The sequence below is a fragment of the Bacillus sp. NMTD17 genome, assembly GCF_002998735.1.
Classification (GTDB): domain Bacteria; phylum Bacillota; class Bacilli; order Bacillales; family Bacillaceae; genus Bacillus.
The window spans coordinates 57,672-115,342 of the sequence record NZ_PVRH01000004.1; the positions used below are offsets into that span (position 1 = coordinate 57,672).

At 42.7% G+C, this 57,671-nt stretch carries 54 protein-coding genes and 1 riboswitch (2 of these 55 cut by a window edge); of the genes, 34 read left to right on the forward strand and 20 right to left on the reverse strand.

Going from position 1 to position 57,671, the window contains the following annotated elements; all coding sequences use genetic code 11:
• On the reverse strand, positions 1 to 1,300 hold the 5' portion of the coding sequence (proS, locus tag C6347_RS12760) for a proline--tRNA ligase (protein ID WP_106071719.1). It extends 134 nt beyond the left edge of the window; only the first 1,300 of its 1,434 coding nucleotides appear in the window; the start codon lies at positions 1,298 to 1,300; its stop codon lies off the left edge, out of view.
• Positions 1,301 to 1,696: 396 nt separating this feature from the next.
• Positions 1,697 to 1,796, forward strand: a riboswitch (purine riboswitch).
• Between the two features lie 77 nt (positions 1,797 to 1,873).
• Between proS and C6347_RS12765 the strand changes: the two genes are divergently transcribed.
• From C6347_RS12765 to C6347_RS12790, 6 genes are all read left to right on the forward strand, one after another.
• On the forward strand, positions 1,874 to 3,046 hold the full coding sequence (locus C6347_RS12765; RefSeq protein ID WP_060595432.1) for an MFS transporter: 1,173 nt from the start codon (positions 1,874 to 1,876) through the stop codon (positions 3,044 to 3,046).
• Between the two features lie 249 nt (positions 3,047 to 3,295).
• Positions 3,296 to 3,754: a MarR family transcriptional regulator gene (locus C6347_RS12770; protein WP_034664352.1), complete on the forward strand. Its 459-nt coding sequence runs from the start codon at positions 3,296 to 3,298 to the stop codon at positions 3,752 to 3,754.
• A 126-nt stretch (positions 3,755 to 3,880) separates the two neighbouring features.
• On the forward strand, positions 3,881 to 4,111 hold the full coding sequence (locus C6347_RS12775; RefSeq protein WP_223250469.1) for a hypothetical protein: 231 nt from the start codon (positions 3,881 to 3,883) through the stop codon (positions 4,109 to 4,111).
• A complete protein-coding gene (locus C6347_RS12780; RefSeq protein WP_060595434.1) occupies positions 4,108 to 4,569 on the forward strand; it encodes a 2-thiouracil desulfurase family protein in 462 nt (153 codons plus the stop codon). The genes C6347_RS12775 and C6347_RS12780 overlap by 4 nt, the downstream gene beginning before the upstream one ends.
• 29 nt (positions 4,570 to 4,598) lie before the next feature.
• Positions 4,599 to 5,015, forward strand: coding sequence for a hypothetical protein (locus C6347_RS12785; protein WP_060595435.1), 417 nt, complete (start codon positions 4,599 to 4,601; stop codon positions 5,013 to 5,015).
• Between the two features lie 81 nt (positions 5,016 to 5,096).
• On the forward strand, positions 5,097 to 5,924 hold the full coding sequence (locus tag C6347_RS12790; RefSeq protein WP_060595436.1) for an aldo/keto reductase: 828 nt from the start codon (positions 5,097 to 5,099) through the stop codon (positions 5,922 to 5,924).
• 41 nt (positions 5,925 to 5,965) lie between these two features.
• Here C6347_RS12790 and C6347_RS12795 read toward each other — a convergent pair whose 3' ends face one another.
• Positions 5,966 to 7,048 carry an iron-containing alcohol dehydrogenase family protein gene (locus C6347_RS12795; protein ID WP_060595537.1) on the reverse strand — a complete coding sequence of 361 codons (1,083 nt, stop codon included), beginning with the start codon at positions 7,046 to 7,048 and terminating at the stop codon, positions 5,966 to 5,968.
• A gap of 189 nt (positions 7,049 to 7,237) precedes the next feature.
• Here C6347_RS12795 and trhO point away from each other — a divergent pair, with 189 nt between their 5' ends.
• Together trhO and C6347_RS12805 are read left to right on the forward strand one after the other, a co-directional pair.
• Positions 7,238 to 8,206 (forward strand): oxygen-dependent tRNA uridine(34) hydroxylase TrhO, encoded by a 969-nt coding sequence (trhO, locus tag C6347_RS12800; protein WP_060595437.1) that lies wholly within the window; start codon positions 7,238 to 7,240, stop codon positions 8,204 to 8,206.
• Positions 8,207 to 8,547: 341 nt separating this feature from the next.
• Positions 8,548 to 10,167, forward strand: a complete 1,620-nt coding sequence (locus C6347_RS12805; protein ID WP_060595438.1) for a glutamate/serine transporter AimA — start codon at positions 8,548 to 8,550, stop codon at positions 10,165 to 10,167.
• Between the two features lie 34 nt (positions 10,168 to 10,201).
• Here the strand turns inward: C6347_RS12805 and C6347_RS12810 are convergent, their stop codons facing one another.
• The gene (locus C6347_RS12810) at positions 10,202 to 10,402 is read right to left on the reverse strand and encodes a hypothetical protein (protein WP_060595439.1); all 201 of its coding nucleotides are present in this window, start codon (positions 10,400 to 10,402) and stop codon (positions 10,202 to 10,204) included.
• Between the two features lie 185 nt (positions 10,403 to 10,587).
• On the opposite strand from C6347_RS12810, the gene licT reads away from it, so the two are divergent.
• The 4 genes from licT (at position 10,588) to arr (ending at position 15,848) form a co-directional block, all read left to right on the forward strand.
• The gene (gene licT, locus C6347_RS12815) at positions 10,588 to 11,424 is read left to right on the forward strand and encodes a BglG family transcription antiterminator LicT (RefSeq protein ID WP_060595440.1); all 837 of its coding nucleotides are present in this window, start codon (positions 10,588 to 10,590) and stop codon (positions 11,422 to 11,424) included.
• Positions 11,425 to 11,659: 235 nt separating this feature from the next.
• Positions 11,660 to 13,519 (forward strand): beta-glucoside-specific PTS transporter subunit IIABC, encoded by a 1,860-nt coding sequence (locus C6347_RS12820; protein WP_060595441.1) that lies wholly within the window; start codon positions 11,660 to 11,662, stop codon positions 13,517 to 13,519.
• A gap of 19 nt (positions 13,520 to 13,538) precedes the next feature.
• A complete protein-coding gene (locus tag C6347_RS12825; RefSeq protein WP_060595442.1) occupies positions 13,539 to 14,960 on the forward strand; it encodes a glycoside hydrolase family 1 protein in 1,422 nt (473 codons plus the stop codon).
• A gap of 471 nt (positions 14,961 to 15,431) precedes the next feature.
• Positions 15,432 to 15,848 carry an NAD(+)--rifampin ADP-ribosyltransferase gene (gene arr, locus C6347_RS12835; protein WP_034664337.1) on the forward strand — a complete coding sequence of 139 codons (417 nt, stop codon included), beginning with the start codon at positions 15,432 to 15,434 and terminating at the stop codon, positions 15,846 to 15,848.
• Between the two features lie 63 nt (positions 15,849 to 15,911).
• Here the strand turns inward: arr and C6347_RS12840 are convergent, their stop codons facing one another.
• Genes C6347_RS12840 through C6347_RS12865 form a run of 6 tightly spaced genes read right to left on the reverse strand, consistent with a single transcriptional unit; the run spans position 15,912 to position 23,464 of the window.
• A complete protein-coding gene (locus C6347_RS12840) occupies positions 15,912 to 17,831 on the reverse strand; it encodes a BglG family transcription antiterminator (protein ID WP_060595444.1) in 1,920 nt (639 codons plus the stop codon).
• Positions 17,828 to 18,712 carry an ROK family protein gene (locus C6347_RS12845; protein ID WP_060595445.1) on the reverse strand — a complete coding sequence of 295 codons (885 nt, stop codon included), beginning with the start codon at positions 18,710 to 18,712 and terminating at the stop codon, positions 17,828 to 17,830. Before C6347_RS12845 ends, C6347_RS12840 begins: the two co-directional genes overlap by 4 nt.
• A gap of 57 nt (positions 18,713 to 18,769) precedes the next feature.
• Entirely contained in the window at positions 18,770 to 21,433 is a 2,664-nt protein-coding gene (gene mngB, locus C6347_RS12850; RefSeq protein WP_060595446.1) for a mannosylglycerate hydrolase, read from the reverse strand.
• Between the two features lie 28 nt (positions 21,434 to 21,461).
• Positions 21,462 to 22,580 carry a PTS fructose transporter subunit IIC gene (locus tag C6347_RS12855; RefSeq protein WP_034664325.1) on the reverse strand — a complete coding sequence of 373 codons (1,119 nt, stop codon included), beginning with the start codon at positions 22,578 to 22,580 and terminating at the stop codon, positions 21,462 to 21,464.
• 36 nt (positions 22,581 to 22,616) lie between these two features.
• Positions 22,617 to 22,946: a PTS fructose transporter subunit IIB gene (locus C6347_RS12860; protein WP_007498438.1), complete on the reverse strand. Its 330-nt coding sequence runs from the start codon at positions 22,944 to 22,946 to the stop codon at positions 22,617 to 22,619.
• A complete protein-coding gene (locus tag C6347_RS12865; protein ID WP_223250468.1) occupies positions 22,943 to 23,464 on the reverse strand; it encodes a PTS sugar transporter subunit IIA in 522 nt (173 codons plus the stop codon). Before C6347_RS12865 ends, C6347_RS12860 begins: the two co-directional genes overlap by 4 nt.
• Before the next feature lie 179 nt (positions 23,465 to 23,643).
• On the opposite strand from C6347_RS12865, the gene C6347_RS12870 reads away from it, so the two are divergent.
• Both C6347_RS12870 and C6347_RS12875 read left to right on the forward strand, forming a co-directional pair.
• Positions 23,644 to 26,313: a S8 family peptidase gene (locus C6347_RS12870; RefSeq protein ID WP_106071720.1), complete on the forward strand. Its 2,670-nt coding sequence runs from the start codon at positions 23,644 to 23,646 to the stop codon at positions 26,311 to 26,313.
• Positions 26,314 to 26,419: 106 nt separating this feature from the next.
• Positions 26,420 to 26,902, forward strand: coding sequence for an Ig-like domain-containing protein (locus C6347_RS12875; protein WP_106071721.1), 483 nt, complete (start codon positions 26,420 to 26,422; stop codon positions 26,900 to 26,902).
• A 344-nt stretch (positions 26,903 to 27,246) separates the two neighbouring features.
• Here C6347_RS12875 and C6347_RS12880 read toward each other — a convergent pair whose 3' ends face one another.
• The 3 genes from C6347_RS12880 to mmuM all read right to left on the reverse strand — a co-directional run bounded on the left by C6347_RS12880 (position 27,247) and on the right by mmuM (position 30,379).
• Positions 27,247 to 27,867: a hypothetical protein gene (locus C6347_RS12880; RefSeq protein ID WP_034664315.1), complete on the reverse strand. Its 621-nt coding sequence runs from the start codon at positions 27,865 to 27,867 to the stop codon at positions 27,247 to 27,249.
• Between the two features lie 123 nt (positions 27,868 to 27,990).
• Positions 27,991 to 29,394, reverse strand: a complete 1,404-nt coding sequence (mmuP, locus tag C6347_RS12885) for an S-methylmethionine permease (RefSeq protein WP_060595450.1) — start codon at positions 29,392 to 29,394, stop codon at positions 27,991 to 27,993.
• Between the two features lie 46 nt (positions 29,395 to 29,440).
• Complete coding sequence (gene mmuM / locus C6347_RS12890; protein ID WP_106037050.1) at positions 29,441 to 30,379, reverse strand: homocysteine S-methyltransferase; 939 nt, start codon at positions 30,377 to 30,379, stop codon at positions 29,441 to 29,443.
• Positions 30,380 to 30,714: 335 nt separating this feature from the next.
• On the opposite strand from mmuM, the gene C6347_RS12895 reads away from it, so the two are divergent.
• The 4 genes from C6347_RS12895 (at position 30,715) to C6347_RS19260 (ending at position 32,707) form a co-directional block, all read left to right on the forward strand.
• Complete coding sequence (locus tag C6347_RS12895) at positions 30,715 to 31,545, forward strand: YitT family protein (protein ID WP_066031792.1); 831 nt, start codon at positions 30,715 to 30,717, stop codon at positions 31,543 to 31,545.
• Between the two features lie 97 nt (positions 31,546 to 31,642).
• Positions 31,643 to 31,960, forward strand: coding sequence for a PadR family transcriptional regulator (locus C6347_RS12900; protein WP_034664309.1), 318 nt, complete (start codon positions 31,643 to 31,645; stop codon positions 31,958 to 31,960).
• Positions 31,953 to 32,540, forward strand: coding sequence for a DUF1700 domain-containing protein (locus C6347_RS12905; RefSeq protein WP_106037051.1), 588 nt, complete (start codon positions 31,953 to 31,955; stop codon positions 32,538 to 32,540). The genes C6347_RS12900 and C6347_RS12905 overlap by 8 nt, the downstream gene beginning before the upstream one ends.
• Positions 32,537 to 32,707 (forward strand): hypothetical protein, encoded by a 171-nt coding sequence (locus tag C6347_RS19260; RefSeq protein ID WP_181185465.1) that lies wholly within the window; start codon positions 32,537 to 32,539, stop codon positions 32,705 to 32,707. Before C6347_RS12905 ends, C6347_RS19260 begins: the two co-directional genes overlap by 4 nt.
• A 13-nt stretch (positions 32,708 to 32,720) precedes the next feature.
• Here C6347_RS19260 and C6347_RS12910 read toward each other — a convergent pair whose 3' ends face one another.
• On the reverse strand, positions 32,721 to 33,938 hold the full coding sequence (locus C6347_RS12910) for a multidrug effflux MFS transporter (protein WP_106037052.1): 1,218 nt from the start codon (positions 33,936 to 33,938) through the stop codon (positions 32,721 to 32,723).
• Positions 33,939 to 34,152: 214 nt separating this feature from the next.
• On the opposite strand from C6347_RS12910, the gene C6347_RS12915 reads away from it, so the two are divergent.
• Entirely contained in the window at positions 34,153 to 34,701 is a 549-nt protein-coding gene (locus C6347_RS12915) for a GNAT family N-acetyltransferase (RefSeq protein WP_066031383.1), read from the forward strand.
• Between the two features lie 47 nt (positions 34,702 to 34,748).
• Here C6347_RS12915 and C6347_RS12920 read toward each other — a convergent pair whose 3' ends face one another.
• Positions 34,749 to 34,952: a hypothetical protein gene (locus C6347_RS12920; RefSeq protein WP_060595455.1), complete on the reverse strand. Its 204-nt coding sequence runs from the start codon at positions 34,950 to 34,952 to the stop codon at positions 34,749 to 34,751.
• A gap of 113 nt (positions 34,953 to 35,065) precedes the next feature.
• Between C6347_RS12920 and C6347_RS12925 the strand changes: the two genes are divergently transcribed.
• A complete protein-coding gene (locus C6347_RS12925; protein ID WP_106037053.1) occupies positions 35,066 to 35,605 on the forward strand; it encodes a ribonuclease FAU-1 family protein in 540 nt (179 codons plus the stop codon).
• 40 nt (positions 35,606 to 35,645) lie between these two features.
• On the opposite strand, the gene C6347_RS12930 is transcribed toward C6347_RS12925, so the two are convergent.
• Positions 35,646 to 37,277, reverse strand: a complete 1,632-nt coding sequence (locus C6347_RS12930; protein ID WP_106039366.1) for a S8 family peptidase — start codon at positions 37,275 to 37,277, stop codon at positions 35,646 to 35,648.
• 168 nt (positions 37,278 to 37,445) lie between these two features.
• On the opposite strand from C6347_RS12930, the gene C6347_RS12935 reads away from it, so the two are divergent.
• The 4 genes from C6347_RS12935 (at position 37,446) to C6347_RS12950 (ending at position 41,915) form a co-directional block, all read left to right on the forward strand.
• The gene (locus C6347_RS12935) at positions 37,446 to 38,927 is read left to right on the forward strand and encodes an amidase (protein ID WP_181185466.1); all 1,482 of its coding nucleotides are present in this window, start codon (positions 37,446 to 37,448) and stop codon (positions 38,925 to 38,927) included.
• A 37-nt stretch (positions 38,928 to 38,964) separates the two neighbouring features.
• Positions 38,965 to 39,528 carry a TetR/AcrR family transcriptional regulator gene (locus tag C6347_RS12940; RefSeq protein WP_034664477.1) on the forward strand — a complete coding sequence of 188 codons (564 nt, stop codon included), beginning with the start codon at positions 38,965 to 38,967 and terminating at the stop codon, positions 39,526 to 39,528.
• 80 nt (positions 39,529 to 39,608) lie between these two features.
• Positions 39,609 to 40,631 (forward strand): quercetin 2,3-dioxygenase, encoded by a 1,023-nt coding sequence (locus C6347_RS12945; RefSeq protein ID WP_060595457.1) that lies wholly within the window; start codon positions 39,609 to 39,611, stop codon positions 40,629 to 40,631.
• A gap of 150 nt (positions 40,632 to 40,781) precedes the next feature.
• Positions 40,782 to 41,915 carry a zinc-dependent alcohol dehydrogenase gene (locus C6347_RS12950; RefSeq protein ID WP_106037056.1) on the forward strand — a complete coding sequence of 378 codons (1,134 nt, stop codon included), beginning with the start codon at positions 40,782 to 40,784 and terminating at the stop codon, positions 41,913 to 41,915.
• 192 nt (positions 41,916 to 42,107) lie between these two features.
• On the opposite strand, the gene C6347_RS12955 is transcribed toward C6347_RS12950, so the two are convergent.
• Positions 42,108 to 42,545, reverse strand: a complete 438-nt coding sequence (locus C6347_RS12955) for a MarR family winged helix-turn-helix transcriptional regulator (protein WP_060595459.1) — start codon at positions 42,543 to 42,545, stop codon at positions 42,108 to 42,110.
• A 262-nt stretch (positions 42,546 to 42,807) separates the two neighbouring features.
• Between C6347_RS12955 and C6347_RS12960 the strand changes: the two genes are divergently transcribed.
• The 6 genes from C6347_RS12960 to C6347_RS12985 all read left to right on the forward strand — a co-directional run bounded on the left by C6347_RS12960 (position 42,808) and on the right by C6347_RS12985 (position 48,323).
• Positions 42,808 to 44,316: a class I adenylate-forming enzyme family protein gene (locus tag C6347_RS12960; RefSeq protein ID WP_060595460.1), complete on the forward strand. Its 1,509-nt coding sequence runs from the start codon at positions 42,808 to 42,810 to the stop codon at positions 44,314 to 44,316.
• 66 nt (positions 44,317 to 44,382) lie between these two features.
• A complete protein-coding gene (locus C6347_RS12965; RefSeq protein WP_060595461.1) occupies positions 44,383 to 45,765 on the forward strand; it encodes an amino acid permease in 1,383 nt (460 codons plus the stop codon).
• A gap of 99 nt (positions 45,766 to 45,864) precedes the next feature.
• Positions 45,865 to 46,230: a VOC family protein gene (locus tag C6347_RS12970; RefSeq protein ID WP_058015219.1), complete on the forward strand. Its 366-nt coding sequence runs from the start codon at positions 45,865 to 45,867 to the stop codon at positions 46,228 to 46,230.
• Between the two features lie 158 nt (positions 46,231 to 46,388).
• The gene (locus C6347_RS12975) at positions 46,389 to 46,757 is read left to right on the forward strand and encodes a hypothetical protein (RefSeq protein ID WP_106071722.1); all 369 of its coding nucleotides are present in this window, start codon (positions 46,389 to 46,391) and stop codon (positions 46,755 to 46,757) included.
• Between the two features lie 123 nt (positions 46,758 to 46,880).
• On the forward strand, positions 46,881 to 47,219 hold the full coding sequence (locus tag C6347_RS12980) for a DUF4288 domain-containing protein (RefSeq protein ID WP_034664284.1): 339 nt from the start codon (positions 46,881 to 46,883) through the stop codon (positions 47,217 to 47,219).
• Positions 47,220 to 47,462: 243 nt separating this feature from the next.
• Positions 47,463 to 48,323 carry an alpha/beta fold hydrolase gene (locus C6347_RS12985; protein WP_060595462.1) on the forward strand — a complete coding sequence of 287 codons (861 nt, stop codon included), beginning with the start codon at positions 47,463 to 47,465 and terminating at the stop codon, positions 48,321 to 48,323.
• A gap of 39 nt (positions 48,324 to 48,362) precedes the next feature.
• Here C6347_RS12985 and C6347_RS12990 read toward each other — a convergent pair whose 3' ends face one another.
• Positions 48,363 to 49,778, reverse strand: a complete 1,416-nt coding sequence (locus C6347_RS12990; protein ID WP_060595463.1) for an alanine/glycine:cation symporter family protein — start codon at positions 49,776 to 49,778, stop codon at positions 48,363 to 48,365.
• A 31-nt stretch (positions 49,779 to 49,809) separates the two neighbouring features.
• Positions 49,810 to 50,790: a glutaminase gene (locus C6347_RS12995; RefSeq protein ID WP_008342152.1), complete on the reverse strand. Its 981-nt coding sequence runs from the start codon at positions 50,788 to 50,790 to the stop codon at positions 49,810 to 49,812.
• A 518-nt stretch (positions 50,791 to 51,308) separates the two neighbouring features.
• Here C6347_RS12995 and C6347_RS13000 point away from each other — a divergent pair.
• The 3 genes from C6347_RS13000 (at position 51,309) to C6347_RS13010 (ending at position 54,818) form a co-directional block, all read left to right on the forward strand.
• Positions 51,309 to 52,595, forward strand: a complete 1,287-nt coding sequence (locus C6347_RS13000) for an ATP-binding protein (RefSeq protein ID WP_106037057.1) — start codon at positions 51,309 to 51,311, stop codon at positions 52,593 to 52,595.
• A gap of 4 nt (positions 52,596 to 52,599) precedes the next feature.
• A complete protein-coding gene (locus tag C6347_RS13005; RefSeq protein WP_066031376.1) occupies positions 52,600 to 53,541 on the forward strand; it encodes a response regulator in 942 nt (313 codons plus the stop codon).
• A 191-nt stretch (positions 53,542 to 53,732) separates the two neighbouring features.
• Entirely contained in the window at positions 53,733 to 54,818 is a 1,086-nt protein-coding gene (locus C6347_RS13010; protein WP_066031375.1) for an SEC-C metal-binding domain-containing protein, read from the forward strand.
• Between the two features lie 53 nt (positions 54,819 to 54,871).
• On the opposite strand, the gene C6347_RS13015 is transcribed toward C6347_RS13010, so the two are convergent.
• The gene (locus C6347_RS13015; RefSeq protein ID WP_106071723.1) at positions 54,872 to 55,912 is read right to left on the reverse strand and encodes a DUF4352 domain-containing protein; all 1,041 of its coding nucleotides are present in this window, start codon (positions 55,910 to 55,912) and stop codon (positions 54,872 to 54,874) included.
• A 455-nt stretch (positions 55,913 to 56,367) separates the two neighbouring features.
• Here C6347_RS13015 and C6347_RS13020 point away from each other — a divergent pair, with 455 nt between their 5' ends.
• On the forward strand, positions 56,368 to 57,297 hold the full coding sequence (locus tag C6347_RS13020) for an aldo/keto reductase (protein WP_060595468.1): 930 nt from the start codon (positions 56,368 to 56,370) through the stop codon (positions 57,295 to 57,297).
• A gap of 31 nt (positions 57,298 to 57,328) precedes the next feature.
• Here the strand turns inward: C6347_RS13020 and C6347_RS13025 are convergent, their stop codons facing one another.
• Positions 57,329 to 57,671, reverse strand: the end of a protein-coding gene (locus C6347_RS13025) for a sensor histidine kinase (protein WP_060595469.1). Its footprint extends 623 nt past the window's final position; the window shows 343 of its 966 coding nt (coding positions 624-966); its start codon lies off the right edge, out of view; it ends in the stop codon at positions 57,329 to 57,331.

The window sequence follows — 57,671 nt, forward strand, 5'->3', positions numbered from 1 at the left end:
AGGCTTCGTCACCGCACCACATGGCTTTAATCAATCGGTTTTCTTCTGAAAGAATGTGCTCAATGTCTTCAATTGTGTGAGCTTTTGATGTTTTTTCATGTAATCGTTCTTTCGCCTTTTCGTACATTGTCCGTTGAATGTCTTCAAGCGTGGATGTGATGGTTTGTTCAAGTGCATCTAACTTGACGGCTTGCTTTTCACCTGTGTCTCGTCTTGCGAGCATGACCTGGCCTTTTTCCATATCCTTTGGTCCCACCTCTACACGTAAAGGGATACCTTGCATTTCACATTCGTTGAATTTCCAGCCAGGCTGTTTATCGCTTGCATCGATGTCAGCGCGTGCGATGCTGGCGAGTCGATCCTTTAATTCATAGGCATGATCGAGGACACCTTCTTTATGGGAAGCAATTGGCACAACACGCACTTGGGTTGGCGCAATGTTTGGCGGAAGGACGAGTCCTCTGTCATCACCGTGCACCATGATCATGGCACCGATGATTCTTGTCGTAAAGCCCCAAGAGGTTTGCTGGACATGCTCTAGTTTTCCTTCGCGGTTTAAGAATTCGATGCCAAATGCTTTGGCAAATCCGTTTCCGAAGAAGTGAGAAGTGGCCGTTTGCAGCGCTTTTCCATCATGCATCAAGCTTTCAACCGTATAGGTGAAGCGGGCACCAGCGAATTTTTCCTTCTCTGTTTTTCTCCCTTTAATGACAGGAATGGCAAGGAGCTCTTCGCAAAGAGAAGCGTAGATGTGAAGCATTCTTTCTGTCTCTTCAATCGCTTCTTGCTCAGTCTCATGGCATGTGTGTCCTTCCTGCCATAGGAATTCAAGCGTTCTAAGGAATGGACGTGTGGTTTTTTCCCAGCGGACGACATTCGCCCATTGGTTATAAAGCTTCGGTAAATCACGGTAGGAATGAATGATATTTTTGTAATGCTCAGCGAACAGTACTTCAGAGGTTGGTCTGACGCAGAGCCTTTCCTGTAATTCGGATTCACCGCCATGTGTGACCCACGCCACTTCAGGAGCGAAGCCTTCGATATGGTCTTTTTCCTGCTGCAGCAGACTCTCTGGGATAAAGAGCGGCATATACACATTCTCATGCCCTGTTTCTTTGATTTGGCGGTCAAGTTCGTCGCGAATATTCTCCCAAATTTTAAAGCCATATGGCTGAATGATCATACTGCCTCTGACGCTTGAATAATCGACGAGGCGTGCCTTTGTGACAACATCTGTATACCACTGGGCAAAGTCGTCTTCCATGCTTGTGATTTTTTCAACAAATTGTTTCTTTGACATTGCATGTTCCTCCTTTGTAAAAACAAAAAAGCTGTGCTTTAAGTTAGGGACCATTCCTGGTGGTACCACCCTAATTTAAAGCACAGCTTTACACTCGATCATGATAACGGTATGAACCGCTGTATGAAACAGAACTAAATCGGCAGGTTCACTTGAAGATGTCAGTAGGAACTTCTCAGCACGGTTCCCTCTCTGTTAAAGGTCAATTCAAGCTACTATTCCAGATCTACGTTGATCAATGTTCGTTGATTTTTCATCAGTTTACCTGTAAATGCAGGAGAAAGCAAGTTGTACTGGGGTTTCTTTTCATGCTGTTCTGAGTGCTTTGTTTGATCGTGAATTTGCAGTCATTTCCTATTTTTACAGCTTGCCAGTTATGTAAGGCTATGCTAATATATTTGAAGAAAAAAATAGACTTGTATAACCTCAATAATATGGTTTGAGGGTTTCTACCAGGATCCGATAAATCCTGATTACAAAAGCGCGCTTTCCTTTTTTGTAATCAGGGTTTTTTTGTTTGTCTGCGCCCTGTATCAAAAGTGAAAGCGATGATATAGAGAAGGGATGTTAGACATGAACTGGAGAGTATATTTATTAGCCGTTTCTACTTTTGCGGTTGGATTAGTTGAGCTTGTGGTCGGGGGCATTTTGCCAAGCCTTGCAGAGGATTTGAATGTATCTCTTGCGACAGCTGGGCAGCTTATCACCGTATTTGCCATTGTGTATGCCATTTCAGCACCTGTGCTGCTGACTGCCACAGCTAAAATTGAACGAAAGCGTCTTTATCTAATCGCGTTATTGGTGTTTACAATAGGGAATGTATTCACATATTTTAGTTCGACTTTTGCCCTTGTCATGATCTCTAGGGTATTGATCGCAATGAGTACAGCGCTTGTCGTGGTGTTGTCACTGACGATCACTGCTAAATTGGTGGAACCAGCGCATCGTGCGAAGGCATTAGGGCTGATTTTTATTGGGATTAGTTCTTCACTTGTTCTCGGTGTACCGATCGGTATTTTTATTACAGAGAGCTTTGGCTGGAGAGTGATGTTTTTAGGAATCAGTATTTTATCAGCGATATCGATGGTGCTGATCTATTTCCTATTGGAGAAAATGCCTGTTGAAAAAGTGACACCTCTTAGAGAGCAAATACGTTCTTTAGGGCATCCGAAAATTTTTAGTGCACACTTGATTAGTTTGTTTATGCTGGCAGGTCATTATATGCTTTATTCTTATTTCACTCCGTTTTTAATGGAAGTTCTGCATATGACCCCGTTCTGGATTAGTATTTGTTATTTGGTCTTTGGGCTTGCATCTATTGGCGGGAATGGGTTTGGCGGCTGGCTTAGTGACAAGCTGGGTTCAGGGAAAGCCATTTTGCTGGTGACAATCGCGTTTGCAGTTGTGATGTTTATCATTCCTTATACAGCGGGTGTGTTTGTCCTCTTTATGATCATGGTTGTCCTATGGGGAGCGCTTAGCTGGGCATTAACGCCTGCCTTGCAGAGTTATTTGATTCAAACAGATCCTGTGACGTCTGATATTCAGCAAAGCTTAAATACATCGGCCTTGCAAATTGGTATCTCAATTGGATCAGCGGTTGGCGGTGTCCTGTTTACGATGACCGGTTCATCTGTTGATCTGGCGAAATTCGGTGCAGTGTTTGTGCTGATTGCCTTTAGCTGTGCGGTGATTTCGTTGAAAAGACCACCACTTTATATGGATCGTCAGCATCGTGCTGAATAGCTGCCTCATGATAGGCAGCTTTTTTTCTGTTCTATATTATTTCAACATCTCACGAAAAGAGCCTTTCTTTCCATGAATTATAGCAAATAAAAGAAAGAGGAGCTGTGACATGATGGGTCAACTAGTAGAAAAGTGCATACACCATTTTCAGGTCTGATGGCCTGTTCTTTTTCTCACACTGACATTTCTTTTGACTCCTCTTTTAATTATTAGTACCATTTTATTAACCAGTTAAGAGTGGAGGTTCAGATGGAAACTAAAGAGCAGATTGTATTAAAAGCGATTCAAGATCTGATTATGCATAGGGAAAAGAGACGGAATGATCCAACAGATCCACTGATTACCACGACTGATACACTCAAGCAAGATTGGACACTCACACAGCTTCACATTTTATCGATGATTCAAGCCAATCCAAACGAATCAAATAATACATTTCTTTCTCAACAACTAAAACTATCAAAGCCTGCCATTACAAAGGCTGTGAAAAAACTAATTGATAAAGGCATGGTGGACTATTGCCACCGGCAAGGGGATAAGAAATCTGTCTACTATTCATTGACAGAGAAAGGCACGCAATTGGCAGCGCTGCATGATGAACTACATGAAAAAGCCGTCGCGTCCTACTTAGAATTTCTCCAGCAGTTTCATGAAGATGAATTACAAGTAATTGAGCGCTTTTTGAAGGCATGGAAAGAAAAAATATAGATTAAAAAAACCGAAACCATCGTAGAAAATGAGATGATTTCGGTTTTTTATATGGTAAAATTAACATATATTGACGTTATTCCTGATCATGTTAAAAGGGAGGGAGCTTCTCTGGGGAAAGAAATGATGGAAAATTTTAAAAAGTCAGCAGCCATCATGCCGTTCGTAGGACTGTTTGTCAGCTTGCTATTATTTGTTTACTATTTTGGCATTACAGGAGTTGAAGAACCTGTTTGGGCGGCCGCTTTGTATTGTGCCCTGCCCTTTTTAGGGTACACGATCTTCTATCTGCCTGTATGTATTTATTTTAAAGTCAGTAAAAAACGCTCAATCCATAAAAATGAGGAACAGACGTGATTGTGGTCAGCGCTTGCCTTGCTGGGTTGAAGGTCCGGTATAATGGCAGCCATCGATTAGATCAGCGAATTGAAGAGCTTGTGCAGGAAGGAAAGGCTGTGACAGTTTGTCCTGAACTGCTTGGCGGCTTCTCTACGCCTAGACCACCGGCAGAAATCATTGGCGGAGATGGATATGATGTTTTACGGGGGCAGGCTGCTGTTGTCGATGTTCATGGAACTGACGTCACAGAGATGTATGTAAAAGGTGCAAAAGCCACGCTGGAACAGGTTCAGTCTCTGAAAGCAACAGCGGTTGTGTTAAAAGAGTACAGCCCTTCTTGCGGGAGCCGGCTGATTTACCAGGGAGAGTTTAACGGTAAGACAAAAGCGGGTGATGGTGTGACGTCCGCCTTGCTGAAACAGCACGGGATTCAAGTGTTCTCTGAAGAGGATGATTGGATTTCGTTGTTTCAATAGGTGTGGCGTGGATAGAAGGAGGAGCTAGGTTGAAAAAGTGGATCATTGGTGTAGGTGTAGTGGTTTTAATAGGAATAGGTATTTATTTTATGATCAATACCAAAACATACTCTTTTGATGATGTGACCTCACTGGATAAGAATAAGGTGACTTCGATTCAAATTGAGCATGATAATGAGCAAGTTGTGGTAGATAAGAAAGAAGATATTCAAAAGCTGCTGAATGAATTTTCAGGTATGAAATTAAAGAAGGCGAATGGCGCTAAAAAAGAAACAAAAGAGTCTTATTGGATTAGGGTGTTAGAGGAAGGCAATGTTACATACGGATTCGTCTTTTATGATCAAGCTTATTTAGAGACATATGATGGTTCTAAAACGAAAAATAAGATCAGCGAATACCAAATCGTTGACGCCAATCAAGTCGATATAGGACAATATATCAAATAACACCAGCGAAATTTCTTGCATGATCAATAGAAAATTCGGGTATAGTGCTTGGTAAGTAAAAATGAAGCGGAGGTTTGTTTGATGAGTGGATTAACAGATACAGTCACATTAGCAAACGGAGTAAAAATGCCGAAGCTAGGCTTTGGTGTATGGCAGGTAAAAGACGGGGAAGAGGCTGTAAATGCAGTCACAGACGCTCTTGAAGCGGGCTACCACAGCATCGATACAGCAGCAGCCTATCAAAATGAAGAAGGGGTAGGCAAAGCCATTCAGCAATCAGGCATCTCTCGCGATGATCTGTTTATTACGACAAAGGTCTGGAATCGTGATCAAGGCTATGAAGCAACACTTGAAGCCTTTGAAACAAGTATGAACAAGCTTGGGCTAGATGTATTAGACCTTTATTTAATTCATTGGCCAGTTGAAGGTAAATATAAAGATACTTGGAAAGCACTAGAGAAGCTGTATAAGGATGGACGCGTTCGAGCCATCGGTGTGTGTAACTTCCATCAGCACCACCTAGATGATTTATTAGAAGAGGCAGAAGTTGTGCCAATGGTCAACCAAATCGAGCTACATCCTAAGCTAACGCAGGAGCCTTTACGAGACTACTGCAAGGAGAAAGGGATTCATGTAGAAGCGTGGTCACCATTAGGCAGCGGGAAGCTTCTGAACCATCCTGTTCTTCAGGATATTGCGAAAAAACATGACAAATCCGTGGCTCAAGTCATTCTTCGCTGGGACTTGCAGCATGGCATTATCACCATTCCAAAATCTGTGACGAAGAGCCGAATCATCGAAAACACACAAGTCTTCGATTTCGAGCTGTCCGCACATGAGATGGGTGTCATCGATCAGCTCAATGAAGATGAGCGCACAGGTCCAGATCCAGATAACTTTGATTTTTAATCGAAAGAAAAGCACAGGTGGATGCCTGTGCTTTTTTTTATTTAACGGTTTTTCGAGGCTGATACGTTTTCAATGACTTGAATGGCGTCGGCAATTTGCTCTTTGGAATAGTCTCCAATCAAGCAAAAGGTTTCGTCTGCACGTGCAGCATGGCTTGCCACTGTTTTTGCGGCTTCTTCCAGCTGAGCTGTGATGCCAAGCTCACGCATATTTCTAGGTAATCCGAGTGTTTCATAAAGCTCAAGTAATTCTTCTACTTCGCTCATTCGATTTTCTGCGGCAAGCTGAACAAGAATGCCATAGGCCACTTTTTGACCATGTAATACGTGATGCGTTTCTTCAATAAATGTCAATCCGTTATGGATGGCGTGAGCTCCTGCCATTCTGCCGTAGCGTCCCCCGTACCCGCCGACCGTGCCGGCTAATGTAATAATGGTATCCGTTACATCCGCAAATGCTTGCGAGTGCTGCCCTGTTGTCAAGCTGTGGACGGCTTCTTCGCTATGGGAAAGAAGAATGTCTCTGACGTATACCGCCTGCTTTAGTGCAGCATGCACCATGAGCGGTAAGGAGTCTTTTGCATTTCGAATAATGGCTTCTGCTTCATACCATTTGGCCAGCGTATCTCCAATCCCACTTTGAAGGTAGGAAAGAGGAGAAGAAAGCAAAAATGTATGATCAATGAGCGTGAGGTAGCTGGACCGTTTATGATAATCGACTCTCATGAAATTCCCCTTGTCATCATAAATGACGCTAAGCGGTGTAGATGCAGCACATGTCCCTGGGATGGTTGGAACCATGATCACTTCAATTTGAAGAGCTTCTGCTACTGACTTGGCGGTGTCTAAAATCGTGCCGCCTCCAATCCCAATCATCACATCTGCCCCTTTCAGTTCTTCAGCAATTCGTGTGATCGCATTTGGTGAACTGTATCCTTTGTGCTGAACAACAGGCCAATGAGGTGGAAGCTTTGTGTACGCTGAAAAAGCATGAAATGAATCGTGTCCCGTCAGTACAGCGGGCGACTGGAAGGATGGAGAAACAAGTGAATCGAGTTCATGATAAATCCCTTTTTGAGAAATAAATTGGTTTGGGCCGCTTCTGACGATATCTTCTGGCTGGATCATTGAGTTCTGCTCCTTTACAACATCATATTTCATAAATCATCTCATTTTACAGAAAGTTCTGTCAAATATGAGGAAAAAGACCCTTCCGTTTTATGGAATTGAGCCGCTGTCATTGCCTTTAGGTATGTATTTCCTGTATGATAAAGAACGGTATGTTTTGATTAAATTTAAGAGGTGTTTATATATATGGAAAAACAATATCGTGTCTTACTTTACTATCAATATGTCCCCATTGAGGACCCAGAGACGTTTACAGCAGAGCATCTAGCATTCTGTAAGGAGCTTGGTTTGTTAGGCCGTATCCTTGTGTCAGCAGAAGGCTTGAACGGAACTGTTTCTGGTACCATTGAGCAAACGGACAAGTACATGCAAGCGTTAAAAGAAGATCCGCGCTTTGCGTCTATGCCGATCAAAATTGACGAAGCAGACGGTCATGCGTTTAAAAAAATGCACGTCCGCCATCGGAATGAACTAGTGAATCTTAGCCTTGAAGATGACGTGAATCCGTTAGAATTAACAGGTAAACATCTCAGCCCAGTTGAATTTTACGAGCAAATGCAATCACCTGATACCGTTGTGATTGATGCACGTAATGATTACGAGTTTGATGTTGGCCACTTTAGAGGGGCAGTTCGTCCTGATATTGAGACATTCCGCGAATTACCGGAGTGGATTCGTGACAATAAAGAGATTCTTGAAGGGAAAAAAATCCTGACGTATTGCACAGGCGGCGTACGCTGTGAGAAATTCTCAGGCTGGTTAAAGCGTGAAGGCTTTGAAGATGTCTCTCAGCTTGACGGCGGAATTGTCACGTACGGAAAAGACCCAGAAGTTCAAGGAAAGCTATGGGATGGTCAATGCTATGTGTTTGATACCCGCTTAACAGTGCCAGTGAATCAAACAGAGCATGTAGTTGTCGGAAAAGATTTCTTCACCGGTGAGCCTTGCGAGCGTTATGTGAACTGTGCAAACCCTGCATGCAACCGCAAAATGATTGCAACAGAAGAGAGCGAGCATAAGTATATGCGCAGCTGCAGCCATGAATGCCGTACAAGTGAACGTAACCTTTATGTGAAACAGCACAATCTGTCTGAAGAAGAAGTGCAAGAAAGACTAGCTGTGATTGAAAAAGAACAAGCAATCTCACAAGGATAGAGGGACCCCCTTTATCCTTTTTTCTATACACGAGAGGGTTCAGAAGAAAGAGGGATTCATTTCCTCTTTCTTTTTTTGTTTTGTTTTTTTCAAAATAAGGGTAAAGGTAGTTATTCAGTCTAATAGATTGAATCGTTGAAAAAGCGCTTTCTTTAGAAATAAGCATGTTCGACTATTTCAGAAAATAGAGAATTGAGAGATAATAAAACAGGCGAAAAAATGAACAAGGGTAAAGATTTAGTTGAAGAAATATTTGTCAATTGATTGAAAAGTGAGCTGCAAGTAAGAAAGACGCTTACTTGGGCACATGCTTTGTAATTTAATCGAAAGGTGTTATGAACATGAATCATTTGCATCGTAGAATGGGAACTTTCGCTTTAATGATGGTAGGTCTTGGCTCAATCATTGGTTCAGGATGGCTTTTCGGTGCTTGGCGTGCCGCTCAAATTGCCGGCCCTGCTGCTATTTTGTCCTGGTTGATTGGGATGGTCGTGATTTTATTTATCGCTTTGTCTTATAGTGAACTCGGATCGATGTTTCCAGAGGCAGGCGGAATGGTGAAATATACGCAATATTCACACGGCTCTTTTATCGGGTTTATTGCTGCTTGGGCAAACTGGATCGCTATTGTCTCCGTCATTCCTGTTGAGGCGGTGGCTTCTGTCCAGTATATGAGCTCATGGCCTTGGGAGTGGGCAAAGTGGACAAGCCATTTGGTCACAAAAGGGGTTTTGACGACAGAAGGGCTCATGGTCGCCAGTGTACTTCTTGTGATTTACTTTCTGCTCAATTATTGGACAGTTGGGTTATTTTCAAAAGCGAATACATTCATTACTGTGTTTAAAATTGTCATTCCAGGATTAACAATTGGTGCGCTCTTATTCGTAGGTTTTCATAGTGAGAATTTTACTTCTGGAACAAGTATTGCCCCTAACGGCTGGGCGAGTGTGCTGACAGCTGTTGCGACATCAGGGATTGTGTTTGCCTTCAATGGCTTCCAAAGCCCGATTAATATGGCAGGTGAGGCGAAAAATCCAGGCCGATCGATTCCGATCGCCATTGTTGGATCCATTTTGATTGCGACTGTAATTTATGTGCTTTTACAAATCGCCTTTATCGGTGCTGTCAATCCGTCCATGATTGTGAATGGATGGGGCCATTTGAATTTTAACTCGCCATTTGCTGACCTTGCCATTGCGCTTGGGATTAACTGGCTGGTTCTGATTTTATATGCAGATGCTTTTGTATCACCTTCTGGTACAGGGATTACGTATACGGCGACGACATCTCGTATGATTTATGGAATGGAAAAAAACAAATACATGCCAAGCGTGCTTGGCCGTCTGCACCCTATTTACGGTGTGCCTCGTCCAGCGATGTTTTTTAACTTAGCCGTATCGTTTATCTTTCTGTTTTTATTTAGAGGCTGGGGTGTACTTGCAGAAATCATTTCAGTTGCGACGCTCATTTCTTATTTGACAGGTCCAGTGACCGTTATGACACTGAGAAAGACAGGGACAGATTTATATCGTCCGCTTCGAATAAAAGGACTCAGCATCATTGCTCCTCTCGGCTTTGTCTTTGCCTCATTGACGCTGTATTGGGCGAGGTGGCCGTTAACAGGTCAGGTGCTGTTCATTATCCTCATCGGTCTTCCGATCTATTTTTACTATCAAGCAAAAGCGAAGTGGAAAGGCTTCGGCCGCAACTTGAAGGCGGGTGCTTGGATGGTCGTGTACTTGCTTGTGATGATGACGATTTCCTGCCTTGGCAGTGACAAATTCGGCGGCTATAACGTCATTCATTATGGCTGGGACATGGCACTTATTACAGTGGTTGCCTTGCTATTTTATATGTGGGCACTCAAAAGTGGATTTGAAACAGAATTTCTAAAGGATGCGAAAAAAATTAATGATGAGCTGCGTACTTCTCAGCAAGAAGCCGCATCATCCAAAGAATAAAGGAACGGCTGCCTGAATATCGCGGGCAGCCGTTTTATTTTGATAAATGATGCATCACGTGCTGCCTCAGCCAAGTGGTGACGCCACGCAAAACGGCTGCTGTGACAAATGAGATGAGCACATATCTCCAAAGCTGATCCATGCCTTGTCCACTAAGCCAAAACACGATTCCTAGAAAAACGAGTGTGAATAGAAGCATGAATAAAAATGATGCAGACCAGAAAAAAGCCTTCACTGAAGGTCACCTCCTCGGAGTATTGTATGCAGGCAATTGAATGATCAGACCAGCTATGAAGGGGTAGAATCATGATGAAATCTATTTCAAAAGTCAGATAAAATCACCAAGTGATTTGACAGTTGTGTTAAGATGAGAGCATATTTTGAGTGAAGATTGTGGGTCATAGACGGAGGTGTTTGGGGATGCAGATACAAAAAGTTCTAAACAATAATGTCATTAGTGTGATAGATGAACAAGGAAAAGAAATCGTCGTCATGGGCAGAGGTATCGCGTTTCAACGACGGCCTGGAGACCCGGTAGACGAATCGTTAATCGATAAAGTCTTCCGCCTGGAGGATCACTCCGTTCATGAGCGGATGAAAATGCTGCTTCTGGAAGTTCCGTATGATGTGGTCAAGGTAACCGAAGAAATGATTCAATATGCACATACAAAGCTGAACCGAAGATTAAATGAAAGTCTGCATGTATCACTCGCAGACCATATTCATTACGCCATCGAACGATTGAAGAAAAATCACCTCATTGAGAATTCGCTTATTTGGGAGATTAAACGCTTATACAAAGATGAATTTCTTGTGGCAAAGGACTGTCTTGAGATGATTGAAGAGCGTCTTCATATTGAACTGCCTGAGGATGAAGCAGGCTTTATTGCGATGCATATCATTAATGCAGAGCTCAATGAGGACATGAATACAACGGTCAATATCACAAAAGAAGTAAACGCCATTCTCACCATTGTGAAATATCATCTCAACATGGATTTTGATGAAGACTCACTCAACTATTACCGTTTTCTCACGCATTTGCGCTTTTTCGTCCAGCGTCTGATCAACGAAACACTGCTTGTCAGCGAAGATCAGGACTTGTATCAGCTGATCAAGGTGAAATATCCGAATGCTTACGAATGTGCAAAGAAAATCGCAGAATATGTCTATCAAACCTATCACCGAGATCTCACATCAGAGGAGATGCTGTATCTATCCATTCATTTGAATCGATTGATCAAACGAGAAAAATAAAGGTAGATTTTAAAAGAAAGCGTTGACATGAGAAAAGCTGAGTGGTACTATTTGCTCATAAACATAAAAGAATACGGTTTCACAATGATCGTCTTAGAGGATTGTGACTGTTCGGCAGGCAAAACCTAAACGTTCACTGAAAAAGCGCAATGGCAAGTTGCGACTATTTTTGGTGCCCGTTTAGGTTTTTATTTTGCCCAAAAACGTATTTTTTTGAAAAAAAGGGGGTTTTTGTATGAGTTATCGTCAATTAGCAGAAGACATTATCAAACACATTGGCACAGAGAAAAACGTTCATTCACTGGTCCATTGTGCCACAAGACTTCGCTTCACATTACATGACCGATCAAAAGCAGACAAAGCAGCCATTGAAAAATTAAATGGTGTTGTAACCGTTATGGAAAGCGGCGGCCAATTTCAAGTAGTCATTGGCAATACCGTACCAGAGGTTTATCGAGAAATTGGGGAGTTTACGAATCTATTAGAGGATTCCACTTCTTCATCTGCAAAATCAGGTGGAGAGAGCACAAGCCTTTTCGGAAAATTCGTCGACATTGTCTCTGGTATTTTCACACCACTTCTCGGTGTCATGGCGGGTGCTGGTATTTTAAAAGGTCTATTAGGCATCTGTATCAATGCGAAATGGTTATCACCTGAAGATACGTCGTACCAAATTTTATTTGCTGCGTCTGACAGCTTGTTCTACTTCCTGCCATTACTGCTCGCATTCACTTCGGCGAGGAAGTTTAGAGCGAATCCATTTGTCGCTGTGACGATTGCTGGTGCACTCATTTACCCAACCATTCAAGAGTTGTCAAAAGGCGGCGGAGATGTGACCTTCTTCGGTATTCCGGTCGTCTTAATGTCGTATACATCAACGGTTATTCCAATCATTTTGGCAGTGTTTGTCATGGGATATATCGAACGTTTCTTTAACAAAGTCATTCATGAAAGTGTCAAAAACTTTATTACACCACTGATTTTACTTGTCACGGTTGTTCCGCTGACACTCATTGTATTCGGCCCATTTGGTGTGTATGCAGGGAACGGCATTGCAGCTGTCTTGCTGAAAATATTCTCCTTTAGTCCTACACTTGCAGGTGCTTTAATTGCGATGGCATGGCAGGTTCTCGTGATCTTCGGTATCCACTGGGGTCTAGTGCCAGTGATTTTAAATAATATCGCCGTCCATGGAAAAGATCATATCAAGCCGGCTACTGCGCCAGCTGTATTCTCACAAGCCGGTGCCTCAATCGGTGTTATGCTGAAAACAAAGAATAAAAAACTGAAATCATTGGCTGGATCGACAGCGGTTTCTGCCGTGTTTGGGATTACAGAGCCAGCTGTATACGGGGTCACGCTTCGTTTGAAAAAACCATTTATTGCAGCCGTTCTCTCTGCCGGTGTCGGCGGTGCGATCATCGGTTATTCACAAAGTATTGCGATTGCGTCAGGGCTTCCAAGTTTACTGACACTTCCGATTTTCTATGGACAAGGGTTTACAGGGTTCATCATCGGAATCTCGGTCTCGTTTGTTCTATCCATCGTCTTGACTTATTTGATTGGATTTAAGGATCCAGTAGATGAAGATGACACGCCAGCACCGATTTCCGCACCAACAATGGAAAACGAACATGGGGTCAAAGCAGCTCATGTGAAGAGTCCTTTAAAAGGCGAGGTGATCAAGCTGGAGGAAGTACAGGATAAGGCATTCTCATCTGGTGCACTAGGAAAGGGTGCAGCCATCATTCCATCAGAAGGCAAGTTGTTTGCACCAGTATCAGGAGTTGTGACAACGGTGTTCCCAACAGGCCATGCGTACGGTCTCACTTCTGAAAGCGGAGCAGAAGTGCTCATTCACATTGGACTGGATACCGTACAATTAGGCGGTCAGCATTTTACCCCGAAGGTCGTACAGGGGCAAACCATCACAGAAGGTGAACTGCTTGCAGAATTTGATATTGAAGCCATCCAAGCTTCCGGCCTTTCCGTCACAACACCAGTGATTATTACCAATTCCGGTGAGTTTAGCGATATTATTGAAACAGAAGTAAAACAAATCACACCAGGACAATCATTTTTACATCTCGTTTAATCAAGAGGAGGAAGAAATTATGAGATATTCAACACTAGCACCATTTCCAAAGGACTTTTTCTGGGGCGGATCTACTTCCGCCTATCAAGTAGAAGGTGCGTGGAACGAGGATGGCAAGGGGCCTTCTGTCATTGATATGAGAGCAAGTTACCCTGAAGGGACAACGGATTTTAAAGTCGCAAGCGATCACTATCACCGCTATAAAGAGGATGTGAAGATGTTTGCAGAAATGGGTTTAAAGGCTTATCGCTTCTCTATTGCATGGACACGGATCATTCCAGATGGAGATGGGGAGATCAATCAAAAGGGGATTGAATTCTATCATTCTCTCATCGATGAATTGCGCCGCTATGACATTGAACCAATCGTGACAATGTATCATTTTGATCTGCCTCATGCGCTTCAAGTAAAAGGCGGTTGGTCAAATCGTGCGACAGTAGATGCGTTTGAACGTTATGCAGAGGTTCTCTTTAAGGAATATGGCCAGAAGGTAAACTATTGGCTGACCATTAATGAACAAAACATGATGATCTTACATGGATCGGCGCTCGGTACACTTGATCCAAATTTAGAAAATCCAAAAAAAGAACTGTATCAGCAGAACCACCATATGCTCGTAGCTCAGGCGAAAGCCATGACGCTTTGTCATCGTTTGCTGCCTGAAGCGAAAATTGGACCAGCACCAAATATTGCGCTCATTTATCCGGCATCTCCAAAGCCTGAGGATGTGCTTGCTGCGGCGAATTACAATGCGATCCGCAACTGGCTGTATCTTGATATGGCAGTCTTCGGCCGTTATAACAACCTTGCTTGGGCATACATGAAAGAAAAAGACATTCTTCCTGTTATTGAAGAGGGAGATATGGATATTTTGAAAAGTGCGAAGCCAGACTTCATTGCCTTTAACTACTACACATCTCAAACGGTTGAAGCGAGTAAAGGAGATGGCAACGATGAATTTGCACGCGGCGGAGATCAGCATTTAAAATCTGGTGAAGATGGCGTATACAAAGGCGGCAACAACCCGTTCTTAAGTAAAAATGCGTTTGGCTGGGAGATTGATCCTGTCGGCTTCCGTTCAACGATGCGCGAGATTTATGACCGTTATCAGCTGCCCCTTATTATCACGGAAAACGGATTGGGTGCTTTCGACAAATTAGAAGAAGATGGATCGATTCAAGATGATTATCGAATTGACTATTTAGAAAAGCATATCGAACAAATCAAATGGGCGATCACAGACGGAGTCGATGTCTTCGGATACTGCCCGTGGTCTGCAATCGATCTAATCAGCACACACCAAGGATGCTCCAAGCGCTACGGATTCATCTACGTCAACCGCGACGAATTTGACCTAAAAGACCTCAAACGAATTCGTAAAAAGAGCTCTTATTGGTACGAAACCTTGATTCAGCAAAATGGAGAGAACATCGGGGAGTAACAGATAAAAAAGCCAATCACCTTATGCGGGTGGCTGGCTTTTTTTCTTCATTCACTCTAATTAGCAAGATCATATTGTTCGAGTTGTTCTAAAATGATAGTCTAATTATATATTGTAAAATTTGGTTTAATATCCATTATAAGAGAGGGTCTGTTTATATGATGACGATTCTTTTTCTGTTTTTCTTATTGTTTTTCATTTTTTATGCTTTGAATTATATAGGTCAGAAATTAATTGCGAAGGAATACCCAATGAACCATGGTGTGATTGTGACTCTATCAGCTGTGGAAGGTATTCTTGTTTTTGTACTTGTTGGTGTTAATGAGAAGTTTCCATTTTTTTAGATCCAATCACATCTTGCTCTCTACTATTATTATACCGCGAATACAATCTCATTTACAGACTGTTTTCCGCCCAAATCAGGTCGTATACTGTTATACGCAAGTCAAAAACGATAAGGGGTGCGGCTGTATGAATGACAATGAGCAGGTTTTAGATCCTGGCCCATTTTTTCATGGGACGAAAGCAGAATTGAAGATTGGAGATCTGCTTGAACCGCTGTATTTATCCAATTTTCAGGATAAAAAATCAAACCATATCTATTTCACTGGAACATTAAATGCGGCCAAATGGGGTGCTGAGTTAGCAAGGTCTGATGCGAAAGAGAGAATATATCTTGTAGAACCGTTAGGCGAATTTGAAAATGATCCGAATTTGACTGACAAAAAATTTCCCGGCAATCCAACACGTTCTTATCGATCGAAATCCCCTTTGAAAATTGTCGCAGAATTAGGTTCATGGGAAAGACATTCTGATGAAGAAATTGAACATATGCTGAGCTCTTTGAAGAAATTAAGCGAAGAAGGGAAAAATGTCATATACGATTGATGATCCATATTCTAAATAACACGAAGGCCGCCTCATCAACAACTGGGCGGCCTTTGTTCTATTTTATTGAAACAATGCATCCATCAACTCATCAAATGTTTTTGCTTGCTTCAGGAAGTGAATGCGGTCTGGATTGTCCAGTAAATCGACGGCCTGTTCAAAGAATTGATTCATACAGACTGCGTCATCCTTATGAATGGCTAATAAAAAGACAAGTGATACTTGGTCTCCCTGCCAGTCAATTGGCTGTTTTAAGTGTGCGATGGCTACGCAGGAGGTGCCTTCATTTGTGATGAGCGGGTGAGGCATAGCCATTCCTCTGCCAAGATAGGTAGACGACATTTGCTCCCGCTCAAGCACCGAGGACCGAAAAGAAGGCGATACTAGCTGATGCTTCTCTAAACGGCTGCATAGTGTGTCTAATACCTCCTCCTTGCTGGATAGGTCAGCATTCAATAAGGTCAATCGTTCTTGAAAAAATGCCATCAGCTCTTTAGAGGGAGTCCCATGTCCATTTAATAAATGAATGATCTCATTTACCCGCTGTACATCATGATGTTCAAAAAAAGCGCTGACCTGAATCACGGGTTTTCCCTTTGATGCGAGTGGGACGGTTGTAATGATGACATCACAGGGCAGGGTGGTGCTCATTAGATAATCCTGATAGGAATACAGCTCGACGATTTCCAGTTCGTGCTGAAAGGCTGCCTTCAATTTAATTTCAAGCAGTCTTGCCGTCCCTAGTCCAGACCCGCACACGATAATGGCTTTCTTTTTTTGCGAGGTATCGAGCTGACTTCTTTCAAATGAAGCAGCGATATGCAGAGCAACATATGCCGCCTCGTCTTCATTTGGCGTCCGTACCAGCTGTAAGGCATTCAGTCCGCTGACAGCCAAATCAAACGGGTAAGGATAGGACGCTTTGATCTCATGCAAAAGCGGATTTTGTAAGGATACGCCATATTGGATTCGATTTAATAATGGCTTCATATGAAGCATCAAGTCTTGCTGCAGGATGTTGTCATCTGCAAAGCGGTGGCCGCTTGTTTTCTCAATGTGCTGTAGAAAGACCGCAACCGCCTGCTGAACTTCCACTGTCGTCTGATGCTGGGCGGCTTCTTTCCACGTTTGATTCGCCAAAAGATGCATCACTAAGTAATCTGTTTCATCCTCTGATAAGATGACGTGAAAGGTGTCACTTACCTGCTGTATGATCTTTTGGGCAATTCTCATTAAGACTTGCGATCTTTGTGTACGAGTGGTGCTGGCGGATATCCGCTGGTTTTTTCGTGTCTGCTGAATCGCAATCGCTAAGTGAATGACTAAGTTTTTTAAGGCAATGTCTTTAATGAGCAATGACTCTTGATGCAGGTTCGTCAAGACAATAGATCGAATGGTTTCAAGAGAAATATCAGGAAAATGGAGCTGCTCCCGCTCGGTGATATGAGAAAGTGCAGGCTCTTCCTCAAGGAGTAAGTCTGCATAGCATGTTCTTTTTTGCAACTCGTCTCCCTCAATCTTTAAGCCAAAACCAGGCTTTGACACAAGGGTCATGCCGTAACGGGCTAACAGCTCTCGTCCTTTTTTTAAATCACTGCTGACCGTCATGCGGCTGATAAACAGTTCTTCAGCCAGCTGGTCAATTTTTAAGTAATCCGGTTGAAGCAATAGCTTTCTCATCATAAATCGTACACGCTCTTCTGGCATGACGGGGACGAGAGAGCGGGCAGGAAGCTTCTGTTGATGAAGCCAAAGCAGGAAGGCGTCTTGGTCACTTGTTAATAGGGTGTATCCCTTTCCGCGGATCGTTTTAATCTTGGCTCCAGCTTCCTTTAATTGCTCATTTGCTTCTTTGATTAAATTGCGGATGGAGCGGTCAGATAACCGAAAAGAGGCAGTGAGCTCCTCCAGCTTCACGAACCCCTTCGTTTCAAATAGCCGCTGAATCAGCTGATAGGTTCGAGGATCTGCCGTCATCATCATTGCGCGGCTCCTTGCGCCTGTAAGGCATCAGTACCAAGAGCGATTGCGCCCATTAAACCCGATAATCCATCAAAGGATGGCTTGGTGATAATTTCATTTAAAGGCTTTGGCAGCTGCAAATACCCGTGAAGCCGCTTTTCTGTTTCATCAAGAATGAGCGGCAGCATAGCGGGCTGTTTCATCACACCTCCGCCGAGAATGATGCGCTCTGGTGAAAGAGTGAGTAATAAATTGGCGGTCATCTGCCCGAGATAGTAGGCATGAAGTGACCAGGCAGGATGCTCCTCTGGCAGCATTTGCGCCAGTGTATGATAGCGTCCTTCTATGGCAGGTCCAGATGCCAGTCCCTCTAAACAGTCGTGATGTATTGGGCAGCAGCCTCCGTAGGAATCATGAGGATGCCGCTGAACGGTGATATGACCCATTTCTGGATGCAACAATCCGTGAATGAGGCGGTGTTCAATATAGGCACCGCCGCCTATTCCTGTTCCAACTGTGATGTAAACCAAAGAAGCAGGCTTTTGTGCTTCGACCGAAAAGCGGGCTTCTCCGAGTGCAGCACAGTTCACATCGGTATCAAGCTTCATCGGGAGCCCAAGGGCTTGTTTTAAGGTTAAGAGGAAAGGGAATTGGCGCCAGGCTGTTTTTGGTGTATCTAAAATCGTCCCATAGCTTGGGCTTTGTTCTTTTACATCGACAGGCCCGAATGCCCCAATGCCAATGGCATCGACAGGATGCTTTGTAAAGTAATCGATCACTTGCCGGCATGTTTCAATTGGGTTTCCTGTTGCAAAGGAAGTCATGTGTTCAATCGTTCCGTCTGTTGTTCCGTAGCCGCAGACAAATTTTGTTCCGCCTGCTTCAATGCCTCCAATTCGCATGATCAATGCCCTCCATTAAAGAGGGGCGGAATCCAAATGGACCCCGCCCCTACATGTTCATTTTTTCTTTACAATGTAGGTTTGTACCTGACAAGGTGTGAGCGGTTCAATGTGTAATGATCCATGTTGTGCTTTGAGTATATGTCCTTCAGGTGTTTCGCCTAAATTCGCTGTTTCTCCGTGTTGTAGAGATGAACTATTGATTGAAGCGGCTGTTTGACGCGTTAAATATGGATTGAAGAGACGGATGACAATGCCTGTTCCATGCTCTTCTTTTTTTAGAGCGCTTAGAATGGCTCCGTCTGTCTCAATGTCAAGCAGGCTATAAGTAGATTGTAAGTCTTCTTTTTCATCTCGGAAAGAGAAAATTAAACGACCGTTTAAAAAGTCTGCCCGTTCGTAGCATTGAACTGGGGTGGTATACCGCTTAGCAAGCTGCGCTAAGTGCCCCTCGCTGACAGCGTCCTTGCTATAGTGCATGCCAAATGAGAACGACAGTGCACCTTGCAGCTGAGCGTCAGGTGTCTCAACAATTTTTTCCCCAGATGCGCGGCCTGGACGGTAAAGAAGATTTTCTTTCCCCATTTTTCCGAAACAGCGGAAGAGCGTATACGCAATCGTTGTGCAGTCTTCTCCTGTGATCTGGTATTCTCTCACACAGTCGGTCAATAGAGCGACACCATATGCTTCATCACGAAGTGCAGTAAAGGATTGCATCGGTTCAATGGTGATCGGTTTTTCTTCCCAATGCTCATTGCTCCACCATTCAAGCTCTTGCGTGAGCTCTGTTGGGCGTTCGATGGTTCCAAACTGCTGATCGCTCAGTGATACCTTTGATGCGATGCCTGTATCAAAGAGGACACGCAGACGATGGTCTAACGCATGATTGTCGACATCGACATGAAAACGGATGACAGGCTCATCTTTGTTTAATGCCACCTTCGCTGTGATCGGGAGTGAAGTCGTGACCGATTGCTGAGAGCGCTCTTCTAAGTCATATGGGACAGTGAGAGTAAGCTGGATGGTGAGCTCTTCCTGCAGGCCGCTTTTAGACACTGTGATGTCTGCTGAAGAAAGATCCTTGGATGACACATACAGATCTTCGCGCGGCGGGGAATAGTTGTAGGAATCTCCATCGTCTCCATTGTCTTCAAAGATCATTTGCTCAGAGAATGTCAGGCCTGTTTGTTTATCTGTGATGTCCAGCGATCCGTTGTCATTTGCCGCTATGCGGTAATACGTATTTTCAATCGCGCGTCCTTCTGTTTGTTCCCATACAGATTCGCTCGATTCATCGAAAACCATGCTGACTTGTGTATAACCAACGGACGGTAAGCTGGCGGCTTCAATCAGCAGAATGGCTTTCCATACTTGTTTTGGCATGTACACATCTTTACTTGGGTTAAGAGAAATTTGCTGTGCCAGCACATAATCTGTGACATCGGTTTTGCTTTTCACTGTGTAGTGAAGCGTTCTTCCGTTTGCATCCTTTAGTGTAAATGGACGTTCCGTGATAAAGGTTTCGACCTCAATGACTTCAGAACGCTTTGAAGGCAGTGTATTAAATAACGTGAATGTGATTTCTTGCTCAGTTTGCAGTCGAATAGCAATGAGACGCATGTGTAAGTCCACAAGATTCTCGGCGATTTCCTTTGCCTGCTTGTAGCGGAAGAAGACATCTTGATTCGTCGTGTCGCTATTGCAGCCGCCAATGCTGTCATGCGCTGCATTTTCAAACATGAGGTACCAAATATCACGAACCGTATCATGCGGATAGTCGTGTCCGAGTGAATAGCTGATCGTTAGGATAGGCTCCATCACATTGACGAGATAGTTTTCAATTTGATTGTTTAAGATTTTTAAATCAGCTCGTGTTGAAAAAATAGATTTGTGAATCCGCATATGCTTCGCATGAATGAGCTCTCCTTCTAATGTTTCAAAAGACGTCCGCTCTTTTTTCACTGCTGCAATGTAATCTTCTAAACTGCTGATTTGATAGTGGTGCTCGTCAAGTTCATTGGCTTTTTCCAATAAGTCAGGCAGGTTTTTGCGGATCGGTGCCTGGTCAAAGCCATTTGGGAAATAGACATTCTTTGTGGTTGCTTTTGCTTGCAGCGCACCAATTTTTTCAGATAAAAAGGCTTGTAAGTCCTCATCCTTTTCAGGAATATTTCCACCATAGTAGTAGCCAAATGGCAGGTTCACAGCAAAGACTTCACTGCCGTCAGCACCTTGCCAATTGAATTCAGTGTGATTCGTCATATGGTCTGAAACACCGCGCCAAAAAGCTGTATCCACAATGCCGAATCCACGGTAAATTTGAGGCATTTGCGCGGATTGACCGAAGGAATCAGGGACATAGCCGACTTTCATCACATGACCGAACTGCTGACAGCGTTCAATCCCATATTGCAGGTTCCGTACAATCGATTCACCTGAAATGACGAGCTGGTCGGTTTGGGTATACCATGGGCCGATGATGAGACGTTTGGCTGTGACGAGCTTTTTGATTCTATTCTCATCCTCAGGGCGCCATTTCAAGTAATCATCCAATAAGGATGCCTGTGCATCGAGCATGAAGTAATGGAACCTTTCATCTGTTTCAAGGGTGTCTAAAATGTCCATTACGCTTTTCATTAAGTAGATACGGGATCGGGAGGTGGTGAAATACCATTCCCGGTCCCAGTGAGTATGTGGAATCACATGTACATTGACAGTCATTGATCAACGACACCTTTCTATGTTCAAATTATCCTTCTAGCACAAGGTCAAAATCGTCTTCTTCTTTCTGCTTCTGGTCATGTTCTGGCGTTTTTGGCTCTTTTTTCTCAGAGAAATTCACAAGCAGGTTGGCGCCAATACCGATGACGAGTGCGCCAGTGAGGGCTCCGATTAAATAGGCCCACCAGTTTCCGACTGAGAAGAAGCCGTATAGCCCGCCAATTGGCGGCATGATGTCATGAACACCTAATAATGCAGCGACCCCGCTTCCAGCAGCACACGCGACAACATTGAGCGGAATTAATTTCAAAGGATTGACAAGGGTAAAAGGAATCGCCCCTTCCGTAATACCGATAATGCCCATCACAAGCCCGCCTCGTCCGGCTTCTCTAAAGGTTGGAGAGAAGTTGCGTTTTCGAATCAATGTCGCAAGCCCGTATCCAAGCGGCGGAATGACAATCGCAATATTGACGAGGATGGCAGGGAGGTAGACGCCTGATAGGAAGAGTGCATTACCTGCCATCCAAGCGGATTTATTCACCGGTCCGCCAAGGTCGAAGCCAATCATCGCACCTAGAATCAGAGCGAGTGCAAGTGTGCTTGTGCCGTCAGCGACCATACCTTTGATCCATTCAATTAATGCCGTGTTCAAAGCGCCTAATGGTCCGCCCAGCAGAACGGACATGAGAAGCCCGGTTAAGCCAACGGTTATAAGCGGTAAGATGAGCAGAGGAACGAGTCCGGCTGCGGAGCCTTGAATTTGAATTTTTCGTTTCACAAAAAGAGCGACATATCCTGCGAAGAAGCCTGCAATGACGGCACCGATAAATCCAGCATTCGTTGAGCTGGCAAGGGCACCACCGATGAAGCCGGCCGCAAGACCTGATTTATCCGCAATCGAATAGGCGATAAATCCAGCGAGCAGGACGTTCATTAAGCCAATGCCTGTCCAGCCAACCTGCTCCATTAAATAGGCGCCGTGTAAAATGCCGCCAGCATCCTTATAGGCGTTTAAATCTGAAACACCAAATCCTAATCCGACTAGTTTTGCTAAACCAACGATAAGGGAGGCGCCGATGATCACAGGAAGAATATAAGAAATACCGGTCATGAGATGGCCTTCAATGACTTTTAATTTTGCTTTCATTTTGCTTTGCTCCTTTCTATATGGCATTGCTCACGTTTATTGAGATTCAGATTTTTTCTTTTCAACAAGTGCTACGGCTTTTGTGATGATTTGCTCGGCATTTTTTAAGGCGCGTCCAATCTCGACACGTACTGTGGGAATGCCTGAGAAACGTTCCGCATCGTTGATATGCTGATTTGAGGCAATGATACAAAGGTCTGCCTGTTTTGCTTCCTCTGCTGTAATGCCATTTACCTGTCCCATAATCCCTTGCTGCTCGATTTTGATCTCGTGACCGAGCTGTTTACCCGCATTTTCTAACGCCTTTGCTGCCATTGGTGTATGAGCTAACCCTGCTGGACATGAAGTGACACCGACAATTTTCATTGTGTAATCCCCTCTTTCAATTGTTGTTCAATGACTTCGTAATAATAGTCAGCGGTTTGACCTGGTTGTATCTTTTCGATGAAAGCCGGTTCCATGAGGCTTGTCGCAATCCCTGACAGTAATTTCAAGTGTGTGACATTTGCTTCTTCTAATGGAACGAGCAGTGTAAATAAATAGCTTGTGGGCAAATCGTCGAAGCTTCCCCATTCAATCGGTTGTTCTAACTCTAAAAATAGAAGTGAAGCCGTTTGTACAGCGGAGCTTTTTGTATGAGGAATGGCGAAGCCTTGCTGAAGTCCTGTTGAGACTTCGTCTTCGCGTGTCAACAAATCGGATAATAACCCCGCCTGATCGTTTGTAATCTGAAGGTCTTCAGCTTTCTCGGCAATGTATTGTAAAATCTCATTCTTTGATCGTCCGTTTACTTGTGTGAAAACATGATCTTTTTGGAACAAGCTGATCCCTTCTCTCTTGTTTGTTAAGCGCTTACAAGTTGATTGTAATGTACTTTTCGGCATGGTTAAATAGCATCATTTTCCGTTTGAAATGGCAAAAAGTTTATGAAGCTATCTGTCATACTTTCTGGATATCTCAAATCCTAGCTTAAAACGAGTTTAATTATGTAAAAAACAGATTCTACTAAATGCATTTCTGTGATATTCTTCCAAGGTATTACAAAAGATAAGGGGGTCTTTTCATGTTCAAAAAGCAGGTCAAATCCTGTGTGATCGTACTCATGGCCATCATTCTCTGTATGGCGGCATTACCTGGATATGAGGCAGCAGCTGCCAGTAAAGGAACAACTGTCAATGAAGCCATTGGGTTAAAAAATGGTGAAGTGATTTCAGGTACATTACAGAATGAAAAGGAAGAGTCATGGTACCAAATCACGCCATCTGCACAAGAGGTGGCAAAACATACGCATATGAAAATTTCTGTAAAAAGTAAACAAGTGTTGTCCGTATCGGTCTATCCAAGCAAGGACAGAGCGATGAAGGATGACACTTATTCCAGATATCGTGTGGACACTGCAAGTGGAGAGACAGAGATCGACTTCCCGCATGCATGGTCAGGTCCTTATTTTGTCAAAGTGCTCTATTTAGGGTCGGAGGAAGACAGCCGTGATGAGGAAGAGGATGCGGCCTATACAATTGGGTATAAAGGAGCTAACCTTCCGCCTTCTGAACCCGTTTTCCCTGAAGACGATGAGCCTGACATCATTATTATTGAGAAAAAGTACGGGCGCGAAATTCTCCAATCGATGCGTACAATTGAAGATAAACGTTTTAATGAAACACCAAATGGTCAGAAGCTGAGTCGCCTGCTCCAAAAGACAAAGCCATTTCTCAAATTGAAGCTCATCAAACAAAAAAATGAGCAGCAAAAGGTATACAATCATCTGCTGACATTAAAGTCACTGCTAAATGACGTAGAGAAAAATGGTGCATTTAGCGGTCATATCGTGACAGAGAAAGAACAACAGGCGATCCGTTCCCTTTTTGATATGCTCAAAGGAGCAAGTCCTGCCTATTTAAAGAAGGAATTAGAAGCAGTGAGTCAAAATATTGGAATCGATCAGCTTGAAGGAAAATCGATCGGTTATGTATTAGAGAAGCAAAAGCTTGTAAAAGAAGAGAAAGTGAAGACGAATAAGATCATTTTTAAATTAAAGGATGGCCAAACGCTTCAATCTGCGAAAAAGAAGATGAAAAGCTATGGAATCCAAGAAAACCGCGTGACATCGCAGTCAGTAAGTCCTTTGTTTAAAGGAATGTATGTCTATGATGTACCAGCAGGGCAAGAATCAGCTGGGAAGACACTAAAAGCAGGCAAAGCTGTGATCAAAAGCACTGCAAGAAAGCTGTCCAGTATGCCGAATGTTGAATTTGCGGAGCCTGTTCAAACGTATCGTGCACTTAGCAATGACGTGCAGTATGGTTACCAGTGGCCACTGAAAAACAGTGCGCAAAACAGCGGGAAAAAAGGCGCTGATGTGAAGTTTGAACAAATGAATACACTGATTGGCACAAGCAAGATGAAGCAAACATTGATTGCAGTTGTGGATACAGGTGTAGACAGTCGTTTGACTGATTTAAGCGGGACTGTTCGTACGGACTTAGGTGCGAATCTCATTGGACGAAACAAAGATGCGATTGATGACAATGGACACGGTACGCATGTTGCCGGCATCATTGCCGCAAAAGCCGATAATCATTACTCCATGGCAGGTCTCAATCAACATACGGGCATCATTCCGGTGAAGGTGCTGGATGCCTATGGCTTTGGAGATACAGAGCATATTGCACTTGGAATCAAGCATGCAGTGGATAAAGGTGCAAAGGTCATCAACATGAGCCTTGGCGGCTACTACAGCAGGGTGATTGAATACGCAATGAACTACGCGGCTCAAAGAAATGTACTAGTGGTCGTGGCGAGTGGAAATGATGGCGTTCCAGAAATGGGCTATCCTGCGACATCAAAGTACGCAATGGCCATTGGCGCAAGCAACCGTATGGATATTGCCGCTGAATTCTCAAGCTATGGTAAAGGACTGAGCATGTCTGCACCAGGATCTGATATTCCAAGCTTAATGCCAGATGGGAATGTCTCATATCTGAGCGGGACATCAATGGCGACACCATATGTGGCAGCAGCAGCAGGATTACTGCTTTCTAAAAATCCATCCTTGAAGCCAAATCAAGTAAGGAATATCTTGCAAAGCACAGCAGATAAGATCTCCTTTACATCTGTTGATGGAAAAGATGACGTTTTCTATGATGAAAACGATGAGCCAATTGTCGATCCGAAAATTCCAGGTATTGATTGGATGACAGGACATGGCAGACTGAATGCATTTGCTGCTTTAAGTGCTGTCGAACTGAATGCATCTGTAAGCAAAGTGGAGGATCAGCATCAAAAGGTGACAGGTAAAGCAAAGGCAGGCGCTGCTATTTCTGTGTATAGAGGCAAAACCCTGCTTGGAAAAGGCACAGCAGGCAAAAATGGAACTTTTAGTGTGAAGATCAAGCATCAGAACAAAAACAAAGTCCTTCACATTAAGATTTCAAAAGAAAAGGCCGCTACAACGCTCAAAACAGTCGTCAAAAAAGGCAAAGCACCAGCTAAGCCGAAAGTGGGCAAAGTAACGGTCAAAAGTAAAACGGTCAAAGGGACTGCGGGTGCAGGATTGACCATTAAAGTGAAAAACAAATCAAAGAAAGTCATCAAAACGGTGAAAACGAATAACAAGGGCGCATTTACTGCCCAAATAAAACCGCAAAAAGCCAAAACAGTCTTGTATGTGACCGCTTCTGATGTGAGAAAAAGAGAAAGCAAAGCGGTGAAGGTTGTTGTTGTGAAAAAGTAAGAGAAGAACTTCCCTTTCTAAAAAAGGGAAGTTCTTTTGTTTGTTACTGGAAAAATACCAATTAATGTCGATAGTAATATAGTAGGAAAAAAAGGAGGATTTATCGATGAAAAAAATCATGTTTGCTTTCTTTCTATCTTTACTTCTCGTATTCCCAACATTTGCACATGCAGAGGAAACAGGAGCAGTACCAGCATCTGTACAAGTAACTAGTGTTACAGCAGCAGACGGAGGTATGGTTAATTACGGTTCTGGCAGTAAATATCGCGTGGGTTCTTATTATCCAGCTACGTTTAAAGGAACACTAAAAGATGCAAGTGGAAATCTCATGCCCAATCAGCCGATCCAGCTTTATTTTGAAGCAGCAATCAAATCATATGCTCAAACAGCGACAGGCACAACAGACGTAAATGGACAATTTTCACTGACTTTTCAAGTTCCTGCAGGTGCAGGCTACCAAACATACAATAATGCAGGCTGGTCTACACATTACTACGATATCGTTCCAGTGACGTTCACTTCAAACGACATCAAGCTATCTTCAAATGTCACAAGTGTATACCATTTGGCATATACATCACGTTACTAATCTGCTGGAAGAGGCGACTTGGCGAAAGCCCTGTCGTTTTTTTCATAGAAAAAAGGATGTCATCATTTGACATCCTTTTCTTTTTGTTAGCAAACCTGCTGGGCGGCAACCGAAAGAGTCGATAAACAAACACTCATGAGCCGTGACTCCCAGATTTGATCGAGCGTTTACCTTTTAATTCTGAGCTTTGATGGATAAGAACTTTCACACTTGAACGTTGATCCTTGAACCTTCAGCTTTGAGCTTTTATCAAGGATCATCCAGAGATGATCAGATGAGGAGGGAATGACCTTTCCCTCGGAGGTGTTTAGTTCTATCGATTTTCGGCTCACTAACAAAATCAATTAATCGATCTGTATTTTCGTCAGTGTATTGCTTTCAGACAAGGAAAAATCAACTTCCATTTGAAAATCCTCAATTTCGTTCGAAAGCTTTTCAATCTTCACTCGAAGACGAAGCGGATCGATGATCGTTGCCTCATTTTCAGCTAGGAACGACTTGACGATCTCTTGGTTGGCAGCCGCTTGTGTTTTTCCGTCTTTTCCAAACAAGGTTTCTAAATGCTGGTCGAGTCTCTTTTTCACATCTTCATTGGTTTGTTCTGCTTTGTCTACTAGTTCTGTGTACACCTTTTTTAATTTCCGTAAATAACGAATATCGTATTCAATGGACGTCTTCCGTTCAATCGCTTCTGCCACCGTCATGCTGACACCCGCTACATCAATTGTTGTGGTCGCATTCGACACAACAATGGCTGATTTGATGGCATTCCGGCGTTTGATTAATGCTTGAATCGATTGGTCATCAGCCTTCGCCTTTTTTTCGATTTCTTCTTGATTTTGAAACCCGTGCTGTATATGTTTCCCGATCATCAATCCACCAAGTACGGCTTCATCAACGGTTCGGTTGATTCTCTTATCTAACATTTTCAGTTCACTTAATGCTCTTGTAATGGTCATTTCCATATTAGTGACAACTCCCTTGGTTCATCCTGAAAATCATAGATTCCTATCATATACCAGAGTGTGTTTCTTTTGCTAGCGATATCCTTTTTTGTCAAGTTGTTTATACTTTAAAAAAACCTGGTGCTATACACCAGGTTCTTCTCGTTTTTTCTGAATCCAAGCTGTCACATAATAGGCAGCATAGCAGAGCGCGATGAAAGGAATGCCGCAGATGAGGGCAATCCGCTGATTTGGATCAAAGGCAATACCGATGACAGATGCAAAACACAGGAGGAAGGCAGCAATTGGAACCACTGGATAGAGCGGGGTTCGAAAGGAAAGATCATGGAGCTGTCCGCCTTCCTGTAAAAAACGTTTCCGAAACATCAACTGTGAGGCAGCAATCCCCATCCACACGATTACAACGGCCAGTCCAGAGATCGAAACAAGGACAAGGTATACCGTTTCGGGTGCGATGACACTTGATAACAAAGAAAGAATACCGCCGATCATACTTAAAATCAGTGCATTCAAAGGAATTCCTTTTGATGTCAGCTTTGCAAGTTTCTTAGGCAGTGTCCGTTCCTCAGAAAGTGACCAGAGCATACGGGATGACGCGTATAGTCCAGAGTTTGCAGCAGATAAGATCGCTGTCAAAATGACAAAATTCATGAAATCTGCGGCATATGGAATCCCGATTCGATCAAACACCACAACAAATGGACTTTTGATCACCCCGGCTTCTTCCACTGGGATCAAGCCGGCTAAGACCACGATCGTTCCAACGAAAAACAGGACAAGACGCAGTACGGTTGTGCGAATCGCTCTTGGAATGGTCTCGTCAGGATTGACGCTTTCACCCGCAGCAATTCCAATTAACTCCGTACCTGAAAAAGCGAAATTGACGGCCAGCATCGTCATTAAAATTGGTAAAAAGCCGTTTGGGAAAAGTCCGCCTTCTCCAGTGAAGTTAGAAAAGAACGGAGCGGCCTCACCGCCCTTTAATGGAATCAAGCCAAACATCGCAGCTCCGCCAAGGATAATAAAGAGAATAATAGCCATTACTTTAATGCTGGAAAACCAAAATTCCGATTCTGCAAAGAACTTAACTGTAAAAGCATTGAGTAAAAAGATGAGAAGAGCAAAAACGCCGCTCCACATCCAAACCGATGTGTCTGGGAACCAGCGCTGCATTAAAAGGCCTGCCGCTGTAAATTCCGAACCGAGTGCCACTGTCCATGTCAGCCAGTAGAGCCAAGCGACTGTATAGCCTGTGCCGGGTCCAATGTATTTTGTTGCATACGTATGAAAGGCCCCTGTAACCGGCATTGCGACAGATAGCTCGCCTAAACAGAGCATCACGAGGTACACAATTAATGCCCCGACAAGATAGGCAAGAATCGTTCCTGCGGGTCCTGCCTGATTGATGGTATACCCAGAGCTTAAAAAGAGCCCTGTTCCAATAACGCCGCCTAGAGAAAGCATGAACAGGTGGCGGCTCGTCATTTTTCGTTGATATTGTTGTGACTGATCTTTTGCTTGTTCCATGTCTTCCCGCCCTTTTGCTTAGAAGTATGTGTGATGATTCGTGGTGCTATGATGTGGTTTGTTTTAAGATGTCCGTGATATCTTCTGGGGTCGTCCGGCAGCAGCCGCCGATGATATGCGCGCCGTCTTTGTACCATTGATGCGCACATTCACCAAATGTATGCTGAGATGTATCCCCGCTCCATACCTTTTCTTCAGGATCATATAATTCTCCTGAGTTTGGATACACGACAATCGGCTTGCTCGTCCCCTTTTTCATCTCTTGAATGAGAGAAGAGATAAATTGCGGCGGCGTACAGTTTACACCAACAGCAGCGATCTGTTCATATGGTTCCAGTACTTGTACACATTCTCTGAGCAAATCACCTTCACTAATATGAAGGTCATCCTTCGCGCTGAAAGTAATCCAAGCACATACACCACTGAATTCATCTTGCAGCAGCTTTGCGATAGCCGTTGCTTCAATCAGACAAGGGATCGTTTCACATGCAAGAATGTCTGCACCAGCTTCTACTAATGCCTGAATTCTTGGTCTGTGAAAATCAATAAGTGCCTGCTCCGTGAGTCCGTAATTTCCCTTATATTCTGAACCATCAGACAAATAAGCGCCGAATGGCCCCACAGATCCTGCGACAAATGGTTTTGTCCGCCCTTTACGACGCGCTTCATCCTGCCAAAAAAGATCGCGTGCCTCTTTTGCTAAAGTGACAGATCGTTTCATTAGTTCAATGGCTTCTTCTTTTGTATAGCCTTTTTCAGCGAAGCCATCAATCGTTGTTTGGTAGCTCGCTGTTGTGGCACAGTCAGCTCCGGCTTGGAAGTAATCCAAGTGTACTTGCTGAATCAATTCTGGCTGTTCAATGAGTATTTTGGCTGACCATAAACGATCGTTTAAATCGCAGCCCTTTCGTTCAAGCTCCGTTGCAAGTGCACCGTCTAAAACCAAAGGTGCGTGAGGCTGTAAACGGCTTTGAATAGGATTCATCGGAATCGAACACCCTCCTTTTTAGTTGGAAATGATGGATATGATATGAGGCAGTAGTTTAAATGACTAAAGTGTTTTTGTCAAGGAGAGGAAAAAGCATGATATCGCGGAAAAACCTTGAAAACATGCGGGTTCCGGTGCATAAACATGCAGTCAAAATAATAGAAAACCAAGTCATTGACAGCCTCTAAAAAGAGATATATATTATGGAAAGGTTCATTTCAGAAAGCTTCATCAAAAGGCGCTGTCTTTTGATTTTTATTTTGTCCAACGACTGTCTTCTTTCGTGCAGAAAGAGGGTTTTTTATATGCTTAGAAAAGGAGGAAAGAAGAAATTGAAAAAATGTGTAAAAGATTTGGCTATGATTCTGATTGGTTCTTTTTTATTTGCTGCAGCAGTGAACATGTTTGTCATTCCACTTGAATTTGGTGAAGGCGGTGTAACGGGGCTGTCCATCATTTTCTATTATTTGTTTGAAATTGCACCATGGCTGACGAACCTGGTGTTTAATTCCATCCTGCTGCTTGTGGGGTATAAATATTTGGACAAGAAGACGACGATTTATACTGTGGTTGCCGTCGCAAGTAACTCCCTATTTTTACACCTGACCACAACATGGGTCGTGAATGTACATGAATTGATCATTGGAGCGATTTTCGCAGGAATTATCATCGGTATTGGAATTGGTCTTGTGCTAAGAGCAGGCGGTACAACGGCGGGTTCTGCCATACTCGGAAGAATTGCCAACAAGTATTTAGACTGGAACGTGAGCTATGCCATCTTGTTCTTTGATCTGATCGTCGTATTTGCTTCCTACTTTATTATTGGTGCGGAAAAATTAATGTTCACCATTGTGATGCTGTACGTGGCAACAAAGGTGATGGACTTCGTGATAGAAGGGCTTAACACGAAAAAGGCAGTAACGATTATTTCTTCATGCAAAGATGATATTGCTGAAGAAATCAATCACACTTTGGATCGAGGCGTGACGATTTTAAACGGACGCGGTCATTATTCAAAGGAATCGAAGGAGATTCTCTACGCAGTCATTCAAAAGCAAGAGCTCATGCGCCTAAAGAAAATCATCAAGAAAATTGATCGAGACGCATTCGTTGTTGTCCATGACGTGCGTGATGTGTTCGGAGAAGGATTTGTGAATATATAAACCTGAAAAGACCTTAACCGGGTCTTTTTTTATGCTCTATACCTCTTGTCACATCATACTATGTATTGTATAGTATAAATGGTTAGGAGTTGTAATCATGAATGCACAATTAAAAAAAGGTTTGCTGGAATTCTGTGTACTGGCGGTATTAAAGAAAGGCGATTCCTATGGTTATCAAATTATTAAAGATATGTCCCATTGTATTGAGATTTCAGAATCGACATTATATCCGATATTAAAGCGGTTAGAGCAAAACAACTATGTGGAGACCTATTCCCAGGAACATAACAGTCGATTAAGAAAGTACTACCGAATGACAAATAGCGGCCGTGAGCATATGGCGCAGTTTTTAGCGGAATGGGATCAAGTAATGGCGATTTACGACTTTATTTCTGGAGGACAGGGCAATGAATAAAAAAGAATTTTTAGCCAGCTTAGAGAAGCACCTGCATCGTCTAGGCGAAAAAGAAAGTGATCGGTTCATCGAATATTACGATGAAATGATCGAGGATTATCAGGAAGATGGCTACAGCGAACAGGAAGCTGTTCATCAAGTGGGTCAGCCTTCAATCATCGCTGAGGGGATTATGAAGGAACAAGGAATCAAAACTGCTCAGGTGCCGACGTTCGGAGAAAAAGCTACAAGGCTTTCCATTCTCATTTTGGGCTTTCCGTTATGGGGAAGTATTTTAGCAACGGTCTTTCTGCTGATTCTTTCTGTCTATATGGTGGTTTGGTGCGTTCCGCTCGTCACAGGTGCATTGACGCTCACTGGTCTGCTCGGAGGTTTTTGGAGCATCATTGGTTCTCCATTTATTTTTCAGGACGGTTTGCATGTGGTGGTGACGCAGGTTGGAGTGGGTATTCTTCTATTAGGTGTCGGATTATTATGCGGCATAGCCACGGTGTATTTGACAAAGCTATTTGTTCAAATGACTGTTCAAACCACTAAGGCATTCATGGGAATGTTTAAAAAGAAGGTCGTGAGAATATGAATGTGAATGATTTAAAAAAGCAATGCATCAAATGGGGGATCATCTTCACCGTTGTCGGAGGAATGATCATGGCAATTGGTTTTGGACTATCAGGCTTTGACCTAGATGCATATCACAACAATGACCAGAACAATGTGTTCCGCACTATCAATTGGAACAAGCCATAAATGAAAGACCCGCTTATGCGGGTCTTTTTTTCGCTCGAACCACAAAGAAGAAATAACAGCAAAATGCACCTAGTTCACAAAGCATAATGATCAGGCCCATTGGAAAGGCTGTTTGGCTTCCCGCTAGTCCGACAAGAGGTGTCATGCATGCGCCTAGCAGCATTTGTGCCACCCCGATGAGGGCAGCTGCACTTCCTGCATGCGCTCCATGATGCTGCATCGCAAGAGACGGCGCGGACGTACCGACAATTCCGACGCTTGAGACAACAAAAAACAATGGAATGAGAATGCCATACAATCCTGCATCAATGGAGATCATCAAAAATAAGGTGACGCCGCCTAAGGCAGCTGTCAGCAATCCAATGCGAAGAACTTTCTCTTCGCCGATTTTTACAGCGACACGGGCAAATACTTGTCCAGCCATGATGATGCCAAGACTGTTCACTGCAAAGGCAGCACTAAATCCTTGTGGAGAAAGGTGGAAAAGATCCTGGAGCACAAACGGTGAGCCAGAAATATAGGCAAACATCGCTGCGAATACAAGACCCTGCGAGAGGGCATACCCAACAAAGAGACGATCACTCGCTAAAATTTTCATGGCACCAACAATCTGTTGAAAGCCCCCAGTCTGTCTGCGCTCCACAGGTAAACTTTCTTGTAGTGAAAAAATGGATCTCAGCAGCATCAATGCCCCGAGAATTCCTAGTAGAACAAATACACCCTGCCATGTTGTAAAGCGTAAAATCTGTCCGCCCACAATAGGTGCCGCTGCCGGAGCAACCCCGTTGACCAACATCAGCAGTGCAAAGAATTTCGTCATTTCTGATCCTTCATAATGATCTCGCACAATGGCTCGTGCAATGACAATGCCAGCTGAACCAGCGAGCCCTTGAATCAATCTTAAGAGGATGAACATCCAAATCGATGTGACTACCGTACATAAAAGTGATGAGGCTATAAAAATGATTAAGCCGATCATCAGCGGTTTTCTTCTGCCGATCGTATCACTAATAGGACCTGCAATCAGCTGTCCAAGCGCCAGTCCAATAAGACAAGCCATAAGACTTAATTGGGACAAAGCCGTGCTTGCTTCAAAATCACGCGCAATATTAGGCAAAGCAGGTAAATACATATCCATTGCAAGCGGTGCAAGGGCTGTTAAAGACCCAAGCAATGCAGCAAGGAGAAATCGATTTTTTTTCGATTCTTGGGGATAAGATAAAGAACTCATATGATTACTACACTCCTCGTATACTTCCTCAAAACAGCATAATGAATCAAGCGTTCCTTTTCAATAGAAATTTTCAAAGATGGATTCCGTGCAAAATGATTGATCTTTCGAATGAGACTCTTTACATTGAATGAGTAGAGAAAAGAACAAGGTCATCGACATGCAGTATTTGCATGATACGTATATCTAGCAATAAACAACAGGAGGTGCTGACATGAAGCAGCAAGAGCTGATCATTCGTCAAGCAGTCAAAGAAGATCATGAAGCGATCAGGCATGTACTAATCAAATCCTATTCACAGTATGAGCCTCAATTTACAGAGGAAGGCTGGCAAAATTATTCTGCTGCGCTTGCAGCAGCTGTAGATAATCCGAACATGGAGCTGATGCTTGTGGCGGAGCTTGAAGGCAAGGTCGTGGGGACGCTTCAAATGTTTCGGTCATCAGAGCAAGCGTATGACAAACCCGAAATGGGCATTACATCAGCCATCGTCCGGTTTTTAGGAGTAGATCCCGATGTTAGGGGAAAAGGAATTGCAGAGTCATTGTTACGTAAAAGTATTGAACTTACGCAATCATGGGGCGAAAATGTCCTGTATCTTCATACATCTGATAAAATGCAGGCTGCCATTCGTCTATATGAAAGAATGGGCTTTGAGCGTGCACTAGATAAAGAATTTGTGAATCAAAATGGGACGCATGTCAAGAGCTATCAATATGTTATCCAGAAAGAACAGCCGGCAGGTTCATCACATCACTCGTAATAAAAGGAAGAGCAAGTCCTTCAGGGACAGCTCTTCCTTTTTTCAATTTATGCCCACAGTACAAGCGCCCAATATGATACCAACCACGAGATTAAACCGAACATAACAAAGAATTTTAACATGCGCTCATAAGGAGAAAGCTTTCGTTCTCTCTTCGTTTTCACCAGCCGCCAATAAAGGGCATAGCCGCAAAAAATGAGGATGATTTGTCCAAGCTGTGTAAGGTTTTCAAGAATCGTGATTCCGTTCATTTATTTCACCTCATCATAGGTCTTCCATAAGTAAATGCAGCAACCCTTTATTTCTTCAAAAAAAATCGGTGTATACTGGAAAGAGAGAAACTAGATGCAGAGGGAGTTGTGACATGTTGTTTTCGCTACATGCGGATCGTTGGGATGAAGTAATCGAGAGGAAAATCAAATACGATCAGAAGGTCGTGGAATATACTTGTCAGCTGTTAGACGCACAGGAGCAGCAGGCTGTGCTGTTTCACAAGATCGAAGACACGTTTACGATGAGGGCAGGTGATGGTGCTCTGACCATTCCAAAAGGGAGCTATACGACCGCTTATTATTGGAAGGATCGACCTTACAATATTTACTTCTGGAGGGATGATCAAGGGAAGGAACTTGGGTCTTATTTTAATATTGTGGGGAATACATGGTTCAACGGCCAGCTGGTCATATTTGAAGACCTCATTATTGATCTTCTCGTTCTGCCGAATGGTCATTTCTTTGTGTTGGATGAAGATGAATTGCCGGAGAGTTTAGCGGCTTTTGAACAAGGTTCAGTGCGCCAGGCATTAGAGGGTGTGATGGCTTCGTTAGAAAGCATACTCGATCAAGTGAGGGCAGATGCCGAAGGAAAATATCATCACAGCTTGTTTGAGCCGATGTTGAAATAGAAAAAACGATTCCTTTCAGGCGAGGAATCGTTTTTTTCTGTCAAACCTTGATACGGTTTAATCGTTTCTGTAAGTTGGTTTTCGTTTTGGAAGCTTTTAGCTGTTTGACAGCGGTTTGAGCCGCTGCTTTTGTTTTCTTTGTTCGTTTGGCTTCCGCTTTTTTGACCTTTTGTTTGGCGTCTGTCACTTTCTTTTGATAGGCGACCTGTTTTTTGACTTTGTCGAGCCGGTTTTGCAGGCTTGTTTTTTCTTTGCCTTTGTTTAGCTTTTTGATAGCCGTTTGGGCGCTTTTAATGGCCCCTTGTGTTTTGCTTTTTTCGGCTGTTTGAACCTTTGCACGTGCGGAACGGATATCAATGGTTCCTTGTACCTTTTTCACCCGTTCGGTGAGTGCTGTTTTTTGTTTACTTGCAGTGAGTCTGCCAATTCTCGTTTTGGCTTGATTGACATCTGCCTGCTTTTTAGATGTTTCGGCTGTTTTGACAGCGCTGGTCGCAGCCTTCAAAAAGCTTGATTGTGGTATATATTGCATGCGGCCATAGCCGAATTGTGGATCCCTTCCTTTTGCGCCAAGATCCACTGTATAGCTGCGCAATAAGGTGCGAAGCTGTACATTTGTTTTCTTCGGATGAAGCTGTTTCAACAGTGCCAGCATGCCTGTGACATGCGGTGCAGCTTGTGATGTACCTGTTGCATACCAATATTCATTCTTTAAATAAGTGCTAATGACGTTCTGGCCAGGGGCAGAAAATTCAATGCCTTTCCCTGTATTTGAGAGAGACGCGAGTTTGTCTTTGTCCGTCGTTGCAGAAACGGCAATGACGCTATTGTACGCGGCAGGGTAGCTAATATAATTCTTCTTCCCATCATTCCCGCTTGCAGCGACCACAAGCAGTCCTTTTTTGTATGCCGCATCCACTGCTGAATGCAAGATGGGGATATTGTCTTCAAAACTTAGGCTTAAATTCATAATATCCATCTTGTTGTTAATGGCCCAATCGATTCCTCGAAGCAGGCTGTACAAGTCGCCTTCTCCCTTTTTATCTAACACTTTTACAGCATACAGCTTCGCACCAGAAGCGACGCCGACTGTGCCATAATCGTTATTGAGCGCACCAATCGTGCCTGCGACATGTGTGCCATGCCCTTGATCATCTTTATAGGAAGTTGTGTACTTCACAAATGATTTCCCGCCGGATATCTTTAAATCCTCATGTGGAGAAATACCAGTATCTAAAACAGCTACCTTCACATTTTTCCCCGTGACGCCTTCTTTTATCGCTTGCTTTACATTCAGCTTTTGCAAGTTGTAAGATTGTTGAACCAAAAAATTCTGACCCGTAGCGGCAGCGGTTTTTTTCATAGTAGAAGAAGCGAGTTTAACCTTTATGTTTTTTGAGACATAAGCGATGTTTGGATCTTTTTTGAGTGAGGTGACCGCTTGTTCATCTGCTGTCACAGCGACAGCGGGAAGATGTATGTACTGAGCGTTCACTTTTTCACTTTCTTCAATAGCCGTTTGCTTTCCTTTTTGGTTTTTATAGACGATGATGACATCTGTTTCTTTTGGCGGTGCAGCTGCCTGCGAATGGTAAGGCAAGGCAGTTGTCAACGCAAGAAGAAACGCGATGACTACGACGATTTTCTTTTTCAAGGCGATAGCCCCTTGCATACGATGACCTCCGTCTTTTTTTCTCTATTATATCGGAGAAATGAGAAGGATGGTTAGAAGAATCATATTGTTTGTCAGAAAGTTTTTTTATAAGTAACCTGAAATTGAAATTCATACAAATCTAGTAGACAATAGAGAGATCATAATAAGAGAAAGTAGGACATGCTGATGAACGTAAAAGAGTATATGACGTATGATGCGACTGGCTTGGCAGCACTTGTACGGAATAAGCAGGTAACGCCAGACGAGCTTGTACAGGCTGCATTTGCTAGATTGAATGAGGTCAATCCTGAACTAAATGCGGTGATTCAGACAAGACAAGATCAAGTATTAAAAGAAATCAAGACATTACATACGAATCAGCCGTTTGCGGGCGTTCCATTTGTACTGAAAAATATATCGCAAGGGATGGAAAATGAACCGCTGACAGCAGGTGCTGCATTGTTAAAGGATGTAAAGGCAAAAACGGACTCCCACTTTGTCCATCGATTGAAGCAGGCTGGATTTCTCATGATGGGGCATACAAACACACCAGAATTCGGTTTAAGGAATGTAACAGAACCTTCTTTACATGGTCCAACGAGGAACCCTTGGCATCCTGACTATTCCCCTGGCGGTTCAAGCGGCGGGACGGCAGCAGCTGTTGCAAGCGGCATCGTACCGGCTGGTGGAGCAAGTGATGGCGGTGGGTCCATTCGGATTCCAGCATCCTTTACAGGTTTGTTCGGTCTCAAGCCAACGAGAGGAAGAACGCCGGTAGGACCAGGCGCAGGAAGGCAGTGGCAAGGGGCTTCCATTGATTTTACACTCACAAAAACAGTGCGGGACAGTGCAGCCCTTCTTGATCTGCTTCAAGTCATTCAGCCTGAAGCGGCTTTCCAAACGCCGTTATACGACGGCAGCTATCAAGAAGATCTAGTGAAACGTACATCTTCTATGCGAATTGCTTACAGTATAGAATCTCCAGTAGGTACGAAGGTTAGTGAGGAAGCGAAGCAGGCGGTTCAGCAAACAGTGAAATGGCTGAGTGACCAAGGGCACCAAGTAGAAGAAGCGAAGCCGGCAATTGACGGGATCCATCTGATGCAGCAATACTACGTCATGAATAGCGGAGAAATGTCTGCATTATTCACGTCCTTGGCTCGTTCATTAGGACGTCCAGTCAATCCGGAGGAAACGGACATCGTCGCATGGGTGCTGGCGGAGGCTGGCAAGAATGTGACCGCTGCTGCTTATACAGAAAGTCTTGATGCGTGGGATATGGCGGCTGCACAAATGGCATCATTTCATCAAACGTACGATCTTTTTGTGACACCAGCTACTGCCTATTCAGCTCCAAAGATTGGTGAGCTGATGCATTCGAAAGAGGAAATCACTGAACTTTTACGTGTGTCATCCCTCTCAATGCAAGCGCAGCAGGATCTCATTTATGACATGTTCTTAAAGAGTCTGACCTACACACCATTTACACAGCTTGCCAACTTAACGGGTCAGCCTTCTATGAGTGTTCCTGTTCATCTCACTGAAGCGGGCATGCCTTTAGGGGTACAGGTGACAGCACCAAAGGGAAAAGAGGACTGGCTGCTTCGGCTTGCAGCAGAAATGGAGACATCCTCGATTTGGAAAGGAACAAATCAAATCATACGTTGAAACGACATTTGTCTATGGAGGGAAAGGAGTGTCACACGTGAGTACGAAGGACAGAATCATTCAAACGGCTGCACTTCTTTTACGAAAACAGGGGTATCATGCGACAGGATTGAATCAAATTATTAGAGAGAGCGGCACGCCTAAAGGATCTCTTTATTATTACTTTCCAAACGGAAAAGAAGAGCTAGCCATAGCAGCCGTTGAATATATTAGTCAAAAGGTCATCGATCGAATTGAAGAAAGTTTTGCCTATTCGGATGACCCTTATATCGCCATCGACCGTTTTATGACAAACATCATTCGGGGATTTATGGAGCAAGAAAGTGAAAGAGGGATTCCGATTGTCTTGCTGGCGGCAGAATCCAAGCCAGAACATACGCAGCTTCATGCTGCATGCAAACAAGAAATGATCCGCTGGCAAGAGCTTGTGAAAGAAAAGCTAATGAACAGCGGATATGAAGAAAACAAAGCTGATGAGCTGGCTTCTCTCCTTCATTCAATGGTGATTGGGGGTCTATCGATGACCACAGCACTCAAACAAACGACCCCGTTAGAACACGTAAAGTGTTACCTTAGACACTTATTTATGCGAGAAGAGTAAAATCTCTCGCATATTGTCTATCTATTATATCAATTGGTCTATATAATAAAGATAGTCAATTAGTCATGAGGAGTGATGGGATGTCGGAGCAACCGCAATCGATTAAGCAATCCGAGGATACCTATTTTTATACCGTGTCTGGATCAGGGAAGCTGTATGGGCTGGAAAATCAGCTTGTTCATGTACTGGCAGAAGCAAATCAAACGAATCAGCTGTTTGAGCTTGTCTTAATCACAGGTGGGAAAGGAGCTTATTTTCCACTTCATTGTCATGAGCACTTATTTGAAACCATTTTCATGCTGGAAGGAAAGCTTGAAGTGATACTGGACGGTAAAAAATATATGGTCACAGCCTTCGATTATATTCATATCCCGCCTAAAACGATTCATGGCTACAGAATGCATAGTCACAAAACAAGGTTTATTTCATATACGTTGGGCGGACAAATGACAGATGTCTATCAGCAAATTGGGAAGAGGCTTCAGCAGAACGAATGGCTGATGACTGATCATGCTTTCGATGCAGCCAGCTTTGAACAAGCTGAAAAAGAAAGCGATCTCATATTGATGCATGGTATCCGGCAGCTATCAAATACAACCAAGCCCTCCGTTTTATTTCATAGTCAGCTCCCTCAGGCGGTGCAGCCCTATGTATTAGAGGCTGGTGAAGGGAAGCAATATATCGTGGATGGTCAGCTTCATGAGCTGATCGCAACAACAGAAACAACTGGAGGCGGGTTCAGCCATTTTGTGATTGAAGGCGCGAAGGGAAAGTATTTTCCTCCGCATTATCATCAAGTACATACAGAAGCACTCTATTGCGTTGAAGGAAAAATGAACCTTCAATTGAACGGAGAGGATATTTGCCTGATGCCGGGTGATTTTGCCTATATACCGCCGGATACGATTCATTCTTATGAATTCGTTTCCCATTCTAATAAATTTTTGCTTTTACTGCTCCCTGGAAAGATTGAGCAGTTGTATGAGCAGTTTGAAGAATCACAAAGCCCGAGTATATGTCCTTATTTTATTCAAGAAGGGAACTTGATGATCGATCGAGAGACTTCCTCTCAATATGATTTGGTTTTTGTCGAAAAAGGATAAATATGTAACGCGTTACACATGATTGAATAAGCGCCTGTCGAACCCATCGACGGGCTTTTTTGTTTTTCAAATATTCCTGATCTGATGCATGAACCATCCATTCCAGGTGAAGCTATGTACAGATGATTTTCGCTAAAGGAGGAAATGCATGTGAGAGCTGTTACTTATCAAGGAAAAAATAGTATTGCAGTGAAGAAAGTAGATGCGCCATCTATTCAAGATCGGGAAGATGTGATCATACGAATTACATCAACAGCAATTTGTGGATCTGATTTACATTTGTATCAGGGGAACTTCCCGCTTCCAATCGGCTATGTGATTGGGCATGAGCCAATGGGGATTGTGGAGGAAGTTGGACCGGATGTCACGGTAGTAAAAAAGGGAGATCGTGTCGTTATTCCATTTACCGTTGCATGTGGTCAATGCCAATATTGTCATCATCATTTAGAAAGTCAATGCGACAACTCAAACCCGCACTACGATTCGGGTGGGCTTTTTGGATATAGTGAGAAATATGGGAATTATCCTGGAGGACAGGCAGAGTATTTACGCGTGCCTTTTGGAAATTACACCCCGTTTAAGATCCCAGATGATTGTGAGCTGGAGGATGAACAATTGCTGTTCTTATCGGATGTTCTTCCAACTGCCTATTGGAGCGTGGAGCACGCAGGTGTGAAAAAAGGTGATACGGTCATTGTGTTAGGCTGTGGACCTGTTGGGTTAATGGCGCAGCAATTTGCATGGCAAAAAGGGGCAGAACGTGTGATTGCGGTCGATTACATTGATTACCGTCTGCGACATGCAAAACGGATGAGCGGCGTAGAAGTATTTGATTTTACAGAAGATCCCGACATGGGAGAAACGTTAAAGGAGCTCACCAAGGGTGGAGCCGATGTTGTGATCGATTGTGTGGGAATGGACGGGAAGAAGTCACCGCTTGAAAAAATTGAGCAGAAACTCAAGCTGCAAGGCGGAACGATCGGACCCATTCAAATTGCCACAAAAGCCGTCCGCAAATGTGGAACGGTGCAGATGACGGGTGTGTACGGCGGACTATACAATATGTTCCCATTAGGTGCCTTTTTCGCAAGAAACGTCACCCTGAAAATGGGACAGGCTCCGGCGAGAGGCTACATGTCAAAGCTCTATCAAAAAGTGACAACTGGTGAAATTGATCCTAGAGCGATCATCACACATCAATTGCCATTAGATGATGCCGCTCATGCGTATCACATATTTAACGAAAAACAGGATGATTGTATAAAGGTCATCTTAAAGCCATAAAAAGAAGGCCCTCAGCATGTAGACAAACCCTCGCATTGGGTGTCAGTCCTGCGTGCCGGTGCTTACGAATGTAAATTCGCTCCGCTCCGGTACTCGTCCTTCCTAGGGCTGCAAAGGTTTTCTATCACGCTGAAAAGAAGACAAAGGGCATTTTAGCCCTTTGTCAAAAAATCTAAAGGCTTAGGAGTATTCCTAAGCCTTTAATGTGTGCTCGTCCATCATTTTTTCGATTAATTCAAAAAATGTTTTTTTATCTTCTTCTGAAAGATGGTTGAACAGCTGATTGACAAGCAGCTGGCGGTTATCAATCATTTGTTTTGCGATTTGTTCACCTGATTCAGAGAGTGTAATCCATACAGTACGGCGGTCATTATTATTTCGAGAGCGGATAATCAGCCCTTCATCTTCTAAGTGATTGAGAGCGGTTGTTGTTGCAGAGGGAGATAATGAAACTTCCTGCAGAATATTTTTCACAGTACATGATTGATGGCGATAAATGATGCGTAAAATAAACCCTTTCACATTCGTGACGTTTTTCGGGATGTTCTCTTCATCTATTTGCTTCGTCGCCTTTAAATACTTTGTCAGCGCATGGTCTAATAAACTTGCCTCTAGCTCGAAATGTTGCATTCTCCATACCTCTTTTCCTATTGCGTTCGCATTTTCCGATCAATTACTAGGTCTATCTTATCATAATAGTTATCATCATTTAAACCAAAATGGAAGACGGCTATAAAATTACCTATATTATCAATTAATATAAAGAACAATTCCAAAATGAAATGATTTTACTTTCAGCTGGTTTTATTTTAGAATGTGAATGAGATAAAATCTGCCAACCCCATTCACTGGAAATTGGCTATTGTAAATCAAACGTTTGGAGATGAAGATATTGAATACTTTACAGGCATTACTTAACGACAGAATGGAACGCTCTTCACAAATTGAAGCGGTAACTGGCGGGGGTGTGTCTTATACATTTGAAGAATATGCAAAACGCATTGACCAGCTCGCTCATTACTTATATCAAAAGGGGATTCGAAAAGGAGACCGCGTTTGCTTTATTTGTCAAAACCATCATCACTTTTCAACGATTATGCTGGCAGCCATCAAAGCAGGTGCAGTCGCAGTTCCGCTTAGCTGGCAGCTTACTTCTTTTGAGCTGGAAGGTATTTTGAAAAAAGCAGAGCCAAAGGCTTTATTTTTTGACCGTGAATTCCGTGACATCATTGCGGCAGTGAATGTGTCTTTAGAAGATTGTCTGATGGTGGAATCCGGTGCCAATGCGAAAACAACCCAGCTGTTTGAAGACATTTTGGCTTCAAATGATGGAAGTCATCTTGCTGATGAGGTATCAGAAGAGGATTTAGCGATGATTTTATTCACTTCTGGAACAACGGGCAATCCAAAGGGCTGTATGGTCGGGCATGGACGAATTTATCAATTTTTAACAAGACATGGGAATCGAGGATTTGATCTGAAAGGAAAACGGTACTTGGCGAGTCATCCGCTGTATCATATGAGTTCAATTAATCATCTGATCGCAGCTGCGATTGAAGGGTATACGCTTGTCTTCTTACATGATGCAACACCGAAACGCATTTTAGAAACGATTGAGAAAGAAAGAATTACGTTCATGATGGCTTTCCCATCAGCTTACACGTACATGCTAGAAGAAATGAAACGCGGTTCGTACGATCTCTCATCTTTTGAAATTGCGATTTCTGGCGGTACGAAGGTGCCGGTACGCTTAATTAAAGATTACAAAGAAGCAGGCATTCAGATGATGCATGGCTATGGAAGTACGGAAGCATGGATTGTCAGTGCGTGGCATCCAGCGATGGGTGAGGATAAAATGGGCTCTGCCGGTAAAGTGGATGCGGATGTAGATGTGAAAATCGTGCATCCTGAGACAGAGGAGACATTGCCAGCAGGAGAAATTGGCGAAGTCGTCATGAGAAGTCCATTTTATTTCCTAGGCTACTATCATCAGCCTGACGCTACTGAGAAGGTGCTGAAAGATGGCTGGTTCCATATGGGGGATGCAGGCTATCTAGATAAAGACGGTTTTCTTTTCATCACAGGCAGATACAAAGATGTGATTCTGTACGGCGGGGATAATATCTATCCTGACCAAGTAGAAGAGATTATTGAACAAATTCCAGGTGTGATTGAGTCAGCTGTCATCGGGGTACCGGACGAATTATATGGGGAAGTGCCAAGTGCGTATATCGTAAAAGACGAATCCTCCGATTTCTCCGAAGAAGATGTGGTGAACTATTGCCAGGAACGTTTGGCAGATTACAAAGTGCCCTCCATTCATTTCACACAGGAGCTGCCAAAAAACAAGCTTGGTAAAATCATGAAGAAAGATTTACGTGAATTGGTTGTGAATGCGTAGTACCTATTCTGCTATAATGAAATTTGAATGATTTTTTGTTTTTCTAACGTTTTGGAGGGAAAGGGTTTGCGACATATTCTTCGTAAGAAACACATTCACGATTTGTTAGAACAGAGCAGGCAGCAAAAGGTAAAGAGAACGCTGGGCGGGCTCGATCTCACGCTCCTTGGTATAGGGGCAGTGATCGGCACGGGGGTCATGGTGTTAACCGGAATTACAGCGGCTAAGGATGCAGGACCGGCTGTCATTTTCTCCTTTGCCATTGCAGCGATTGTGTGCAGTTTGGCAGCACTTTGCTATGCAGAAATGGCTTCAGCGCTGCCTGTATTCGGCAGTGCATACATTTATTCATATACAACGATGGGTGAGCTTGTCGGGCATCTAATGGGATGGACTTTATTGTCCGTTTATATGCTGACTGCTTCAGCTGTCGCCAGTGGCTGGTCGAGTTATTTCAACAGCTTGCTTGAGGGGTTTGGCATTTCGATTCCCCATCAATTTTTAGCGGGGCCAGAACAAGGCGGATATATGAATCTGCCAGCCATTATCATTGCCTTACTGATTGCGTGGATCTTATCTAGAGGAACGAAGGAAAGTAAAAAATTCAATAATATCATGGTGTTTGTGAAACTCGGTATTATTGTTCTTTTCATTGTAGTAGGCGGGTTTTATGTACAGCCATCCAATTGGCAGCCGTTCATGCCATTTGGTGCAGAAGGCGTCATTGCCGGTGCTGCTGCTGTATTTTTTGCCTTTTTAGGATTTGATGCGATTTCTGCTTCTGCGGAAGAGGTGAAAAATCCGCAGCGGAATCTGCCAATTGGCATTATTGGCTCATTACTCATTTGCACGATCATTTACATTGTCGTTTGTTTGATCATGACAGGTATGGTGCACTATACAAAACTGAATGTCACAGAGGCTATGTCCTATGTGCTGCAAAGTGTACATCAAAATAGCGTAGCCGGTATTATTTCTGTCGGTGCGGTCATTGGATTGATGGCTGTGATTTTCGCCAATAATTATGCAGCAACTCGAATTGCCTATGCGATGGGCCGAGACGGTCTTTTGCCTAAAGTGTTTTCGAAAACAAACAAAAGCGATACGCCTGTTGCAAGCATATGGATGATTGGCGGCATGACAGCTGTTATTTCAGGGTTTATTGATTTAAAGGACTTGTCGAATTTAGCGAATATCGGTGCTTTATTGACGTTTGCAATGGTGAGTTTATCTGTGCTCATTTTGAGAAAGACACATCAGCAGCTTGAGAGGGGATTCCGGGTTCCATTTGTGCCGGTCTTGCCGATTATCTCAATGGGCTGCTGCTTGTTCCTTATGCTCAACTTACCAGGCCGGACGTGGCTTTACTTTGGTGTTTGGCTGTTAATCGGTGTCGTCATGTACGCAGCGTATTCAAACAAACATAGTGAATTAGCGAAAGCTTCATGAGAAAAAGGTGCAAATCCGTTGACGATTTGTGCCTTTTTTCATACGATTTGGGATAAGCTATAAAAGAGAAGATGGACGGACAAGAGGAGGATGAAGGGTATGATTAGCGTTAGTCCTTATATTGTGGTAGACGATGTGAAGGAATCTCTTCAATATTATCAAGGAATTTTTGGCGGAGATATTCATATTTTAAATGAACATCAAGACCGTGTGCTGCATGCGGAACTTCACCTTGGAGAATCATTGCTTCACTTTTCAGATACGTTTGGCCGCACACCAAAGCCCGAACATCTCAGATTGATTATGCAGTTTGACAATGAAGAAGAACTAAAGGCAGTATATGAAGCGCTAGAAGCTGATGGAGATGTACTGGTCGAATTACAGGATACGTTCTTTGGCGCACTTCACGGACAAGTACAGGACCGCAAAAATGGGTTGATCTGGGTGCTGAATTATATGAAATAGATGAAGACAAAGAGCTAAATAAAGATCATGCAATGATATAAAAATAAAAAATGATTGTGGACACAGCAACCTCAAAAAACTATTCCCTTATATTTACCTTAAATCTATTGAATATCCAATTCAATTGAATTTCTAATAAACTATAAGGAGTATTGGACTTGATCAAAAAAATAATTTCCACACTACTAGCACTATCTGTATTTACTTTTGTTTTACAAGCACCAGCAAAGGCAACAGAAAACGAAAATATTGTGATTAACCCAAATGATTTAGTTTCCTCTGAAGGAGAAATAAATCATGATCAACTTGCAGAAACAAAATTTGCAATTCCGATTTCTTTCTTCTTTATTCCAGGATTAGGACAAGTCGCAGTATTAGCAACTGGGGCTGTCATTGTAGGTGGTATGATATTTTCTTCAAACTCTTGGGAAGCTCAAGTTGTTAAACATCACAAAATGACAGCAAATGAATTCATCTCAAAAAACAGAAAAGGAAAAATAAGAGGTGAATTTCAACAGAATATCTAAATAAAAACCATTGATCAAATTAATAAAGATGCAAAAAAGGGTATCAAAAAAGCAAGAACAGCTAAAAAACTTTTAACTGATAACAGATTTAAAAAGAAAAAATAATTAAAAGGTGATAAATCTATGTATGATCTCTTTTCAGCAAAATTATTGTTTGAATCCATACCGTCTCCCAAAGTTAGACCTGATAAGATATTTGAAGAAAGAATCGTATTAATCAAAGCAAAAGATCAAGATGAAGTTAAAAAAATTATAGAAAAAAGTTTTCCAGAAGAAACATTTGGAAATGGGGATTACGGACAAACAACAAAAAAATTAGTAGCAATCCTAGATATATTTGAACTTGTAGACAATTTAGAAGAAGAACCACTTCACTTAAGTGAAGTGTATTGTCGTTATCTTTCATTTGATGAAGAAATATCTCCAAAAGAAGCAATAGAAAAATATTCTCTAGATAAATAAAAATCGTAAAAAAAGCAGACTGATTAGAGTCTGCTTTTTTAGTTATTTAGTCATTTAGCACAAATACATATCTTCTCTGTTTCTTTCGCAATAAGGCACCAATTCGCTGTTCAAGGATCCTTGGTCAAAATTCTAAGACCTTCACTATTGTGAAGGTTTTTTTGGGAGTGTTTTTATTTTCTGAAAAATGGAAAATATGCTATGTTGGAAGAATAAAAGAACAAGGAGAAGGGTGGCAAAGGGATGGAGCAAATTGAATTTCAATCGATCCAAACAAATGGTGTAACACTTCACACAGCAATGGCTGGACCTGAGAATGGCCCGCTGCTTGTACTGCTGCACGGGTTTCCTGAGTTCTGGTACGGCTGGAAGAACCAAATCATGCCCCTCGCTGAGGCAGGCTATCGTGTCGTCGTTCCTGATCAAAGGGGCTACCATCTAAGTGATAAGCCAGAAGGAATCGAATCCTACGTATTAGATCAACTGAGAGATGATATCGTAGGGCTGATTAAGACGCTTAGTCCGAATCAAAAGGCGATTGTGGGTGGTCATGATTGGGGCGGAGCAGTTGCTTGGCATTTGGCATCCACACGTTCTCAATATGTAGAGAAATTAATCATTGTCAACATGCCGCATCCGCGGGTCATGATGAAGGTTCTTCCGTTTTATCCCCCGCAGTGGAAGAAAAGCTCCTATATCGCTTTCTTTCAGCTTCCGAATGTGCCAGAGGCAGCACTTCAAGAAAATCACTACCAACGGCTGGATGAAGCCATTGGGCTGTCTGCACGACCACACCTATTTACAAAAGAAGATGTATCAAGATATAAGCTGGCTTGGACGCAGCCAGGTGCCATGACCTCAATGCTGAATTGGTACCGCGCCATCAAAAAAGGCGGCTTTGAAAAGCCGATATCTAAACGCATTTTAGTACCTGTTCGCATGATCTGGGGGATGGAGGACAAGTTTTTAAGCAGAAAGCTGGCGAAGGAATCGATGAAGATTTGCCCAAATGGTCAGCTGATTTTTGTCGATGATGCATCTCATTGGATCAATCATGAAAAGCCAGAAGTGGTGAACAAACTCATACTCGAATTTTTGAACTAAAGAAAAAAGCTCTGGTCAGACGACCAGAGCTTTTGTGATTTATCCGATATGATTCTTTTTCAACGAAGCAGGTTCGTCGTCCCAGCATTCAATGTTCTCATTGTTTGGAACGGCATTTTTATAAAAGACTGGATCTTTCCCCTCTTTTTTCTGCCGTGAATAATCCTTTAATGCTGCAAAGGCGACTTTAGACAGCATGGTAATGGCAATGAGGTTGACGATGACCATTAACCCCATAAACAGGTCGGCAAGATTCCAAACAAAAGGAACACTTGCTACAGCACCGAATAAAACCATGACAATTACCGCAATACGGTATCCAATCAACCATGCTTTGCTTGATTTAAGGAACTCAATGTTCGTTTCCCCATAGTAATAATTCCCGATCAGCGTACTAAACGCAAATAAGAAAACCATAATGGCAAGAACACCAGAAGCCCAAGGACCGATGTGTTCACTCAAAGATGCTTGAGTGAGCTCAATACCTGTTAATTTTGTCGTTTTATATGCACTTGAGAAAAGGACGATAAAGGCAGTACTTGTACAAATAATCAGGGTATCAATTAAGACACCAAATGCTTGAATCAGTCCTTGCTTCACAGGGTGGCTCGTCACGGCAGCTGCAGCAGCGTTTGGTGCGCTACCCATCCCTGCTTCGTTTGAGAATAGACCCCGTTTGATTCCTTCCATAATGACGGCACCCATCGTACCACCTGCAAACTGCTCAATACCGAATGCATGTGAAATAATAGTATGGACAACACCAGGCAGTTCAGTAATGTTTGTAATCATGACAAAAAGAGCAATACCAATATATGCGACAGCTAAGAAGACCACAATGTATTCTGCCATCTTGGCAATCGTTTTGACCCCGCCGAAAATGATGATACTAAATCCAATAGCCATAATGACGCCTACGACCAAACGATTTGTGCCAAATGAATTTTCAAAAGCAATGGTAATGGTGTTCGACTGTACAGCATTAAAGACAATACCGAAAGAAATGGTGATTAATACAGCAAACAAAATCCCCATCCAGCGTTTCTTTAAGCCTCTTTCAATATAGTAAGCGGGACCACCGCGAAAGCCTGATGCATCTTTTACTTTATACACTTGGGCAAGCGTACTTTCAACAAAGCTTGACGCGGAACCGATAATGGCTAGGATCCACATCCAAAAAATAGCGCCAGGACCACCCATGGCAATTGCGATCGCAATCCCAGTAATGTTCCCAGTTCCAACCCGAGCCGCCATACTAATAGCAAAGGCTTGGAATGGTGATACGCCAGATTTTTGTTTATTTGTTCCTTCTTTCAGAACGATCACCATTTCCTTAAGCATACGCACTTGAAGGAAACGAGACCTGAATGTGAAATAAAGGCCGACAAGAATTAATAGTGCAACAATAATATATGACCATAGAAAACCATTTGTTGTTGTTAATAAACCATTCATAACATCACCTCTTCTAATTCATCCTATTTCTTTAAAAAATACTGAGATCCCACTCTTTGGCGAGCTTTTTCAGCATCATGACACCGGTAATACTATTTCCACAATCGTCAATGGCGGGACCATAAATACCGATTCCACAGCCTGTCTGAAACGGGAATTCTCTTCTTGCGCTTGGCGGAACGCAAGCCATAATTCCTCCAGACACACCACTTTTGGCTGGTACGCCTACGAAAGCAGCAAAATTACCTGATGCATTATACATGCCGCATGTCAGCATCAATGCCTTTGTTAGTCTTGCGATATCTTTTGGGATGACTTGGACTTGTTTAAAGGGATGGTAGCCATCACTTGAAATAATTAGTCCAATCAAGGCGATGTCCTCAGTTGTGACCTCGATGGAACATTGCTTTAAATACACTTCTAATGTGTCCTCGACATCTGATTCTAAGTAATTGGTTTCTTTTAAGTAATAAGCAAGAGCACGGTTGCGGTGCGCAGTTGCCCATTCTGATTGATAAACCTCTTCATTAACAGATGGACGCTTTCCTATTAAGTTTTCGATTAAATCGAAAATATATGCTAGCTTTTCTGTAGAAGTCTTTCCGGGAAGGATGGAGGATACGGTAATAGCTCCAGCATTAATCATTGGATTAAAGGGCTTCCCCGGTTTATGCATCTCAAGGCGGTAGATGGAATTAAATGCATCACCAGTTGGCTCTACATCTACCCGATCCAAGACGTAAGGAACGCCTCTTCCTAAACAGGCAGCTATAAAGCTGATGACTTTTGAGATACTTTGCAGGGTAAAGGGAACGTCCCAATCACCATATCGTACAGATGATCCATCTGGGCCTATCACGCTGATACCAAGTTGAGAGGAATTCACTTTTCCGAGTGCTGGAATGTAGCCAGCATTCTGCCCGTTTTTGTAATACGGACGTATTTCTTCTGCCCATTGATCAACAGAAGACTGGCATGCGTGTTGTGTATTATTAGAAATTGCTGTTTTCATACGATTCCTCCAATCAAAAATCAAAAAGTACCCTATTGAATTGGCGGATGACAAAAAATGCGATCAAATAGGCACGAAAACATGTTACACATCTTCAAAGAACTTGTCATGCGCTGCTTGTACCACTCCTTTACACCTAAATATATGTTCAATTGAAGGCTTTGGCGGCGAAAAAACAAAAAGGGTTTTTAGTGAAAATTCAGAAAACGCTTACATATAGTTTCACTAAAATTGTTCATTCAATTTATCTTGGAAACTACACAATCTGACGAAAATCTACAGAAAAACTTACAAATAAAAAATCGGTTTGTCGCTTATTGTCTAAACAATTCCCATTATTGTAGACAATCTCCAAAATGCTGAATAGCTGAAAGGTCACCATGCCGCCTCGGAGAATAGTCATAAAAAAGGATTTTGGGGAAAGAAGGAGCTGTGAAAATTATTTTTTTGCACATTGTGAAGAAAAGAGTCTCCTTGTATACTGTGGCTATGCAAAAAGGGGAAGGGATGTCAGTCATTTGAGTTTAAACCAGCTTGTCAAAAAAGACGCATTCATTTTAATTTTTATGGTGGTTATTGTGCCGCTTGCAGGAGAACTGAAGTTTTATCCTGTGAATGAGACGTTCCGGATCAGCTTTGGCGCACCTGCGTTTTTCTTTTGTTTATTACTCTTAAGGAAATCTAGACCGTTTTTGCCTGGGTTTTTAACAGGCGCAGCCATTGTGCTTTTTCGAGTAGGCTTAGATCTGATTCAGCATCATGCTGATCTCGCTGCATCATTTTATCAGCAATTCCCAAGTTTCTTCTTCTATTTTACATATGCTTTCCTGTTTTTTGCCGTCCGTACGGGACGTTTTAAACAGCGCTCTATTTTTATTGGCATCATTGGTCTCATGATTGAATTAGTGGCTGATTTTGTTGAGCTCTTTGTACAATTTTTAGTGTTTGATACGACGATGACGCTATCAAAGCTGAGTGATATGTTTCTCATTGCGTTTGCTCACAGCTTTGTCGTAATCAGCTTTTTTAATATGATGAAGCTATATGAGGCACAATCAAGAGAGAAGCAAATCATGAAACAAAATGAGCATATGATGATGGTCATTTCAAATTTATACGAAGAAACGGTTCATTTAAAGAAAACGTTAAAACATACAGAGCACATTACGCAAGAATCATACAGGCTTTATCGTCTCTTGCATGAACACGAAGCAGGCAAGAAAGTGAGTCAGGAGCTATTGAAGCTTGCAGGAGAAATCCATGAAGTGAAAAAGGATAATCAGCGTATATATGCTGGGCTTTCGAAGCTAATTTCTAAGGAAAATATGCAAGACTATATGAAGGCAGAAGAACTCGTTCAAATTGTACTCCGCATTCAAGAAAAGTATGCGCTCTCTCTAGGGAAAAACATCTCCTTTATATCTGATATAAGGGGCATTCATTTGCATGATTATCATGTGTTCATTTTTTTATCGCTCATTAATAATTTAATGGCAAATGCGGTTGAAGCCATAAAGGATACTGGAATGATCTCACTCGTATTGAAAGGAAGTCATGATAAAATAGAGATTCGGATTGAAGATGATGGCCCGGGGATTCCTGAAAAAATGAGAGAAATAGTATTTGATCCAGGCTATACTTCTAAATTTGATGCATATGGAACACCATCAACTGGGATTGGCTTATCCTATGTGAAAGAGCTGGTTAAAGAGCTTGGCGGTCAAATTAAAATCGAACAAAGAGAAACAAAGGGAACAGCTTTTCAGCTAATCCTTCCTATACAAAATTTAATACAGAGAGGGTGAGTGTATGCGATTTTTCATTGCAGATGATGATCGTGCAATACGCTCGATTTTAGGTCAAATCATTGAGGATGAAGATTTGGGAGAAGTCGTAGATGAAGCCGATGACGGAGTTGGATTAGAAGCCCATTCATTGAACCTAAAAAAAGTAGACATCCTTCTGATTGACCTTTTAATGCCTGCTAGAGACGGCATTCAAACGATTCGTCATATTCACCCTGAATTCAAAGGTAAAATCATGATGATTTCCCAAGTAGAGGCGAAAGAGATGATGGCAGAAGCCTATGAATTAGGGATCGAATATTATATTCATAAACCTGTCAATCGAATTGAGATCGTCAGTGTGATTCGAAAAGTCATGGAGCGTATTAAGCTGGAGAAATCGATATATGATATTCAAGCTTCCCTTCGCCATGTGCTGCCGTTAGAGCCTGTAATTTCTCATGATACGACGGGTGCTGGGGCGAAAAAAAGGACGATGAAAGAGGCAGGGGAATTTCTCTTATCCGAACTAGGAATTGTCGGAGAGAGCGGTTCTAAGGATTTACTAGAGATCCTGATCTACTTACATGAAACACAGTCAGCCAATTCTCATGAGGTCAATTTCCCGCCGCTAAAGCAGCTCTTTATCAAAACAGCGGAGAGGAAGCTGGATCATGGAGCAACCGATGTAGAAGTGATGAGGGAAGTGAAAGCGGCAGAGCAGCGGATTAGACGAGCTATTCACCATTCCTTGAATCATTTTGCTTCACTAGGATTAACAGATTTTTCGAATCCTAAATTTGAGCACTATGCGTCGAAGTTTTTTGACTTTACCGATGTCAGCCAAAGAATGAAAGAGATGCAGAAGACCTCTTCATCCGCAGGATCGACGGGCAGAGTCAATACGAAGAAGTTTGTTCAAATCTTTTATTTTGAAGCAAAGCAGTTATTTGAGGGAATGAGCTGAAGAAAATCTGTTGGAATGATTGGAGAAAATAAACAGAAAAAGACCGCTATTCCTATGATCTGTCGTGATCTTTATGTATCTTTGTTATTTAACTGATCATTCTGATTTTTCTTTTTTCTTGAAAATAAAACTCTCCTGTGCAATCGTTTGTTAAAATAGTGAGGTTAGACTAGAATGTCGGAGGTTTTATTTTGGGAAAAATTAAACGAAATGCGCTCTGCCCATGCGGAAGCGGAAAAAAATATAAACATTGCTGTGGTCAAAAGTCAGGCGGAGAACAAACGTCTGAGCTTGTGTTTAAGGAAGCTGTACAAGTTCAAAAGGATTTAATGAATTATGCTTTCTCTAAGCATCAGAGAGCCATCAATCAATTCATTAATGAGTTTTCTTTCCTTGCAGATATGGATAAAGAAACGCAACAAATTTCAGTTTTCCATTTGAGTGTATGGGGCATTTTCTTCCGTCCATTAACGGATCAGAAAGAAACCATCTTCCAAGAATTTCTGACAAAGAAAGCAGAGGATATTACCCGTCCGAAAACAAAACAAGTGGTTCAATCATGGACAAACATGGAACCATCTTTGCTTTTATTAAATGAAAAAACGGACGAGTCTCTTTACTTTGAGAATATGGTGACAGCTGAGAAGGTTGAAGTAGATGTAAAACCGGATCAAACAGTCTTGCCTGAAAAAGGAAGTCTCGTGCTTGGATTCCCTGTTCAATTTGAAGAAAAAGCAGAGTTTTTCATTCAATATACGATGTTTGCGAAAGAGTTTACAGATACGCTTCTTCTTCAGGTTCGTCAGCTTGTTGAAGCATATGAGGCAAATGGAGGGGCACGCAGTACATTTATGAGAGAATCATTCCCTGACGTGCTGAAGTGCATGTTTGCGAAGCAAGAAGTAGAAGAATCAGAAACATCTGCTCAAACAGAAGGCGATACTGGTCTATCAGCAGATCGTATGGACTGGGCAAGTGACGTTCAGCTGGAAACAGCTAAGCTGATTGAAGACGGAATGAAGGAACACGGTGATCAAAGCCTGACAGATGGCGCTTTAACTGTATGGAAAGCCTATTGTGATCAGAAATCACCTGTGATCCGTAAAGCAGCATCATTTGCTGCGGGAATCGAATATTACATTCATTCACTTGCAAGCGATGCCCCGCTTTCTCAAGCGCAAATAGCGAAAAAGTATGGCATTAGTGCGTCTACTGTATCGAGCCGTTTTAAAGATATTGAAAAAGCGGTGAAAGAAGAGCAAGAGGCGACTGTATAGCATAATAGAAAAGACGCGGCACCTTCATGGGCCAGCGTCTTTTTTGTTGATGCTTATCTTGTTTTAATAAAACCGCTCATGTACTGCGATGTATTATAATCGTTGAGGTCAATTTTCCACTGACCATCCCCATTACGTTTCATTTTCACTTCGTATTCAGCTGGGCTGGAGACTGGGGGAAGCTTCTCGAATTCAGACGCGTACATGTCTAAGCTTTTCTTATACAATTCTTCTTTAGAGCGGATCTTGCCGTTGTAAAACTCGTCTCTTTGCTTGTCTAGCTTGTCTTTTAAGTTAGAAGCATCAATGCCTGTTACTTGAGCGACAACCTTCGCCTCGTCATCAGAGATGGTTTTCACACTTGTTTCTACTTTGGCTTTATCCTTCATGGTGTTTTGAATGCGTTTATACATAGACAGAATATCACGATCACTTACTTCATTTCCGTACATTCCGGCACTTCTTTTGAAGTCTTTGACAAACATTTCGTGGTATTTATTGACGACATCCGATTGGTTGTCACCTGTTAAATCGGCAAATTGATCGTTCTTTTTGTCAAAGACAATCATATCGGTATAAGCGGATAGCGCCTTTGCAGGGTTATCCAGCTTTTTCGCTGTATCCAGTATTTTGTTTCCATCTAGGTTGATTTCGATCGAATCACTGTTTTTCTTGATGCTGTCTTGGTACACGAACTGATATTTTTTCCCTTTGTCTACTAGGAAATAAAGAGCACCTGATTGTGATTTGCCTTTGTTCAATGAACCGAGGTCAAGGCGGTCTTTACTGCCGTAAAATTTTAAATCAGATACTTTGGCATCGTCCTGATAAAGGGAGAAGTCAGAGTTATATAATGAAAGGGCTTTGTCACCTTTGTTTGTGATCGTCAAGTTGACTTTTAAAACCAATTCATTGTCTCTTAGCGTAGTTGTTGAGTCTTCTGGTAACGTATATTCGTAGCTATTGACTTTTACCTCTGCTGTTTTTGTTGATTTTTGATCAGCGTTGCTTGATTTGGCTGAGCTCTGGCAGGCTGCAGAGATGACCATCACGAATGAAATCATGAGGAGTGCACTTATTTTTTTTAGATTCACAGTTGATGCTCCTTTGCTTTTCTTTCGTCATTTCATTCCCGCTATCTGACTATGAAAAAAGAAACAGATAGAATGGTATATTCGGGTGTTAAAGGGGAAAATCTCCTTATGACGATTTGCACTATTCATTCTATCGAAATTCAATCATGATGAGGAATAGGTTTTAATCCCTATCTTTGAAAGAAATTTACACAAACATCTTTAATAAAAGGAATTTTGTAAGTCTAATATACTAGTTAATAAGAATTAATTTATAGATTTATCATGGGTTTTAAATGTTTTTTAGGTAAAAATCTTGAAGTGAAGGTGTTAATGCTTTTAGAGAGATGACTATACGTCCCTTCATTTTTTCAGCATCTACCTGCTATGTTAATTTTCAGAGAGCAGGATACTTGAATGTTGAAAAGGATTCATGGGAAAATAAGGATGATTAAGCAGATAAGGGAGATGAGCTTTTGAAAAAGGTAACGCTTGGACGAACTGATTTACAGGTGAATCCGATAGGGCTTGGTACGAATGCGGTAGGTGGACATAATTTGTTCCCGAACCTGAGTGAAGATGCCGGACGAGAGCTTGTGGAGACGGCTCTTGATCAAGGTGTCAATTTCTTAGATTCTGCTTTTATTTATGGGCTGGGCCGTTCAGAGGAATTGATCGGTGAGATCATTGCCAAAAGAGGCGGCAGAGAAAACCTTGTCCTTGCGACAAAGGGGGCTCATAAAGAAGTAAACGGACAAATTGAACTGGATAACAGCCGGGACTTTTTAAGAGAGCAGGTCGAAAATAGCCTGAAACGACTGCAAACAGATTATATTGATTTATACTATATGCATTTCCCGGACGGCCGGACGCCGCTGGAAGAAGTAGCAGGCACATTAAAGGAATTGAAGGATGAAGGAAAAATCAGGGCAATTGGTGCATCAAACCTTGATTTTGAACAGCTTCAAGCCTTTAATCGAGATGGCTACTTAGACGTGCTTCAGTCGGAGTATTCTCTGCTGAAACGTGAGGCAGAGCAGGATCTTCTCCCATACTGTGTCGAGCATCGTATTTCCTTTATTCCTTATTTCCCGTTGGCGTCAGGCCTGTTGACTGGGAAATTTACGAAGGATGCGACATTTGATGATATTCGAGCAAAAGACCCGCTTTTCCAAGGCGAGGCGTTCCTGCAAAACCTCGAAAAAGTAGACAAGCTGAAGGCAATTGCACAATCAAAGAACGCTGAAACGGCACACGTCGCACTGGCTTGGCTTTTAGCGCAGGACGGCATCGACGCCATCATTCCAGGTGCAAAACGAGCTGAGCAAGTTCTGCAAAACCTAAAAACAAACGATGTTCAATTAACAAAAGAGGAAATCAATCAAATTGACCACATTTTCTCTTAACATAAAAAAGGTGCTCAGCTGCACCTTTTTTTTATGACATCGTAAGGGGAATTTTGATGACGAGCCGCAAATTTGGAGAACGGTAAGTGAAATCAAGTTTACCGTCTGCCTTTTCAACAAGCTGATGAATGATATACGTCCCCATTCCTTGATGATCGCCGCCTTTTGTCGAGCGCCCATAGGTTTTGAACAAATGGTCTAACACGTGTTTTTCCATTCCTTTTGTGCTGTTCTCACAATGGATTAAAAAGAGCCCGCTCCGAATAGAGGTCGTGATTGAGATGCTTCCCTCGTTCCCGGCTTGCTTCGCTTCAATCGCCGCATCTAGGGCATTATCAAGCAGGTTGCCAGTAAAACTAACCTGATCCGCCTTA

Coding starts and splice junctions, on each gene's coding strand:
- C6347_RS12765 (WP_060595432.1), top strand. CDS start 1,874: ATGAACTGGAGAGTATATTTATTAGCCGTTTCTACTTTTGCGGTTGGA.
- C6347_RS12770 (WP_034664352.1), top strand. CDS start 3,296: ATGGAAACTAAAGAGCAGATTGTATTAAAAGCGATTCAAGATCTGATT.
- C6347_RS12775 (WP_223250469.1), top strand. CDS start 3,881: ATGGAAAATTTTAAAAAGTCAGCAGCCATCATGCCGTTCGTAGGACTG.
- C6347_RS12790 (WP_060595436.1), top strand. CDS start 5,097: ATGAGTGGATTAACAGATACAGTCACATTAGCAAACGGAGTAAAAATG.
- trhO (WP_060595437.1), top strand. CDS start 7,238: ATGGAAAAACAATATCGTGTCTTACTTTACTATCAATATGTCCCCATT.
- C6347_RS12805 (WP_060595438.1), top strand. CDS start 8,548: ATGAATCATTTGCATCGTAGAATGGGAACTTTCGCTTTAATGATGGTA.
- licT (WP_060595440.1), top strand. CDS start 10,588: ATGCAGATACAAAAAGTTCTAAACAATAATGTCATTAGTGTGATAGAT.
- C6347_RS12820 (WP_060595441.1), top strand. CDS start 11,660: ATGAGTTATCGTCAATTAGCAGAAGACATTATCAAACACATTGGCACA.
- C6347_RS12825 (WP_060595442.1), top strand. CDS start 13,539: ATGAGATATTCAACACTAGCACCATTTCCAAAGGACTTTTTCTGGGGC.
- arr (WP_034664337.1), top strand. CDS start 15,432: ATGAATGACAATGAGCAGGTTTTAGATCCTGGCCCATTTTTTCATGGG.
- C6347_RS12840 (WP_060595444.1), bottom strand. CDS start 17,831: ATGATGATGACGGCAGATCCTCGAACCTATCAGCTGATTCAGCGGCTA.
- C6347_RS12845 (WP_060595445.1), bottom strand. CDS start 18,712: ATGCGAATTGGAGGCATTGAAGCAGGCGGAACAAAATTTGTCTGCGGC.
- mngB (WP_060595446.1), bottom strand. CDS start 21,433: ATGACTGTCAATGTACATGTGATTCCACATACTCACTGGGACCGGGAA.
- C6347_RS12855 (WP_034664325.1), bottom strand. CDS start 22,580: ATGAAAGCAAAATTAAAAGTCATTGAAGGCCATCTCATGACCGGTATT.
- C6347_RS12860 (WP_007498438.1), bottom strand. CDS start 22,946: ATGAAAATTGTCGGTGTCACTTCATGTCCAGCAGGGTTAGCTCATACA.
- C6347_RS12865 (WP_223250468.1), bottom strand. CDS start 23,464: ATGCCGAAAAGTACATTACAATCAACTTGTAAGCGCTTAACAAACAAG.
- C6347_RS12870 (WP_106071720.1), top strand. CDS start 23,644: ATGTTCAAAAAGCAGGTCAAATCCTGTGTGATCGTACTCATGGCCATC.
- C6347_RS12875 (WP_106071721.1), top strand. CDS start 26,420: ATGAAAAAAATCATGTTTGCTTTCTTTCTATCTTTACTTCTCGTATTC.
- C6347_RS12880 (WP_034664315.1), bottom strand. CDS start 27,867: ATGGAAATGACCATTACAAGAGCATTAAGTGAACTGAAAATGTTAGAT.
- mmuP (WP_060595450.1), bottom strand. CDS start 29,394: ATGGAACAAGCAAAAGATCAGTCACAACAATATCAACGAAAAATGACG.
- mmuM (WP_106037050.1), bottom strand. CDS start 30,379: ATGAATCCTATTCAAAGCCGTTTACAGCCTCACGCACCTTTGGTTTTA.
- C6347_RS12900 (WP_034664309.1), top strand. CDS start 31,643: ATGAATGCACAATTAAAAAAAGGTTTGCTGGAATTCTGTGTACTGGCG.
- C6347_RS12905 (WP_106037051.1), top strand. CDS start 31,953: ATGAATAAAAAAGAATTTTTAGCCAGCTTAGAGAAGCACCTGCATCGT.
- C6347_RS19260 (WP_181185465.1), top strand. CDS start 32,537: ATGAATGTGAATGATTTAAAAAAGCAATGCATCAAATGGGGGATCATC.
- C6347_RS12910 (WP_106037052.1), bottom strand. CDS start 33,938: ATGAGTTCTTTATCTTATCCCCAAGAATCGAAAAAAAATCGATTTCTC.
- C6347_RS12915 (WP_066031383.1), top strand. CDS start 34,153: ATGAAGCAGCAAGAGCTGATCATTCGTCAAGCAGTCAAAGAAGATCAT.
- C6347_RS12920 (WP_060595455.1), bottom strand. CDS start 34,952: ATGAACGGAATCACGATTCTTGAAAACCTTACACAGCTTGGACAAATC.
- C6347_RS12925 (WP_106037053.1), top strand. CDS start 35,066: ATGTTGTTTTCGCTACATGCGGATCGTTGGGATGAAGTAATCGAGAGG.
- C6347_RS12930 (WP_106039366.1), bottom strand. CDS start 37,277: ATGCAAGGGGCTATCGCCTTGAAAAAGAAAATCGTCGTAGTCATCGCG.
- C6347_RS12935 (WP_181185466.1), top strand. CDS start 37,446: ATGAACGTAAAAGAGTATATGACGTATGATGCGACTGGCTTGGCAGCA.
- C6347_RS12945 (WP_060595457.1), top strand. CDS start 39,609: ATGTCGGAGCAACCGCAATCGATTAAGCAATCCGAGGATACCTATTTT.
- C6347_RS12955 (WP_060595459.1), bottom strand. CDS start 42,545: ATGCAACATTTCGAGCTAGAGGCAAGTTTATTAGACCATGCGCTGACA.
- C6347_RS12970 (WP_058015219.1), top strand. CDS start 45,865: ATGATTAGCGTTAGTCCTTATATTGTGGTAGACGATGTGAAGGAATCT.
- C6347_RS12980 (WP_034664284.1), top strand. CDS start 46,881: ATGTATGATCTCTTTTCAGCAAAATTATTGTTTGAATCCATACCGTCT.
- C6347_RS12985 (WP_060595462.1), top strand. CDS start 47,463: ATGGAGCAAATTGAATTTCAATCGATCCAAACAAATGGTGTAACACTT.
- C6347_RS12990 (WP_060595463.1), bottom strand. CDS start 49,778: ATGAATGGTTTATTAACAACAACAAATGGTTTTCTATGGTCATATATT.
- C6347_RS12995 (WP_008342152.1), bottom strand. CDS start 50,790: ATGAAAACAGCAATTTCTAATAATACACAACACGCATGCCAGTCTTCT.
- C6347_RS13005 (WP_066031376.1), top strand. CDS start 52,600: ATGCGATTTTTCATTGCAGATGATGATCGTGCAATACGCTCGATTTTA.